The sequence below is a fragment of the Enterococcus larvae genome (assembly GCF_017830045.1).
GTDB lineage: Bacteria > Bacillota > Bacilli > Lactobacillales > Enterococcaceae > Enterococcus_L > Enterococcus_L larvae.
This window is the reverse complement of sequence record NZ_JAEDXU010000012.1, coordinates 57,672-114,967: the sequence shown is the minus strand read 5'-3', so window position 1 is coordinate 114,967 and position 57,296 is coordinate 57,672. Positions and strand designations below refer to the sequence as shown.

Sequence of the window (57,296 nt, the reverse complement as noted above, 5' to 3'; positions counted from 1 at the left end):
ATAACGAGTCGTTGCTTTGCGCCAAACAAAGCTAAACTTATTGGCATCCGCTTCTATTTTGGTCCCATCAATGAAAATGGCTTCATTATCAATCACTTGATTCGTAATCAGCTGTCGACGAAACAACACAAAGGCTTCGGCTAAAAGATGAGCAGTTGCCCCCTGACTTCTGAAGCGATTGATGGTTCGATAACTTACCTGCTCATGATTAGCTAACCAACGCATACGGTAGCTGTCATCCAACAGAAATTCCATTTTCCGACCAGAAAAGACACGTTGTGTATACGCATATAGAATAATTTTCAACATCATCTTAGGGTGATAGGCCGGGCGGCCTAGTTGTTGTTCCAATTGATTAAAGAGCGTCTGCGGAATGGACTCAACCAGGGCGTTGACGGCAAAAGCGACATCCGTCTCCGAAATAAATTGTTCCATATCTAATGGTAAAGTCGTTTGATTGATGGTATAATTTTTAAACATAAAGCACTCGCTTCCTTTCTGATTTGGTTTAGTCACTTTAATCTTATAGGTCTGAGTGCTTTTTGTGTACCCTTAAATCAAAAAAAGTGGAACAATGATCAGATTTTCATCTGACTAATGTCCCACTCTCTTTTTGTATCCTATGAAATGAAATTACCTTTGCAGTAAAATTTCTTACCCCACTAGCATAATATTCGTGAGAATCAGTGTTAAAATGGTGCCGATAGTCGCTGTAGTTGTCAAGTACTTATGAAGTGTCAGTTTATTGGCAAAATATTTCTTTAGTAGAAGATAAAGAAGAATGCCGGTGATCCCTCCGAGTGTGTTTGTTATCAAATCTGTGATATCTGTAACACCAATGGAGAAGATAAACTGCAGCACTTCAACAAATAAACTGCTTGCGGCAATCAAGAGAATCTGTTTCCAATAGGGAAGCTTTGATGACAAGAGATTGAGGTAGATGCCGAATGGGATGAATATAATAAAATTCCCGAGAACTTCAAGGGTGTTGAAATCTCCCGTTTGAAAGGAAGATTCAGCGAATGGTATTAGGTTGATATATTGAAGGTTCGGAAGATAAGCTGGCGAAAATTGAAATTTGAAGATGATCGCCCAGAATAAGAAGAAAAGATAGACTGTCGTAAGAGTGACAGCAAGTTTTTGAATCGTTGATGATCTCATAGAGAACGACCTCCTTAATAAAGTCTTACCCGCTGGAGAATTCTTTCTATAAATCTGAATGTCTCTCTTAAAGCGAGTTGATGAGTTCTTTTCAGGAAACTTCCCTGAAAGTGTTAAGTAGGAGTATAGCAAATAATAGAATAGAAAAAAGGCGATAGTACTCAGCTTAGAAAAATATTAAGCAACTTTTTGAAGATTTAATAAATGCTGGTATATGGTGTTGATGCGTATCACAATGTTGAAATTATTCATAGAATAGAGAATTAAGAAAAATATTTAGTTGAATATGACCTATCTTTTTTGATCCAGCTTAGATTTAGCAAGCTATTTTGTTGTACTTGTATGAAAACTACTGTAAAATAAATGGGAACGTTAGTTCTGTATAAGCGGAAGGGAATGTGAAAAAAATGTCAAGGATAGATTATTATTCAGTTGCACCAGATGGACTAAATCAGATTATGAAGGTAGAAAATTATGTGAACAAAACGGAGCTTGATAAAACATTGAAAGAATATATCAAGCTGAGAGTATCCTTGATCAATGGTTGTGCGTACTGTGTGAACATGCATACAAAAGATTTGATCAAGATTGGCGAACCTTTTGAAAAAATAGCTTGCGTGTCTGTTTGGGATGAAGCAGATTATTTCACGGAGAAGGAAGGCACAGCTTTAGAGCTGGCTGAGTATGTAACCAGAATTTCTGATCAAGGCGTGCCGGATGCTCTGTATCAAAAGGTAAGGGAGCACTTTAGTGAGAAGGAGTATGTAGATCTGATCTTGGCTATTGCTCAAATCAATACGTGGAATAGAATTTCTATTTCCATGGGGAATAGAGCAACAGCTGAGTAAAGAATCAACTTATACTAAAAAGAGAAAGCTTTTATGGAATCACACAGATTATTTCATAGGGTGTTCTCTTTGTTTTTCTCATTGAAACGGGGGAGTGGAAAATGAATCAATTATTTGATGAAACATATAATGACTATCGTACGATTTGGTATGGCTATTATGAACAATTTGATCAACCTGATTTAATAAAAGAGATGCTGCAAATCATTGAAAACGATAAAAGGATGTCTGAAGCGCAACAAGCTGTTTCCACAAGCTGGGTATTCTATTGTAAGAATCTACAGGGCGATGCGCTTGAAGAAAAAGTTCGTGGGTCCATCATGGTTCGTCTTTTTGATACTCATTACAGCGTGCACTGCAATATATCAGATTTTGAATTTGTGACACAATTTGACGCTATTGAATCTTGGAAAAAGAAACTAGAAGCTGTATTAAACAATAAATGAACATTGATGGATAGGATTAACCGTTGAGCAAATCTGGAGAAGTCGATGATGTACATGCAATATATGCTTTATCTTATCTTAGTACAGGAAAAGCTGAAGCGGGAAAATAACTGCTGATTTTGAAGAAGAGCGAACGGCAGCAGAGGCTATACAAATAGAAGCATGTCTACATTATGAATTGTAGCTGTGCTTCTATTTGTATTTTGTCATGAATATTTGTAGGCTTTTGAACCTTGTTAAAGCAGCTGAAATATTCTTGATAAATCAAAGTATATTTTGTTATTCATTCATATTTATTCAAAAAATATATGTTGAAAAGGTAAGCTGTAGCCTATAAAATGGCTTTAAAGTTATTAATCATACTGTGAGGGCAAGTCACCCTAATGCCTGTCCTTATAAATTGAAGTAAGAGTTTTATCCTATTGTGGGCTATGCTCAATTTATGGGATAAGTTTATTGCATAGATATTTTTATGTCCTGAAAACCACTCTGAGAGTGGTTTTTTTGTTGTGAATAAAGTTATCGTTCCCGCGGATTCGAAAAAAATGAGATAAATAAATAATTAGTAATAAGTTTTATTATTTAATTCAATTACGTTTTGTAAATATTACAAATAATCCTGTTTACCATCCTCAAAGGTGGTTCTATATGCTACTATAAAACTATCTTAAGGAAACGGAGTAGATAAAAAATGATGAAAAAAAGTTTTGGGGTCATGTGTGCAAGCATATTATTGGCGAATAGCTTGTTTATTCAGCCTATGCATGTGAATGGGGAAGAAAGTACTGAGATACAGGCACCTGCCAGTTTACTCGTGCAGCAAGCTACTTTGGTTACACCAGATTCATTTCGCTTAGGAATTGATGATTATGTGACAGGATTTTTAGACACTTCGGTGAAAAAGGTTGTACTGTATGTCAATGATCAAAATATCCGAAATGGGTATGTATATTCAGATGGCACTTTTGAAGTAGAAGCTGGTGATGTGATCACTAATATCGAGGATAAAGTAGAGATTGCCGGCTTAGATAGAAAAAACAATGAGCTTGATCGTCAATTAGTTTCTATTGAACAGAGTGAAGTGAATCTAACTGCGGATGACTATACATTATTCGATGAGGAAATACGTGGTATTGCAGGGAATCAAATGAGTGTCGTCAGCTTAATGATCAATGATGAGCTGATTCGGTCAGTCAATGTCAACAGGGATGATACGTTTGTATTACCTGTTGAATCCGGAGAGATTATTGAAACAGAGGATTTTGTGGAAATCGTTGGATCAAATAGTGGAAAGGAAATTGCCAGAATCACTGTTCCAGTCAATACACTGGAATTACAAGTAAAATTTGATCCGTTTCATTTTGAAGAAGACAACATCATTTCAGGATCACTTTCCGGTAAGGCTCATTCAAAAGCGAAGACAGTTCAGCTATATGTAAATCGCAAACGCTATGGCAAGAGCACTGTGAATGCTGATGGGACTTTTACTTTAAATTCAGAAAGAAATATCACTAGTGTGAAGGATAATGTTGTTGTTGCTGTGCTCAATGAAAGCAATGAAGAGTTAAGCCGTTTCCAAATGAATCTGTATGGAGGACAATATGGCACAGTTGATTGGACTTGGGATGAAACAACGCAGACGATTACATTCGGCGGTGGAGAGTTCCCTAATACCGAAAGTTGGGGAGGAGGAATCTCTAGGATTCAAAATGATTCTCGTGTAACTGATTATATTGAGAAACTCGTCTTTACACAGCCAGTAGTTGCTGCAGTTGATTCTTCACATCTATTTGCTGGATTGTTTTCTTTAGAAGCCATTGTCGGTTTGGAGCAACTGGATACAAGCCATGTTCAAAATATGGCAGGGATGTTTGCGAGTCTGGAGAACTTGAAAGAATTGAACTTAGATTCTTTTAATACAAGCAATGTAACTGACATGAACAGCATGTTTTATGGAAGCAGAAAGCTTAAAAGTCTAGATTTGCGCAGCTTTGATACAAGTAATGTAACAAACATGAACTATATGTTTCATACTGTTCATACTAGTGGTGGCGATGCATTATTGGAATCAATAGATATAAGCAGCTTTGATACTAAAAATGTGACTGAAAAGCATGGTATGCTTTTTGTCGAGGGACTAAAGAGTATTACTCTTGGTAATAAGATCACATTGGGTAAGGAAGTTGGCATCATGCCATTAGTTGATTACCCGGAAGCATTTACCGGCAGATGGATCGGCCCTAATGGAAAAGAAAACCCATCAATTATTTTTGATTCTAGTGAAAGCTTCATGTTAGGATATGATGGCAGTCAGCCAGGCACGTACGTTAGAGAAGTAGCAGAGCAATAAAGATGCTATGTTCTGTTAAAATACAGAACATAGATAAACAATGTATGGTAGAAAATAACCATATAAATAGGAGTGAAGAGAATGAAAGTTAAAAAAATTTTAGGTATGTTAGCGGTCATTGGTTTTTTGTATAATCTGACTCTCAGTAGCGACTTAACCGCATTTGCTGAGGAACAGGAAGAGGAGAAGATTTATCTATCTGATTATGGCTTTAGAGGAGCTGTTATCAATCAAATAGAACAATATGGCGGAATAGTGAAAAACGAACTACCAACCGCAGGTCAGATGGAAAGCCTGGAGAGACTTGAACTTACTGGTCCCGAAGATCCAAAAAGTGCGAATATCAGCGGTTTACAGTATGCAGTGAATGTAAAACAACTGCACATTTTCTATGCATCTAACGTAAAGGATTTTCGTTCTCTATCAGATTTAACAGAGTTGGAACAATTCTATTATGCAATAGAGGGGAAGGACCCTGGAGAAAGTGAATTTACAGATATTCGTTTTATGTCGAATATGAAAAAGCTGAAGCAACTGTCTTTCAGCAAAGCTGTGCTTGACCTGTCTCCGTTGAATGACTTGGAACAGCTTAAGATGATTCGCTTTGAAAATGTTGATGAAGTCGCTACAGTGAAGCATTTGGTTTCTCGAAAGACAAAAGAATTGACCTTTGCTAACCCGATTACTTACTCGAAACAATTTGATGATCTGGAACTGCAAATATATTCTTTAAGCGAAGCTGAACACATTCTGATCAGTGAAGATGAGAAGGTGATCACAGTCAGTGAAATTGCGGAAGAAGCAGAAAGTATCATGATTCATTTAGGAAAGACAGATAATGAAGAAATCACCCATGAGATAAGATATGAGATTCCGTTGGTGTGGTATTAAAGAAATGATTGTTTCTCAACAGATTGAAATGAGTACTGTAAGATAATTTCTAAAATATCTAACTCCTTTAAACTTTAAAAACAAAAAACTCCCAGAATAAGACAGATATCTTATTCTGGGAGTTCTTTGTAATTCTAGTATCGAAGTTAGGAATAAGGAGGAGAAAAGTAATAGGCATATAACAGAGGTGAGAAGCTTGTTGATTACAACAAAGCTATAATACTTTAGAAAAGCCATCCAATAATTCCAAAATGGCTTCAATCTTCGATGCATCCTTAGGTTGAAGTACTTTTTTTGTAGGTTCAAGAGCTGCCAGTAGGTCTAAGCAGATTAGAATCCAATATGCCAGACCATGGTATTATTCGCCTGTTTGTATTACTCTCTGCGGCTCTGTTTTCACGTATTTCTTGAAGAACATGTTCAATTCTTTCAATATCCTCAGATCGCAAAATATCTAGAAGGTAAATTGTATAATCAGCATGAATATTTTCCATTGGGACAAGGCTTGTTGTTAGAATCAGATCAGCATGATGTTCCGAATCTTTTGCAGTAGAGCGCTTAACAACTAGATTGAAGTCGTTATGGAAATAATCATAGACGCTATCTACTAATCGTCCTTCAAGGAGCTCTGGATAACCTGTATCAAAATATATAGTGATCGGTTCTTCAAAAGAACTGATGTCAGTAAGCAATGAGAAAAACAAAGCATATCTTGGCAATAGGAAATTTCTATTTTGTAAAAGTGGAAAATCAGTTTCCAGCTTCATTCTATTTATTAACCTATCCAATTTTTCTGTCAGTATAGGAAATCGCTCTTCGATAACCCAACTGCTTGCAAAACCGCTCATTCCTACAGGAAAATGATTGAACATGGCACAGAAAAAATGATCAGCAAATATATAAACATAGAAATCTTCCTTATTTTTCTCAGAAAGAGGAAAAATCATTTCTGAGAAATAATTGAAAAACATCTCTGTTGCTTCATAGATGTCAGAACGTGTCTCCTTGTGAAACGTCAAGACAGGCTCTTTAAAGATTGATATGGAAAGGAACTTCTCTTGCGTTTGAGCCAGTAAGAAGAAGAACATAACCTCTTCTTCTGGAAGCTGGTAGACGTGTAACCAAGGCTTAGGTTCATCTAGATAGTCCTGTGTGAAATACATGTGAAGCTGTTCCTCAGTAAATTCAATCTTAAGACCCTTACGATAGCGTGTAAGATTGACCGCTAAAACATAGCGTATTTGATGTTCATTGGTCTCATTCCAAGCGTAGGAAAATTCTTCAAGAAGGTAATTAGAGACTGCGGTGACTTTCTTCTCATCAATTGTTGGAAATGGCCATTTTCGCCCTCTATACAGCTTCCAAAAAAAATTGTAAGCAAACATCCTGATTCGATGCTCCCGACCAACAAGAGTAAATATACCAGCTTGTCTGGAAAGCTCCAAGTCATATTTTAAGAGAAATGATTTCAATGGCTTCAGTCGTCGTTTGAATGTAGACTCGCTAATGAAATATTTATTCAAGCAATCATTAAGTGAGACACTCTCTCCTAAAAGCAAACGCTCAAGTATTTGAACGGGTAAGCTATTTTCAAGAATATATAGATAGAGGGAACGAAAATCTTTATAATCCGTATAGGTGATCCGAATCATGTTTTCTTTTTTTACAAAGGTTAGCTCAGGATGATCATAGGAACAGGAATCTTCTAATAGTGAATCAACATATCCCAGTACAGTTCTACGCTCCCAATGATTTTTATCTGCAAGCGTCTGAACTGAGATATAATCACGGGCATCCTTAATTTGTTCTAAAAGAATAAGCTTTCTAATTATAACGGTATCTAGTATTTCCCATAAATCGTCCATAGCGATTCCCTCCTGACGACTCAAGTATAAGGAGAATTCTAAAAAACACAAAGCAGGAAGCTCAAATAGGTTGTGTTTGTCTGAATGGTATCTTCCACATAGAAATCTGATTTGTTAAATACTTTAGAAATAAGAACATGGGTGTGGCTATTGTCATTAATAATACATGTAAAAACATGACGATCAATTAGTGACTTATTAGATTCTTGGATCAAATAGAGCACTGGAAGGAGGAGGAGGACAAATCTCGAATTAACTATTTTCTTATAAGTTTTTTGAATAGCTGCCTGTCATTTTTTACAGGTAGTATCTTTATAAAAAAATTATTTGTTTCTGCTAAGTACAGTTTCGTCAAGTTGTGGCTAAAAGCTAGTGATGGTACTATACTGGAATCCGTAGTTCAATAATTTACAGTATGTTCGAGGAATGTAATAGTACATATTCTTAAAATTATAAATATGAAAACGGTTTAGGTCAAAAATTACTTTTTGAGAAGAGTTTATTGGTATGGATAAAAGAAACTGAGTTGTTACAATAAGCAGAGCTGATAACAATATAAATAAAAAAAATTTCTGAATTGTACGACAATCCAGAAATTTCTATCAAATTCAGCTGTTTATGTGTTGTTCATTAAAAATATTAAAGCAAAATTTTATTTTAGTCAACACTTTTTTTGAAATAAAAAATAAAACAGTGATAAAAACGAGGTTTTTATTGTATTTAGCGATATTTATTTATTCGCCGTCAAAAAAACCGTCAAATTTTAAGAGGGAAGTGATCGATTTGGCTAAAAAAGGTGAAAATATTTATAAGCGAAAAGATGGACGTTGGGAGGGACGCTATATAAAAAATCGTGATGTATCTCATCGAATCATCTATGGATACGTTTATGGGAAAAAATATGGAGAGGTGAAAGAAAAGTTAACAGTAATGAAGGCAAAAATAATTGCTGCTCCTTTTGCAATCAACAGGTACCATGGCACGCTTAGTGATTGGCTTTCTTTCTGGATGACGGATATCATGAAAAAGAATATCAAAAGTACAACCTACTACAGCTACTACCGCCTGATCGATAATCATATTCTCGGTACATTAGGTGAAGGGTGTCTACATGAATTTAGCAGAAGGACGATACAGGACTTTATTGATTCATTAGAGTACAGTGGTTTGTCATCGGGAACAATTCGAAACATCTACAATATTTTGAAAAAATCTTTGAATGCTGCAGTTCAAAGAGAGTATCTTGAAGCGAATCCCTGTAAAGATGTTATTTTACCAAAATATAGAAGGAAGAAAGTTCATGCTTTGACCTTGGTTCAACAGGAAATGCTCGAGACACATGCCTTTAGAGATAAAGACTGTTCACCAATTATATTGGCTTTGTATTCTGGGATGAGGATTGGGGAAATAAGCGGCTTAAAGTGGTCCGATATTGATTTTGAGGAGAATACTATATCGGTAAAGCGAACAGTTTCGAGAATATTAAATGAAGCTACTGCTGCTTCAAAAACAAAAATAGATATGAATACACCAAAAACATGGGAATCAGAGAGAAGTATCCCGCTAGCAGAAAACTTGAAAAATTATTTGCTGGAGAAAAGAAAATATGCCTGCTCAGATCATGTGATTTCTTGTCGCGGCAAATTTGCAGAGCCGCGGGTGATCAACTATCGCTTTCAAAAAATCGTAGCATCTGCTGGGCTAGAGAAGACACATTTCCATGTGTTAAGACATACCTTTGCAACGAGGTGCTTGGAAAACGGTGTAGATATTGCCAGCTTAAGTAAGCTGCTGGGTCATCAATCGACGCGTATGACACTTGATACATATACGGATTCTATGTTGGAGAAACGACAAGAAGCTATTCAGATTCTTGATGAACGATTAGCTGGAATCAGTTGAAAAAAATACCCCTATAAAATTTTGAACCTTCAAAATTTTATAGGGGTATTTTTTTACGAATTTATTCGCCGTCAGCAGCATCGTCAAAAAATCGATCCATCCCTTTTGGCACAAGTGATCTCAGCAGCTATTCTGCATTGTCGTACAATTCAGAAATAAAAGAAACAATAATGATAATAAATAAGAGTAACTTTGTATATATTTTATGTTTTTGTTGAAAAAAATCAAAAAAAAGGCTCAGAAAATAAAAAATCGATTAGGAGGATGGGCTATGAGTACAGTGAGTGTTATTAACGTATCGGGAGAAATAGAACAATCATACATAGAGGAGCTGGAAAAAAATGAACATAACGTTCGGTCTGTAGCTTCGGACGATATAGATTCAGCTATTGAGAAGACGGATATCATTATTATATACAATGAAATTCAACAAAACATGAGTGAAGTTTGTCGTCTTATTTTGAAGATAAGAGAAGAAGCGGATTCTTCTCTGTGGGTATTCTCAAAAAAAAATTCAGAAACAGATCGAATACTTTATCTGCAATTAGGAGCTAACAATAATATTGATGGTGAATGCCCTCCGGAAGAGCTGCAGTTGATCGTAAAAAATGAAGCTGCTTTAAAGAGTGTGACATCTGGATTTGTGAAAGACAGGATACAGACTGAAAATTCAATAGGTTCAAAAGTTCAGTTGAATGCAAAAAATCAAAGTGTTTTGAGTAGTGATGGACGAGAAATAGAGCTGACTAAGTTGGAATATAAGATGATGGAGATTCTAAATAGTACGGATGAAACGGTCGGCTATAAAGAGCTTTATACACAACTATGGAGCAGCTATCAAAAGCATTCCAAAGCACGTATCGCCAATTTGGTTTTTCACCTTCGGACGAAATTTCAGGAGAATGGTGTATTGGATATTGATATAAAGACTGTTCGTTCTCAAGGATATCGCTTGATCACATGGTAAGAAGTGATAACAGTCATGGCGTCTTTTGAAAAAAAGTGACGGTGACTTAATTCTGTATTTCATTTTTTACAAAATAGAGGGTACAGATGAAAAAATACAATATGAAATCTATACTAAACTCATGTTTTGAAGAAAATTGAAATAAATTATGTGTTCTTCAATAGAATGAGCACATAGAAATAATTGAGGAAGGAGGTAAAACATGAAATTAGGAAAAAAATCCTTGTTAGCGGCTTTAAGCTTAATATTTTTGAGTGTCGGTTTTGCAGGAAATGCAGAGGCAGCTGTGACGGATACTTCTATTTCAGGAGAGTTGGCTGGAACGTCAGCAACTAGTTTGGTCGTTGTTCCTTCACCAGATGGCAGCACAAATAAGGAATATGCGTCAACAGCAGCTGGATTGAAGCAAGCACTATTTGATTTGTATCAAAAGAATGATAACGGAGAATACGCGATCTATATCGGTACAAATATCACCAACCTAAGTGGTGCGGTAGATAAAAATCCACCAGCTTCACCAAATGCAGCAGATATGACTTTTTCAGCATTGGAAGGTCGCATCAAAACCTTGGTTTTAACAACAACAACCTCTGATATCATCTCAAATAACACAGGAGCAGCCACTGGCGCTAAAACAGTGACGTTTGGTACAAACGCTTATATGGGAACGAATGTGATTTTGAGAAATATCACATATACAGGTACAAATTTGTATATGAATGGACATGATTTATCTTTAAATGGTAATTCTCAGGGAAATGGATTGAGTGTGTTTGGAGGATCAGATACGTCTAATGTAACAGGTTCGCCAACAATTACTGTGAATGCAACCGGAACTGGAACCTGGAACTTCTATGGTGGTAACAACACCGGAGGGACATTAAATGGTTCAACTTCACTAGTATTCAATAATACTACTGGTAATGTAACTACGATCGCCGGTGGTGCTCGTGTGGGTACTGTAACTGGAAATGTTGATGTGAAAATCAATGATTTTGGCGGCAGTATCGCAAATTACTATGGTGGAGGTATGGGAACCGGTACATCAGCGACCGCCAATGTAGGAGGGAATGTAACGACAACTATTGACGTGCAGAATGCGTCTACTAAATTATCACTTTCTGCTGATGTTCTTTATGGCGGTGTCCAGTACGGGAATATCACTGGCACAATCAGTAATACCATCAAAGGGTATGGCTCATTCAATGGCAACAATACAGCTGCTGGAGCTGCCTCACCCGGGTTCATTGGTGGTTCAAGAGAGGGAAATATCGGTTCTGATCGAACAGTAGCAGCAATCACGAATGATGTTGATACCAGCAACTATTCTGCCGGAAGTACTGCGTACTCTGGAGGAAATAATGTTCGAGGAACAATTACTGGAGCTATCAAGAATACTGTAAAAGCCGGAGGTTACCAAAAAGGAAGCTTCAATGGTGTTTATGGTGGTGGTAGTCGAAATATTGATAGACTTACTGCGGCATTATTAGGTACTTCGGGATCGGTTAATGCAGCAGCAAATACCAATTTTGATAATTTGGGTAAAGATGCCAGAAGAGCAAAGGCTGAATCAGCAGCAACTTTCCGGGTATATGGGGATATTACCTTAGACATCCTTGCGGGTGTTGTTAGTGTCGATACCGATCCTAGTTATACCCGAGCAGCTGGGTATGGCGGTTATATCGAGGGAGATACGACAGTTACGTTAGGAACGTTGAATGAAGATGGTTCGACTGGCGGAGCTGGAATGGTGTATTCACAATATACACATACGAACAACTTGAATAACACTGACTATGATAAGACGAAAAATAGACGTTCTTATAATACTGGTTATGATGTTGTTGGAGGAGGAGGCTCTCCTGGGGATTCTTGGTCAATCTACATTTACGGTCGAACAAAAACTGTGATGAACAATGTAGTTGCTCGTTGGACCTATGGCGGGAACTTCTCTGGTGTTGTCGAGCATCCTGACGGCATTGATGCAGATACGTATGCATCTGAGTACGTCATGAATGCAGGGATTGTGGATACAACCGAAGGAACTGGTTATATCGGCCAGCGAACGTATGGACCTAGTCACACACAAATCAATAACGGTCAGGTCGACTGGTTCACTTCCGGCGGCGGCTGGTGGGACTGGAAACAATTCGGGGATGCCTCTGTTGAATTTGTAAAGGGAATCCATAATGGAACTGTAGGTGGTACTTACGGGTATTCCGGTGTGGATAACCATGTAATCGATGGAGATGTATCTGTGACCATCTTAGGTGGTGACTTCTCTGGAACACCGAGTCATACGGGAAATAAAAACTTTTCTGCTGGTCCTTCTCAGCAAGGGACAGTAACGGGAGATGCTACGCTAACAATAGACCTTACAACTGAAAATGGAAAAACATTTGTCCCACCATCACAAGTCCAAATAGCAGCAGGGCGTTATTATAATGCAGGTACCAGTGTTGCTCTTGGTAGTGGTGACAATACGGTTACCTTGAATGTTTTTGCTAATGAAGAATCTGGGGATGTACTGAATGGTGCAACGATCTATGGGGATGGCGGTACCAGAAATAACGAGAGTAAGATAGGCAATATCGTTATGAATATCGATGCACCCGGCTCTACGATCGGAACGCTGTATGCAACACAATACAGCAATATTGCTTCTAATACATTATTACGTAATGTAGATGTCAATCTTCAACGTATGAAATCAATTGGCGGTATTTCCGGAGGAAATGCCGGAGATAACATCAACAATACTGTTGCTGCCAATAGTGCGGCGATCAATCGATTCTCTACGTTTAAAGTAGGCGTTTCAGCAGATCCAACAGAAACTGAGCCACAATATCAAACGGATCCTATTATGGTCAGTGGTATTGGCTTGATCAACTTCACAAGCTTGCTTGTTGATAATGGAACAACATTGACTGCTTCTTCAGGAAATATCAAAAACGGCGGAAGTGCGACTAAAGATAATCATGCTTCAACTTATAGTACTTTCGGAGACATCCGTTTGAGAAATAATGCTGGTCTGGGTGTTACTGGAACGAATGCATTTATTTCTGGAGGAAAGCTCACTGTAGAAGACGAGAACCAGATTGAATCTGGTCAGGGAACTGGAATCATCAATATCAGTGATATCGATTTTACAGATCCTGATAACTCTCGTTTGACATGGGTAAAAAATAATACTGCAACAACTCCGACAGTCAGTGCAAATGGTACGTGGTTTGGTGTGCAGACCGCTTATCAAGTACTGACAATCAATCCAACAGTTGGAAATGCATCTAAAATTACGCCGTTTAACTTTAAGGGTTATGAAAAGGCAACGGGTAAAACATTCATTGGTGACAATGATGTGACCGGTTCTGCTAATGGTTACGGTATTATGATGCCTGGTTCTGTGATTGACTATGTTGTCAAAGATCCTGTAGTAGATGGCAAAGGTGATATTGAACACAATGTAACTGATGTGAAACTAGGTAATCAGCCTACACCGCTGAAAGTCTGGGGAACAGAAGTTGCCGGAACAAAGGTCCAAAAAGGACGTTTGATTATTCCGTCATCATCGAATATTTCACCTAAAATGACATTTACACCGGAAACAGCAACAACAGGTTCCTGGTTGTATAATGCAACGATTTCTTCATCAAAGATTGGATCAACACCTGAAGTGATTGATGAACAACCAAACTCAAATCCAGCTGACTGGACATCACCTGATGGCACATACAGCTATGATATTGAGGTTCGCTATTCTAATAAAGTAGAGCTTGATGCACGAAGTATCATCCTAACTGAAACGGAAGCTGCTTCAACATCAAAAGCATCTATTGAAGCTTTCACTGAAGTCGATGGACGTCCGTTTTTGACTTCGAATATTGATAGCGTATTGGCAGAAATTCAGGCACCTTTAGGGGAAGATGAGTATTCACGCCAAACAGTTGTCAATTATACAGCAGGGACTGCTGCATTGAATCCGGCAAACTCAGAAACAAAATCAGTGAATGTGATTGTTGTAAAAGACGGCTCCATCATATCTGCGGATCGCCATGGAGCGATTTTTGCAGAAGATGCGATTTTGCGACTGCAGGAAGTTCATGATTTGAATGGTGATCAAATCGAATTTGAAAAGCAGTACACGAATGTACGCAGCTTCAAATCTGATGGAACAACAACTGCGGATGGCACGACATCACCTGATGTTACAGCTACCCCAAGTACCTATTATGATCGACTTGATGCTTTGACTGATGCAGATGTACAGGATGACTCTCAAGTTACCTATAAACTGCAATATGGAGCAGAAGTAAGTGAATCAGTTGCAATTACTGTGAATGTTACAGTAATGCCGAATACAACTACTTTTATTGTTAAATTTGTGGATGAAGATGGTAGTGAACTTTACACACCAATTACTTCGACAGAAACAATTGGTTCGACTGTTGATTTGACGACAAATGATGACGTGCTTGCTGCAATTGCAGCAGTTGAGGCACAGCATTATGTGTTGGAAGAGCGTCCGGGACCGGATGAACGTGCGATTCCTGTTGTAAGTGGAGGAACAATCGTTGAATACAAATTCAAAGGTATTCTGACACTTTCAGCACCAACAACGATTGATTTCGGTGTTCAAGCAGTGAAATCATCCGTCAAACGTATCAATCAACCAACCTCAGTAACAGGTGACCTGACTGTTCAGGATACTCGGAAAACTCGCAGTCAGTGGAAGCTGATGGCGAAATTGACTAGTGATCTAAGTAACGGAACAAACACTGTCACAGATGCATTGATCTATGTGTACAACGGTAACGATGTAGTTTTAGGCTCTGGTTCACAAGAAGTCGCTAAAAATACTAATATCGATAACGGAATATACAAAATCAATGACAGCTGGTCAGAGAGCGGCGACGGCTTGAAGCTGGAAACCAAAATTGGAGCAGTCAAATCGATTGGTGACTATGTGGGAACCATTACATGGGAACTGGTGGAAGCACCACTTTAACAGAGAGGACGTATAACGAATGAAAAAGAAACACTTCTTACACTATCTTGTACTGCTCTCTGTTGGGGTATTTCTGACTGGTGTTCCAATGTCCTCTTGGGCAATGGAAGGCGGTCAGGTGGGGCAGCAAGGAGTGATCGAGTTCTATGTAGATAGTACAGAACCTTCTGAGAGCTCAACAACCGAACCTCCGGTCGCTTCTTCGACAGAAGAACCGCCTGTAAGCACAAGCACATCATCATCGACTGTGGTTCAAAAGCCGGCAGGAAAGTATCCCAGTACCGGTGAAGTAGTCCAACGCTCGTTGATGTTGAGCGGAGCGGCAGTGATTGCTCTTGTCTTGTTGTTCTTCGTGATGAAAAAACGAAAAGAAAAGAGGGAGTCATGATGAAAAAAGCCTTTAGGCTGTTATGTACAGCCGGACTTCTGACTGCTTTTCTAGCTGGGACACAGGCATTTGCAGAGAGTGAAAAACTGGAAACAGAAGGCAATATCACCTTTGAACGAAGTCTGGAACCGCCAATCATTGTTGATCCGGAAGAACCTGGAACACCAGTTGATCCGGGAGAAACGCCATCAACCGATGGCTATCTCCGCTTGGACTTTGTACCAAGGCTGGATTTCGGCAGAAACAGGGTATCTGATAAGGATCAGGCGTATGAAGTCAATGCGCAGCTGTTTCACAGCGACACCAATGCACGTGGGAATTATGTGCAGGTAACGGACAGTCGCGCCACAGGCGCAGGTTGGACCTTACAGGTTCGTCAGGAAACGAATTTTACTTCTGTAGAGAATTCTGAAGACATCTTGAAGGGTGCATTCTTATCTTTTGATAAAGCATGGGCAAATTCAACCATGGATCAAAAGTACGCACCCAGCTTTCAACAGGATGTGATCGAATTAGATAAGATCGGGATGACGTATGATATTGCAGCTGCAAAGCAGGGTGCAGGCTACAGGCTACGGTACTTGGATGATCGAGTTCGGTGCTTCAGAAGAAAATACTGCTGGTTTAGCGTCAACTCTGACACCGTTGGTGGATGAGAGCGGCAATGCCGTGATGGATGCGACCTTCAACAAGCAGGTATACAAGAACAGCGCCATCACCTTTTTCGTACCCGGTTCGGTGGAAAAGAAACCTGTACACTATCAAACGGTGCTAACTTGGATTATTGCCGAGTTACCATAAATAAAACACACACACAATACTAGGAGGAAACACACATGAAATTGAAAACATTATGTTCAGCAGCATTAGTAGCAACAGTACTATTCGGATCGGCATCAGCAGCATTCGCTGAAGACGGAGATGCAACAAAATTAACAAGCGAAGGAACAATCAAGTATGTAGAGGATGATACAGTAAATCCTCCAGTCGATCCAGAAAATCCAGAAGAGCCAGTAGACCCAACTACACCAGTTATTCCTAACGAAAACGGCGGACCATTGGCAGTTGATGCGGTAACAAAACTAGATTTCATGACTCAAAAAGCGGTAACAACTGACCAAACATACTTTGCAAAACAAATCGAAGTATTCAAAGAAGGCGTTTCTGATGGTACTCGTGGTAACTACGTACAAGTAACTGACAAGCGTTTGGCTTCAGAGACAACACCACGTACTGCTTGGACATTGTCAGCTAAAATGACACAACAGTTCACATCAGACAGCGTTGTATTAGGTGGAGCAACTTTGACTTATACAAATCCTTACATTGATGGAGCTGGTGCTGACGCTCAAAAACCAGTATTAGGCGCATCTGCAAGTAACTTTACTTTGGACGAAAGCGGAAACTCAGTAAACGTTATGGGTACTGCTGACGGAACAACAGGTTTCGGTACTTGGACAATTGAATTTGGTTCAAGCGCAGGCGTAAACGGAGCAGAAGATACTACAGGTACTCCAAATGGAGCAGACGCTAACCTTATCGAAAACGGATCTATTTCACTATTCGTACCAGGTAACACAGTGAAAACAGCTACTGAATTCACTGGTAAAGTATTATGGACTGTAGCAGCTACACCAATTAGCTAATTTGACTGATGACATAAATCAGTAAGAATAAACTGGGCACTAGTTTTGTCAAAAGAATTAGTGCCCTGTTTTTTTGAGAGGAAGAATAGTTTATGAAAAATAGAATTAACCAATGGATTTTTCTAGTCGTATTACTGGGAATCAGTCTCGTTTTCAGTGTACCTACATATGCGGAAGAAGGAGAGACGGCAACTTCTCAAGCAGCAGAAGGAGCAAGTGGATTTACATATGAAGTGATTTTTCCCGAAAACCAAAGAAGCCAAAATGGTTACTATGATCTTCGGATGACTCCGGGACAGCAGCAGACAGTGGAGATTCTATTGAAGAACCATGGCAAGGAAGAGATAGTAATAAATGTGACCTTGAGTGGTGCACGGACTAATCCCAACGGGGTTGTAGAATATGGGCCGACGAAACTGGAAGCTGATGCCTCGATGAAATATGAATTTACCGATATCGTGAAGGGACCGGAATCGGTAACACTGGCTCCGGGAGCAGAAGAAGCGGTACGATTGGATATTACCATGCCGGAAGCTTCCTTTGACGGTATCATTTTAGGGGGTATCCAGATTCAGCGTCAAGCCGGAGAGACTGAACCAGAAGAAAAACAGGGTATGATGATCGTCAATGAGTATGCTTATATCGTTGGAATGATTTTAAGTGAGACAGATGCAGAAATTGTACCGGAAATGTCCTTTATCAAGGCGTATGCCAGTCAGCCGAATTATCGGAATACGATTGTGATTGATCTGGGAAATATTGTTGCAGCGCCTCTCAAGGGTGTAACGGTGGAAGCTCAAATCATGGGTGAAACCAGCGATACGGTGTTGTATGACGCGAAAAAACTGAACATGAACATGGCGCCGAATACAGTATTGAATTTCCCTGTCAGTATGGGGAGCGATGCTATGGAGGCTGGAAAATACCGTGCACATGTAACTGCTACTTTGGGCGATCAAAAGTGGGAATGGACTGAGCCGTTTGAAATCACCAAGGAACAAGCAGACAAGTTCAATAGAGAAGCCGTCGGCTTGGTGCAGGAACAAGGCCTCGACTGGCAGTTGATTGCCATGATCGTCGGTGGTGTGGTTGCCGTGGTGGTGGTGATCTTCCTGATCATTCACTTTGTGGGCAAAAATAAGAAAAAGAACAGTAAGAAAAATAGAAAAAAGAAAAAGTAACCGAAGCAGACTGGTTTGGTGAGAAAGGAGGAGCAAAATGACAACGTTGGATTTGATTGCAGTAATTGCGTTAGCATCAGCGATCCTCTTTCTCCTATTCACAGTTCTTTTGATCGTGCTACGTGTGCGGCTGGGCAGACAGCTGACAAAGCTGAAGCGTGTTCGGACAAAGAATAAGAAGAAAAGAAAGAGACTTGTTCGTCAGCGACGTGCAGTGGAAAAAAAACGTCGAAAGTATATGATATCTGCACTGGCTTTGTTTATTCTGGGTAGTGCAGGAGTGGGAATCTCCGCTTATACTATCTATTATCAGTCAACGAATCTGAATCAAAAGGAGCAGGAGCAGATTGTCAAGGGATATTACTATCTTAACGATATTGAAGATCAATTGATGCTTGCGGAAAGTGGAACAGGTGGAGAAGAGCTGAGCAGTGATCTGACAACTTTGGCATCCAGAATAGGAGCGTTTGCAGTTGTACGGGCGGATTATCGTTTAGGTAGTGACTACCAACAACTGTTGAATCGATACTATTCTTCCTTGAAGGATTTGGGTATCAACCTGGCTTCTAGAAATCTAACTTTTTATGATAATGTAGAAGAGTTGGCAGATTTCAAGGAAGATGTAGCAAAGGTACGGAGTAACCAGAAAGAAGTATTCAAAGCCTTTTCTGTCAATGAAGATTCATTAAAGGAGCAAAAATAGAGTACCTTATATAGCTGAAACAGGGAGGAGCGAGGACTGCATGACCCAAGCGCAAGCTGAAAAGAAGCGACGAAAGAAGCCGAATATGTCAGGGAAGCAGAAGAATCGAACTCCAAGGAAAAGAAGTAAGGATAGGTTGAACAAACCAGGTAAGGAAAGCAAACGAAATCCAACTGGATCACTGGGGAGACAAAGAAAAAAAACTCTCTCAGGACAGAAAAAGAGACAACCAAATCAAAAGAAGCGTGAAAAAAGACGATCGAAGAAACAAATGATTCAACGATTATTGATTGAGATAGCTGTAGCTGTCGTCACAACAGGCACTCTTATTTGGTTAGCATCTCTCTTTCTCTTTTCCATTGTAAAAGTAGATGGTTATGGTATGTTGCCGACACTTGGCAATAGTGACACAGTCTTTGTGTATCGACAAAGTACCATTCGACGATTTGATTTAGTGGCGATTCGAACACCGAATGGCAAAGGGACTTCTGTTCGACGAGTGGTTGGTTTGCCAGGAGAGGATATCACCTACAAGCAGGATCGACTTTATGTGAATAATGAGGAAAAAGAAGAAGTGTTTATTTCTGAAGCAATCGCGCAAGCAGATGCTTCAAATAGTTACTATACAGAGGATTTCAGTTTGTATAAATTGACAAAGAAGCATCAGATCGATTCAGGAAAATATCTCGTTTTAGGAGATAACCGTCCGTATTCCAGTGACAGCCGTTACTATGGATTGATTGATAAAGAAGATATTATTGGTGTTATTAAAATACGGATTCTTCCCTTTCATCAGATGACAAAATTTTAGAATAGTGAGAATGGCAATGTGATTTTCAGCAAAGCTGCCGAAATAGAAATTGATAGTAGCTGTGTAGAAGAGGCAACTGATTTAAAAGGAAAAAAGTAAGCAAAATCACCTTGAGCTAAGCAATGGATGGAACCACCCAAGTGCTTAGCTCAAGGTGATTTTTTATGATCACAATAAATTCCGATTAACAGCATTCTCATTCTATCATCAGGCAATACTCTTCAACGGCTTCATCACGAATTCTCGTATGAAGGAATTCGGATTTCTGACAATAAACTTTTCGATCACAAGTTGATTTCGTGAATTATAGTGACCAAATACAGACAATTCAAAGGTATTATTTTCTAGAAACATGACCAGATTCGCCAATTCACGCTTGGCAATCAAACAGTTGATGTCCTCTCTTGGTGTGTGGAGAGTTAAGCGTACCAGCATATTGGGAAATGCTGAAACAAGCCTGATTTTATCGGCCATACCTACATAGCTGCATGTTTTCATGATCATTCCTCCTTAGACTTCGCTCCACTTATGGAAGCTTTTCAGTGCAACGTGATGTATTTCTTCATAAAGGACAAGCTTTCCATCAACTAAGATTCCCAGCTCATCGAAGCCCATGATTTTTCCGGTGATATCTTCAAAATAATTATTATCTAAATCTTTCATTTCCAACTGTATGACAATTAGGCTTTGTGTTTCATATGCGGAGGCCAGCACCTGTTGAATGTCCTGCTCAGACATTTTTCTTTTAGCCGGTATCACCTTTTCTTCCTCCTGTTGCTCCTTTTCCATTTCAGCAGTATGTTCAGACAGGTACATGCCCTGCCATTTCATAATTCCTCGATCCACATAATCATGGAAATAGGAATCGCTCCAATCAATTTCTTTTGGCATCGTACTCACTCCTTAATCCATCCATTCCACCTGCATGTCCGCCAATCAAGGAAGCGCGGCTGATGGCTGTTCCGCCTTCCAATAATGAATTTGCATGGACAATAGAGGTAAATCCGTATTTTTTCCTGATAGCATCGATCAAGAGGTCCAATCTGTGTTCGTTGATCGGTGTCTCAGCATCGTTGAACAAATCCAGCTGGATTGCTTCAGTATAAGTCAGTTTTGAGAAAGAAATGCCGACCCGACGCACTTCAACACCTGTCCAGTTTTTTCTGAATATCTCTAAGATATATTCCTTCAACAGCTTCGAGCGGTTGGTGGGCGGAATCTTCATCTGCTGGTTAAAACCCTTATTTCCTTGTTTTCTATACCAACTGGAATAGCCTATGTAAAGAGAGACACATTCTGTCTGTGCGTCATGCTGCCTTAATCTTGCTGCTACCTGATCAGAGAGCTCTTGAAGAACGATTTCTATTTCTTGTTGGAAACGATAATCTCGCGGCAGTATCTGATTATTATTGAAGGACTTTTCCATGGGTTTATATGTATCAGAAAGCTTGCTGCGATCTATTCCCCAAGCATGGGCATGAAGCTGAACGCCAATCACACCTAATTCATCCTTTAATTTTCCTAAATCGCCGTGAGCCAAATCAAAGACGGAATGAATATTCAACTTATCAAGACGCTTAGCTGTTCGTCCATTGATTCCCCACATCTCGGTGATTGGGTTGACCTTCCAAAGCGTTTCAGCTATGTTTTCATACCGCCACTCAGCAATCGAGTTCGCTGTGTGTTTTGCTTGGACATCCAAGGCTACCTTGGCAAGCAAGGGATTATCACCAATGCCAATTGTTACATATAACCCAGTTTCCTCCTTGATCCGCTGCTTGATTTCTTCCGCAAGTCCAAGTGCATCCTTGCCAAATAACGTTTTGCTGTCAGTAATATCAATAAACGTTTCATCAATTGAATAGACGAGGATGTCGCTGCTGGCTGTGTATTGCTTGTAGATCGCATTGATCTTCATATTTTCATCAATATACAATTGCATTCTTGGAGGGACAATCAGTAAATCAGGGTGATCCGGAAGGTCCCACTTACGCATGACATTAGAAAGTCCCAGTCGTTCTTTTGCAGCAGGGGAAGCGGACAGAATCAGCCCGCCGGCATTTTCTGCGTGACTCATGACGACCAGCATCGTATCGATAGGCGATAGCTCACGCTGCACACATTCAACAGAAGCGTAAAAGGATTTAACATCGATACATAAAATATCTCTGCGGGGTTCTTTCGCATAATCGAATTCCATAAGCTGCCTCCTTTTAAAAAATCATTTTCAAATCAATTATACGAACGTTTGTTCGTTTTGTCTAGCGTAAGATAGTTTACCGGGTGCTAAAACTTTTATTTTATTGGATAGAGTGGTGCTGTTTCTTTAACTGAGAAGGAATTTATTCGCTGAATGATAGAAGAAAAAATAAGTATGCTTATAAATACATAAGTAAATCCCTTACGAACGACAGAAGAATATAGTATAATTGAAAGTGATAATCATTATCAATTAAAAAGATTAAATTAACGAAAGGATGAATGCTGTGATCGTTCAATCAGTTACTTTTATTGTAAGAAAAGAAGGCAAAGAGCATTTTGAGAATAAGACCAAGAAGGATGTTGCTTCAATGCTGGAGCGAGAGGCGTGTCTTTCAAGTGAGTGCTGGTATGCAGAAGCAAAGGATAGCTGTGAATTTACGCTGGTTTCCAAGTGGCAGACCAAAAAGGATTTTCAGGAGTGGTTGAAACGTCCTGAGCATTTACAGCAGCATAGAGAGGCTCATAAGAACAAGGATGCGAGTAAGCCAAGTCTCGTTTTAGAAAAGAGTCAGAAGAGTTATATTGTTTTACCGTAAGATAAGAGAAGAATAAAAAGTACACATTTACTGATTCGCTTTTTGAGCAATTTGGCAAATGTGTCTTTTTGTGTTCAATATCCCAAGGTGCTGGCATATTGGACTTTCAGGAAAATTAGATGCTGATTTTATCCCGAAGCATGCCATGCATACCTAAAAAAATAAAAGAGGGGGTAGAATATGCATGTGCAACAAAAAAATATGGAAGTTTAAAAAGTAAGAAAATTCAATATTTTCTTGTGCTTCTTGATAAAACAGCTGGATATCAGCAGTTTTTATAATATACATGACCTTTTGTTTTGTTGTTTTATCTATCATTCAGACTATTTTTAAAGGTTATATATATTTTTACATGTTATTTATTTTGATTTCTTTAGATTGTGGACGGATATTGCTGACTAATTGTACATGCTTAGGAGGGGAGAAACATTAGAAAATTCTTATTTTTCTTTTTTGTGGATTTATATTAATTTTCAAAAGACCAGACTGAAAATTTTTCCAAAAGAATGCATATATGCATTCTTTTTGTATAATGAGAAAATTTCGACATTTGCAAAGGTAAAAACACGATGCGGAAGCGCTTTCAGTTTGTTAGCATTGAGTTGTAAGAAAGAATAGAGGGAGGAAATAACTTATGGAAAAAGCTATCAACGTTTTTTCAGAAATTGGGAGATTGAAGCAAGTCATGCTTCATAGACCAGGAAAAGAATTAGAAAATTTAATGCCGGATCATTTGGAGCGCTTACTTTTTGACGACATTCCATTTTTAGAGCAAGCTAGAAAGGAGCATGACATTTTTGCGGATACACTTCGATCAAATGGTGTTGAAGTTCTATATCTGGAGGACTTAGCAGCAGAATCGTTGACATCACAGGAGATCAAAGAACAGTTTCTGACTGAGTATTTGGATGAAGCGAATATCAGCGGTACAGGAATCAAGGAGGAAATCAGAGCGTATTTCTTATCACTTGATTCAAATCGTGAACTGATCGATCAGTCGATGGCGGGACTTAAGAAGAATGCGTTGTCGTTGAATGGCAGTGCAAAATCACTGACTGATTTAGTAGATGACAATTACCCATTCTTTATTGATCCAATGCCGAACCTTTACTTCACCAGAGATCCATTTGCGACAATCGGAAATAGCGTTTCGTTGAATAAGATGTATTCAGAAACACGTCGTCGGGAAACACTCTATGGCAAATATATTTTCAAGTATCATCCAATGTTCAGAGATAATCCAATCAATCTTCTTTACAATCGTGACGACAGTACAAGAATCGAAGGTGGAGATGAACTGGTATTATCCGATAAAGTACTGGCAGTAGGAATTTCTCAACGGACAGATGTTGCTTCCATTGAAAAGCTGGCACGGAATATTTTTGAAAGCGAGCTGAGCTTCGAGCATGTTTTAGCGTTTGATATCGGCGAGGAAAGAAAGTTCATGCATTTGGACACTGTATTTACAATGGTGGATTACGATAAATTTACGATTCATCCGGAAATTGAAGCAGATTTGACTGTTTATTCTATTTCAAAAGAAAATGGCGAAATCAAAATCTTAGAAGAAAAAGACAGCTTGGAACACATTCTATGCCGCTATCTGAATATTCCATCGGTTATGCTGATTCGTTGTGGTGGAGATGATATTACCGCTGCTGCAAGAGAGCAATGGAATGACGGATCGAATACATTGACGATTGCACCGGGCGAAGTGATTGTATATGACCGAAATGTGATCACGAATAAGAAGATGGAAGAAGCCGGCGTCAAGCTGAACTATATTCCAGGAAGTGAACTGGTACGTGGTCGTGGCGGCCCTCGTTGTATGAGCATGCCGTTTGTCAGAGAAAATATCTAAAAAAATTAGGAGGAAAAAATAATGACATCAATTTTTCAAGGACGTAGCTTACTAGCAGAAAAGGATTTTACAAAAGAAGAGCTGGAATATTTGATTGATTTTTCTATTCATTTAAAAGATTTGAAAAAGCGGAACATCCCTCATAGATATCTTGAAGGAAAAAACATTGCACTATTGTTTGAAAAAACTTCAACACGTACACGTGCTGCATTTACAACAGCATCTGTCGACTTAGGCGCACATCCGGAGTTTCTTGGAGCAAACGATATTCAATTGGGAAAAAAAGAATCTGTTGAGGATACAGCGAAAGTATTAGGCAGTATGTTTGATGGAATCGAATTCCGCGGATTCAGTCAGGAAGTCGTAGAAGACTTGGCTAAATACTCAGGTGTTCCTGTCTGGAATGGTTTGACGGATGAATGGCACCCAACACAAATGATCGCTGACTTCATGACAATCAAAGAAAACTTTAATACTTTGAAAGATATCACACTTGTTTATGTCGGTGATGGCCGTAACAATATGGCGAACAGCTTACTAGTTACCGGAGCAATTCTAGGTGTAAACGTACGAATCTGTGCACCGAAAGAGCTTCATCCGGAACAATCAGTTGTTGATTATGCAAATAAATTTGCTTCAGAATCTGGAAGTAAGCTGATGATCACAGATGATGTTGCCAAAGGTGTGAAGGACGCGAACGTGTTGTATACAGATGTTTGGGTATCAATGGGTGAAGAAGACAAGTTTGAGGAACGTGTAAACTTGCTGAAGGACTATCAAATCAACATGGATATGGTAAAAGCTACAGGAAATGATGCAGGCGATTTGATTGTACTTCATTGCTTACCAGCTTTCCATGATACAAAAACGGACTATGGAAAAATGATCAAAGAAAAATTCGGTATCGATGAAATGGAAATCACGGATGAAGTATTCCGCAGTAAATACGGCAGACAATTTGAAGAAGCTGAAAATCGGATGCATTCGATCAAGGCAATCATGGCAGCTACTTTAGGAAATCTATTCATTCCAAAAGCATAGAAGCAGAGAGGAGCAACTAGATTGACTCAAAAGAAAAAAATAGTCGTTGCTTTAGGAGGCAATGCGATCCTGTCCAATGATGCAAGCGCACAAGCACAGCAGGAAGCACTGGAAATGACCTCCAAGCATTTGGTCAAGTTGATCAGCCCGGAAGTCCAGCTGATCATTTCACACGGGAATGGACCGCAAGTCGGTAATCTGTTGTTGCAGCAACAGGCGTCTGACTCGGAAAAAAATCCCGCAATGCCTTTGGATACCTGTGTCGCAATGACACAAGGGAGCATTGGGTTTTGGCTGCAGAATGCATTGGAAAGAGAACTGAAAAACGCCAACTTAGAAAAAGAAGTAGCAACGATCGTAACGCAGGTGATTGTTGATAAAGAAGACGAAGCGTTCAAAAATCCCAGCAAGCCAATTGGTCCATTCCTTACGCATGAACAAGCTCAAGTCTTGGAAAAAGAAACCGGAGCTGTTTATAAAGAGGATGCCGGCCGAGGCTGGAGAAAAGTCGTTCCAAGTCCGAAGCCAATAGCTATCCAAGAGCAGTATAGCATAAATACGTTGATAAATAATGACATCATCACAATTTGTGCCGGTGGCGGTGGAATTCCAATCGAAAGGCAGTCATCTAGAGGAGTAGAAGCTGTGATCGATAAGGATTTTGCTTCTGAAAAGCTGGCAGAAATGATTGACGCTGATCTATTCATTATCTTGACCGGTGTGGATCAAATTGCGCTGAATTTTGGAAAAGAAAACGAAAAATGGTTGGATAAAATGACTGTTTCTGAAGCAGAACAGTATATGGAAGAGGGGCATTTTGCACCAGGCAGTATGTTGCCGAAGGTCGAGGCGGCTGTTCAATACGTGAAGGCCAGACCGGAGTGTAAGGCGGTTATTACGTCATTAGAGATGTTGGGGAATATTAATAAGGAGAGTGTTGGAACAGAAATCGTCTATTGATTGAATCAATAGGCGAAGGGGGAAAAATAGTATTTGGAGTGATTCATATGGAAAAAAATGCTAAAACTTCTAAGTTATCAATAATAAACGAACATCCTTATTTTTCCAATTTGGATGTGGAAAATCGTGAGCTTTTAGAGGAGAACATGTATTGCCGTTCCTACAAAAAGGGACAGGTTCTCTTTGATACTGGGGATAAGCGGGACAGAATATTTTTCTTGAATAAAGGTCTGATTCGTATCGAACGATTGGATGATACTGCATCGTACAATTTCTTAGAGTTTATTAGTGAAAAGCAGTCGTTTCCGCTATTAGATATGTTTGAATCTGAAAAATACTATTTTTCTGCGGTTGCCATCACAGACATTGAAGTCTGTTATATTTCCTCCGGTATTTTTGAACGAATCGTTCAACTGGATCTGGAGCAACTAAAAATATTCAATACAGATTTGAACCGTCTTGTAAAAAAACAGATGCGAAGAATTCAGTATTGTATTACTTCTAAAGCCAAACAGCGAGTCAAAAATACCTTATCTATTTTGATGGAGGATTTGGGTGAACGGGAGGATGATAAAATTGTCATCCCCCATCCCATCCTCATCAATGATATTTCAAAGTATAGTGGGACGACACGGGAAACAGTTGGCCAGACAATCAAAGAACTGATCAAGAATAAAAAAATAACTTATAAATACAAAGAACTGGTTTTTATTGATATTGATTACTTTAAATTAGGTAAATGAGCTATATGAATACAATTGGATAATCAATCTGTAGAAGGGTTGCTATTGTTTACACAGAGAGAAATAGCTATTTTTCATGCAATGGATTCATATAACTGATTACTAAGGAAAGGAGAAATATGAAGGAGCTCTACTTGAATAGTGAAGAGCGAAAAGTGCCTTTCTATGGGGCTCGTTTATATCGTAGCAGACTATGGTGACTAAAAAAAGTAAAAAAGAAAGAAAATCGATCTCATCATTCAGTATTCTGTTTATCATCCTCATTGTACTGACAATTGTTTCTTGGATATTTTCCGGGCAATCGTTTACGCCTACAATTCCGGCAGGAGGGACAGAGGAAGTCAGTCAGGTAGTTGGAGCTAAAATTTCAGATTTAGTCATGGCTCCCTTTAATGGTTTTCGAGATGCTATTGATATTTGTGTGTTTATTCTGATTCTAGGCGGCTTTTTGAATATCGTGAATCGGACAGGCGCATTGGAGGCAGGTATCCAGCATATTGTAAGGAAGCTGAAGGGGAATGAATTAGTTCTGATTCCTATATTGATGATCTTGTTTTCCATTGGCGGATCAACGTACGGGATGGCAGAGGAAACGATACCGTTTTATTCTCTGCTCGCTGTGACGATGGTCGCCTCGGGCTTTGATACGATCGTCTCAGTAGGAACGGTCATGCTGGGAGCCGGAGCGGGAGTTATCGGCTCAACAGTCAACCCCTTTGCGACAGGAGTAGCGATGGATGCTCTTAGAAGCGTAGGTGTTACACCGAATACTGGTGTGATTTTGGCCATTGGCTTTGTACTATGGCTAGTAACAACAGCCTATTGTATATTCTGTGTGATGGGGTATGCAAAAAAAGTAAAAGCAGATAAAGGATCAACGATTCTTTCTTTGCAGGAACAAAAAGATATGGAGGAGTCCTTTGAAAAAATTGGGGCTCAGGAAATGGAATTCACAGGGAAACATAAAGCGATTCTAAGCGTCTTCGCTTTCTCATTTGCAATCATGGTTATTTCTCTTATTCCATGGGGATCATTTGGAATCAACATATTTGACGGTTGGACGTCATTTCTGACCGGAGAAAGCTTTGGCGATTGGTACTTTGGTGATCTGGCTATGTGGTTCTTCCTGGTCAGCTTGATTATTTCACTGATTCAAGGCTTCTCAGAAAAAGAAATTATCGATACCTTCATTGATGGTGTAAAGGATATTCTATCCGTTGTACTGATCATTGTTGTAGCACGTGGTGCTTCTGTACTTATGCAAGTTACAAGTCTGGATCTGTTCATCTTGGATAAATCAGCAGGACTGCTTCAAGGACTATCACCGGTTCTATTCGTAATTGGAGCATATGCATTGTACCTGTTCCTATCCTTCCTGATTCCTTCTACCTCAGGCTTGGCGTATGTGTCAATCCCTGTTATGGGGGCATTGGCAAATAACATCGGCTTGAATCCGAACGTGATGGTCATGATATTTACAGCCGGCTGTGGACTGGTCAACCTCATCACGCCAACCTCAGGTGTTATCATGGGTGGTTTGGAAATGTCCAAAATCAATTATTCCACTTGGACGAAATTTATGGCGAAGCCGCTAGTCGTCATAGGGCTCAGTAACTTGGCGATCCTTATAGCAGCAATGCTGCTTCTCTAAAAAATCGTTTTGAAGGATTGCTTATTCATATGAATCGTGCGTAAAATCGAGACTTATATTATGTCTCAGGGAAGTAAGTAAAAATAAAAACTGTCTTTTATCTCAAAAGTCATAACGGAGCGGAGCTCGTGGAAACAAACGACCTTTCATCTTATTTTTCTGCGAGTCTTCCGCTTTTAAGATAAAGCAGCTTCGGATGATCGATATACAATGGATTGATTTTTTAGTGAAAAACAAATTGATCGATCGTCTCAGGGAGTGCTGTATCCGTTTCAATTATTAAGGTGAAGCAGGTGAAGTTTGATATGAAAAAAAGTGATCGGCATGACATCATCAAGAGGATCATTGTCGAAAATGAAATCGAAACACAGGATGAATTATTAGACTGTCTCAAACGTGAAGGATTCAGCTTCACACAGGCAACGATTTCAAGAGATATGCGAGAGCTGAATATTGTGAAATCCTACACGAAAGAAGGCAGAAAGAAATTTACATTATTGGCAGTAGACAAAAATGATTCCGGCTTAGAGCAGAGAATCAGAAAAAGTATGAACGATTACACTCAGTCGATCGAAAGGGTCAACTTTATTGTAATCATTCATACTCTTCCAAATGGTGCGGATGTGATCGCAAACTATATGGATGAAAGAAAATTTTCTGAAGTTGTTGCTACTGTTGCAGGCTATGATACCTTGATCATCGTGACGCGTTCAGAAAAAAATGCAGATGAGTTCATTGCTAAATTGAACATGTACCTTGATGAGTGAACAGAATAGACAGCTGAGCTGAAAAGAATGATTTGAGCAAAGACTGTTACTGGTACACCGTGTATAAGGTTTTTTATATAAGAAGAGGCTGAGACAGAAGTGTTTAGCTACAAGCAATAAGCCGGAATTCACGAAAATTGTTTCACAAATTTTTGTTGAATTCCGGCTTATTGTCGTAGGAGCTACTTCTGACTCGCCGTTTATTCGGATTTAGAGTATGGAAAAGAGTGGCAACAGATTATTGTCCCACTCCCTTCTTTTTCTGAAAAATCGGATTGCTGAATCAATTCCTTCTTCCGAAAAAGAATGAAACAACAATAACAACAATAGCTGCGCCTAAAATGGATGGAACAATAGCCATTCCAGCAAGTTTTGGTCCCCAGTAGCCAAATAGCGCTTGTCCAACGGATGAACCGATCAGCCCTGCAATGATATTAAATAGACAGCCCTGTGGTTTGTCTCTATCAGTAACTGAACCGGCAATTGAACCAATCACTGCGCCAACAATCAATGTCCATAACCAACTCATATAAAATTCCTCCTTAACGTTCGTTTCTTCCTTTATAATAACACAAACCATTTTGAGGAAAATCGGGCGGAAGACCTATCTAAAAGCGAGACTTATCGTTATAATTAGGGAAAAAAGGAGGCTGGAAACATGCTTACAAAGGAAGAACAACGAATCAGCAAGACGATTTCCTACGCATTGAGACATAAGCCAGAGGAATTTGAGCTGCTGTTGGATGATGAAGGCTATACAGATTTAGCAGAATTTATTGAAAAGATGAACCGTAAAGCTGAGTTAGGTCTTACGATAGAGCTGGTGCATTCTTTACTTGAACGAAGTGATAAAACTCGCTGGGAAATCACCCAACAAAGAATCCGAGCAGTTTATGGCCATAGTATCGAAAAGAAAGTAGTCAAACAGGCTGTGACACCACCGAAATACCTTTATCATGGAACGGCGCATAGGTTTGTTGAGAGAATTTTGACTGATGGACTGATACCTAAAGAGCGGCAATATGTCCACCTATCACAAGATAAGGAGACGGCCATCATGGTTGGAGAACGAAGAGATACTTCTCCGATAATCTTCAAAGTGAGGGCTCTGGAAGCATCACAATCCGGCGTTGAATTCTATCAGGAGCTGGAGGGAATCTGGCTGAGTCAGGCGATTGCACCTCATTATTTGATAATTGAAGAGTAGGGGCCAGATGTTGTTTAGGTAATAGAACGTAAATCACATGAAAACCGCCGAAATCTTGATGTTTAATAGGATTCCGGTGGTTTATTTTGTTTAGAGATCAGTTAGCTTTTCGGCGGAAGGCGCCTTTTTTAGCGTCAATGAGGTATTCGTCAGAAGAATAGCCAAAATGCCCATAGTGACTATTAAGGCAGCCATTCCGTATTTTCCGATAGCGGGAGAAATCATCAGAGAAAGGGAAGCGAGTATTTTCCCAAGCTGAAAAATGATGCCGTTAAAGGCGACATACGAGCCGCGGCTGGATTCATCAATGATTTCTGCAAGAATCGTCTGTCTAGTAGGTACGTAAAGCAGCTCCCCAAAGGAGAAGATGACGGTTGCTGTAAAAAGGACAAGCAACTGATTCGAAAAGGCAGTAACTGCATACCCCGTACTGAATAAAAGAAATCCGATATACATGATTCGTCGCTGTGCTTGTCCGGTAACCCACTTGGCAATTGGTCCGGTAAATAAAATGATCATGCTGGTATTGACCGCAGTAAGCAGACTCAAGATTCTGACTCCATCAAGACTGAGTTCACCAAGAGCCCCAAGATTGACTGTCAGGTGCTTCAGCTCTTCCGCCAACCGTACAGAAACAAAATTATTTCGCTGGTATTCGACGGTCATAAGAGCAATCCCTCCCAAAGTAAATAACAGGAAACGATGATCATGCATGACTTTTTGATAGCTTTTGAAAACTGCTGTGATTCCTACATTTCCAACAGTTCTTTTTTGCTTGGCCAGAGTTTCAGAGAGCAGACGAACAGTAAGAGCAGTGGTTAATAGAGAAAGCAGAAACAGAGCAATAAGCAGCAGGAAGAGATGGGATTGAAAGAACCAGCCGCCGACCATTACGCCGATCAGGACCGATAAGTTATTTACCCAGTAGCTGATAGAATACATAAAAGCTCGATTTTCCACCGTGCTGACATCGATCAGCATAGCATCTGCTGCAGGGTTGATCATTCCTTGAGCAACGCTGACGACCAGCATCATCAAAAATGTCAGCCAGACCGAATGAAGCATAGGAGAATTTGCCAAAAGCATGCCTAGATAGGCAACTGATTTTAGAGCTTCTCCTGCAATCATCAGTTGGCGTCGCCCGAATAAATCCGTCAAATGCCCGCCGTAAATTCCGGCAATAAACTGGATAATGACATTTACTGTGACTAGAATACCGGCAATTCCACTATTCAGCTCATTTGTAAAATAGACTGCCATAAAAGGAAAAATCATGGAACCAACGACTTTACTGAGAAATTGAATAAGGATTCTTGCTCGAATATTTGGGTGCAGTGTCTTGAACATGGAGTCACTTCCTATCTTTGTTTATAAAAGAGGCTTTGATCAGCTCGGATAATGTGAGTATGAGTAAGCCTTTTTCGTTTGAAATTGTCATAGAAAAAATATTGCACTTCATTGTAGGTTTGTTATGATTATAAAAGAGGCTTTGAAAATTAAAAAGGGATTAAAAAAATTTTTTATGTCCCCTTTTATAAGGAGTTGAAGAAATGGATTTTGTCTATTATCAATTACGGGCGCACTTTTTGAAAAAGGAAGAGAATCGACAGGTCTCGTTTAGACTAACGGAGTTGGAGGAGCTTTGGCTATGTACTATAAAACAATGCAAGCGACGTTTGAAGCAATATCAGGAATGTGGTCGACTCATTTACATTCCGGGAAGAGGTAGAGGAAATTATTCAACATTGATTTTTCAAGAGGATTTCCAAACGGAGGTTCAGTTGATTGTTGAAAAGGCACTTCAGGATAACTCTCTGACAGATGTTATGGAGCTGCTCCAGTTGGAAATTCCTAAGGAATGGTTTGAGGAGGTGTTCAAGGAGATTCAGGGATTATTTGGCGTGCAGCAAAGCTCTGATGATCAGGACATTCTGCGTTATGTTTTGCGTAGACCGATTACATCTCTCGATCCTTTGAAAACAGCGGTTTCTCGAGAAGCCTTTTTGATCCGTCAGTTTGGGGATAGTTTGCTGATTTATGATGAGAGAAGTCATCAACTGAAGTCGGGACTCGCTCATCACTGGAGTGCTTCGAAGGATTATTGCAGCTGGACGTTCTTTTTGAGGAAGGGCGTTCGATTTCATCATGGTCGGACATTGACCAGTGAAGATGTTCGTCACACCTTACTGCGAGGAAAAGATGCTAAATCGGTAGTGGCGTGGCAGCTGCAAAATATCCTTGAGATCAATTGCCCGGATAAATTTACTGTTACGATCAGATTAAGTAAGGGAGAGCCTTTTTTTGGTCACTATGTATCAACTGGAAACTTGGCAATTCTACCGCATGATATCGTTTTTGAAGAACGGAAATGGGTGTCGACCGGACCGTTTCGAATCAAGGAGTTTTCAGATCGAAAGATTGTCCTTGAAGTATTTGAAGAATATTATGGTGAACGCCCGCTGATGGATCGTATCGAATTTTGGGTGATTGAAAGTCGGGAATTACCTGTTACGGTTTCAACACAGGCTAACGTATCTGAAGCGGATGAGTATGTGGAGCGACGTCAAAAAGATGTGGGTGTAGATTTTCTGATATTTAATTTTCAGCGTTTGTCAGTGGTGCAGAAGCCTGAATTCCGTGAAGCACTTTATCATTTATTGGATAGCATACAAATGGCCGCCGAGCTGGAAATTGGAACGCCGGCATCAAGGTTTTATCCGGAAAAATCTTATTTTGAAACGAAGGCAGTAAGTAAAGTAGATGCGCTACTCAAAAAAGCTGGCTACAAGGGAGAAACGCTCATACTTGGAACGTTCAATTCTCTTGAGGCGAGATTGAAAGTACAGTGGTTAAAAGACAGAGCAGCAGAATTTGGTATCATGCTGGAAATAAAAGAGCTGTCCATAGAGGATTCCTTTTATACAAAAGAGTTTGAGGCGCAAACGGACATGATGATGATGGGTGATATCCCTGCAGCAACAGATAGGGAGTTGGCGTTCTTAGATTTTTGCTGTAATCCGAATTTGCTTTGTCAACGTTTCTTTTCCAATGAGATCCTTACAATACTGAATCATAAGGTTGAAAAAATGAAATTCAATGAAGATTATGATCGAAGACAGCAGAAGTATGAGGAAATCGATCAATGGCTGACAGAGAATCATTATTTAGTTTATGTTTCTCATCCTATAAAACGAGAGCTGGTACATTCCACGATCGAGCATCAGGGCGGAGACTCATTCAGCTATTTGAACTTGCGGACAGCATGGGCTGAATAGCTGATTTCCTGCAAGCCGCTTATTTTATAGAGGTGGGGAACATGTCAAAAAATACTGATGATTTCAGAGTTCAATGGAATCTGCCAAACAAAAAACGAGAAAATTGAGTATTCAATTTTCTCGTTTTATCTTGTTTTAAACAATCAAGAAGTAGAAGATCAGCATTCCTATCAATGGTATTACCATGATGATACTGATAACTAAAGGAATCAATGGAATAGCATACCAACCATTTCCAAATTTCTTTTTCCTCTTAACTGTAGCGAGTGCACCAATAGAGAATAGACTTAGAATAAACGTAATGATGCCAGTTAAACCAACAATTAGGATGCCTCCTAAAATAACCAGAAAAGCAATGATGAAAAGCAAGATAAATATTCCCATTAAAACCAACCCCTTTTTTTAGTAACTCTGTCTTTTTATTTTCTTGTCAGTTTGACAACGACCTCGCAGCGAGCGGTTTGCGGAAACATATCGACAGATTGCAGATAGTTGATATTGAAGGTTTTTGCCAGCTGTACGAGATCTCTTGCCAAGGTAGATACATTACAGGAAATGTAAACCATTTTTTTAGGTGGATGCTTTAAGATTGCTTGAAGTAATTTTCCATCTAAACCTGTTCGTGGAGGATCGACAATGATCCCGTCTGGACGGAAACCCTCATCCAGCCATTTCGGCAGCAATTCTTCTGCTGTTCCGACTTCATAGCGGGTATTCGTCACCCCTAAAGCAGCCGCATTCCGACGTGCATCCTCGATTGCTGCGGGTATCGTATCCATTCCACGAACTTCTTTTGCTTGTCTTGCCAGACTAAGACCAATCGTTCCCACACCACAATAGGCATCAACAACAGATTCATTCTGTTTCAAATTCAATGCTTTTCGAGCTTCCTCATATAGACGCTCTGTCTGTTCAGGGTTTAGTTGGAAGAAAGCTCTTGGTGATAAATCAAAGGTGATTTCACTGATCTTTTCTTCGATGCTTTCTTTTCCGGAAAGATGAAGAGTTTGATCTCCCATGACTAGAGAGGTTTTCTTATTTTGAACGTTCTGCATAACAGAAACAACCTCAGGAAGCAGCTGTTCAATGTCCTTAAGGATTGCCTGTTTTTGCGGGAATTTTTGAGATTGGGTAATAAACACAACTTGTACTTCATTTGTTTGGACACCGATACGAACCATTAATGTTCGGAAGATCCCGCTGTTTTTCCGTTCGTCATAAATCGGCAGCTGATATTTATTCAATAGCTCAACCAGTATGTTCGTGACCTTTGTAACTGTCTTATCTTGTACTAAACAATCGTCGATAGGAACCAGCGTATGGGAATCCGGTTGATAAAGACCCGCTTCGACCTTGTCTTGATTCTGCCGCAATTGAAACTGTGCTTTGTTGCGATAATGCCAAGGGTCAGCCATACCGATCGTTTTTCTAAGCTCATAATTTTGATGGTTTGCCGGCTTGAATTTTGTCAATGCTTGCTTCAACAGGTCCTTTTTGTAAACTAGCTGAGCAGGATAGCTCAAATGCTGCAGCTGACAGCCGCCGCAGGTTTCATAGACAGGACAAGGTGGTGTGATCCTGTCAGGAGAAGGTTTCGTGATTTTCAAGAGCTGAGCTTCCATAAATTTAGGATTTACCTTAGTGATTTTTACAGAGACTTGTTCATTGGGAAGAGCATTTTGAACAAACACGATTGTTCGCTTGTAATAGCCCAAACCTTCACCATTGATACCTAAACGTTTTATTTTTAAAGGAATGATTTGTCCGGGTTTTACTTGTTGAGTATTCATGAGACCGTCCTTTTAAAAGATTTTTTTATTTAAAACACTTGATTTTACGTATCTTTACATTGAATCAGTTCTTGTAGTTTCTTTGCTAAAAAGGCTGTAAGAACAAAAATCAGTTTTGTCAGCCAGAGTGGCGCAAATAAACTGTTTTAGAACATTTACAAATTCACTGTTCTTTCTAAAAAATAAGTCAATGTCACGACTTCCTTCATTTTATCATAGATTTTTGGGTTTGGCTCCTTCATAATATGTGATATAGTAGAATGTATGTTCTGATTTAAGAAAGGCGGAAAGAGATGGAAACGATCGTAAAAATAACAAGAGAAAAAATGCAGTTCTATCTTATCTGGCTGTCTTCCGGAGAGAAGCTGCGTGTTTCAGAAGATATTTTAGTAAAATACCGATTATTGAAGGGTCAGGAAGTTTCAGAACAGCTGATTGCAGAAATCAAAAAGGCCGGTTCTTATGACGTTGGATTGCAGATGGCGTTGAATTATCTTAGCTATCAGCTTCGAACAAAAAAAGAAATTCGGGTTTATCTTAAAGAAAAGGAAATCGAAAAGCAGGATCAAGAGAAAATTATCAAGCAGCTTCAGGAGCTGCAGCTGCTTGACGATTATTTATATAGTGAAAGCTACGTCCGCACAATGATGAAAACATCAGATAAAGGACCTGTTCAAATCGGACAGCAGCTGAAGCAAAAAGGGATCGAGGAAGAAGCTGTTCAACAAGGGCTGGCACTATATACATCGGAAGAGCAATTGGCGATTGCATCAAAGGCAGCTGAAAAGGGAATGCGGCGTTACCGAGATAAGAGCTTCAAGGATGCGACACAAAAGACAAAAATGTATCTTATCCAGAGAGGTTTCTCAAAAGACATTGCCGATCAGGCGATGGCTGAGTTGGCCTTTGAAAAGGATGAAGACCAGGAATTGGAGCAGCTAAAAAAGCAAGGTGATAGACTGTGGGCAAGGCATCAAAATCTGGATGCAGGGAAGCGTAAATTAAAAATTAGGCAGTCTTTGTATCAAAAAGGATTTGATTACGATCTTATCTCTCAATTTATCAGTGAAAAGGAATTAGAAGATGACGAAGAATAAATGGGAATCATGGACGCCTGAGAGAACTCAGACGTTTCAGGCAACATTCATTGCTTGGTATGAAAAGGAGAAGCGGAATCTTCCTTGGCGGGTAAATCAAGACCCCTATAGAATCTGGATATCTGAAATCATGCTGCAGCAAACTCGAGTGGACACAGTAATTGATTATTATTATCGATTCATGGATTGGTTTCCGACAATCCAGGATTTAGCAGAAGCACCAGATGAAAAGCTGCTGAAGGCTTGGGAAGGGCTTGGTTACTATTCCAGAGCGAGAAATCTAAAGGTGGCTGCTCAGCAGATCGTGGCTGATTTCGGTGGACAGATGCCTGAGACAATTGAAGAAATCAGAGAACTGAAGGGGATTGGGCCATATACTGCGGGAGCTATTGGGAGTATTGCTTTCGAGCTTCCGGAACCAGCAATCGATGGAAATGTGATGCGAGTGGTCAGCCGCTTATTCGAAATCGCCGATGATATAGCTAAAGCCTCCAGCCGAAAAGTCTTTGATGAAGCAATGCGAGCAATCATTGATAAAGAACGCCCCGGGGATTTCAATCAAGCAATGATGGATTTGGGCTCTGCTGTCTGTACACCAACTTCTCCAAAGTGTGAGGTCTGTCCAATCAGTGCGTATTGCAGTAGTTATGAGCAGGGAACGATGATCAGCTATCCTGTAAAAACGAAAAAGCAGAAGCCGAAGGATGTTTACTATATTGGAACAATCATTGAAGACAATCAGAAGGAATTCTTGCTTGATCAACGTGGAGAGAGCGGTTTATTGGCAAACATGTGGCTGTTTCCCATTCAAGAGGTCAATAAAAAGGAATTCGAACAATTGAAAGCAGAGTGGTCGGGAGAGGAACAGCAATTATCATTGTCCTTAGACCAAGAGCAGGAGTTGCTGGTTGCTGAGGATGGTGCAGGACCTTTAGAAAGCTATGAGCATGTTGTTTGGCAGAAACGGAACCTTGGTGAAGTGACGCATATATTCAGTCATTTGAAATGGCATATTTTAGTCTTTTATGGTCGGAGTACTAGCTTGATGACTCTGAAAGAAAATCAGAGATGGGTGTCAGCCGACCGCTTTGCTGACTTGGTATTTCCAAAGCCTCAGCAAAAGATGGTGGCGCTGTTTGAGAAGGGACAGCAATAAGTGGTTTGAACCGAACTGTAATTTTGTTATTTTAATTATACAACTGACAAAAGTGAATAGCTTGAACCATAAAAAAGAAGAGGAAAATTTCCATGAAAACTGGATTTTTTTCTCTTCTTTCTGTTTCTATATTACTACAAAATCAATTGAAATAATAGTCTGTTCATTTCTGCCAATCTGTGGTATTAAGTATTAACCATGAAGGAGGATGAAGTATGAGCGACGATATTGTTTCGTTATTTAATGAACATTCACCCAAAGATACAAAAGAGCTGAACCAGTTGATCACACATCAGGAGCTGCACTTGTCAGAAGTTCAGCTTCAGGAGCTGTCTTTAAAAAAAGTAGAGGCGTTGAAAGCAAGTCATCTGGTGGATCTGTCCTCCAAAACACAGGAGTATCTTGTCACTCAACTGGATCAGTCTACCCTTACAACGAAGGAAAACTACTTTCAAAACCTGATCGATCTGCAGGAAGGGTTCTATTTTCTGCGAAGTAATCTGCCTTTTTCTTATTCTGATGACGCGTTACTGGAAAGACTGTGGGCTGTCTTTGAAAGCTGTGAAGGCTCAATCTTCCATATACATGGAGTTCTTGAAGAGTTGATAATCAAAGAAAACATGGAGGGAGGTTTTTTGAATGAGGGAACTGACGACACACTTTGAGCAGCAAGATATTCTGTTGCTGTTGAAAAAGCTGATGCTGGAAAAAATGAGTGGAACAACGACGATGCCTGTTGATGAGGTTGAAGGCTTATTACAATCATTGCTGTATGTACTGGACTTTTCCAAAAGAGGGAGCGAGAAAGAGTTTTCATCTATTTTTGAAAGCTTTGAAGAAGGAAAAAGGAAGATACGAAAAAAAATCAGGGCCTCCGAAGAACTGTATAAGCAAATTCTTCAGACAAACATTCAACTACCTATCGATTCCTATCAGAATTTGCTAATAGATATTGCTGCATTTTTTGAAAGCTATGATATCGATTATGCTGCTCATCAGACTGGTGCTTTGTGGATCGATTATCAGTTGGCTTTTCCCGTAGATGATCAGAAATTCAAAGGCATCGATTTTGTCTGGTCGTACCTGAGCAGTCTTTTATGGGAGAACCTTTTTTGTAATGCTTTTCATAAAAACGTGCTATTAGAATTGTTTGAGGCTTACGGACAGCAGCTGCAGATGGATTATTCCGCAGATATCAACAATGTTTATGATCGCGTATTCTTTCAAGCTGTCGGGTGTTCATTCGCCGGAAAACGACGGCGTTCATCATTACTTATGACAGAAGAAAATTTCGAGCATTTATTGACGATGACTGCACATCAGGATGAATCACAGCTGAATGAACGGTTTCATCAGATTCTCGAATATTTGGGACTTCAAGGGAATGCGTATTACCAGAAGACCTTTGAATTGTTTATGGAAAAAATGAGGGAAGATGATCATGTGGAGAGAAAGCATACTCTGTTTATCTTTGAACAGCCATCTCGCTCGCTTTTCTTATTGAATGAAGGGATGACTACAGCAGAATTTTCTACGATAGCTCTTCGAGCTGAACAGATAGAGGGAGAAGAACGAATCGAGTTATTGCTGAAGAATTTTTTATCCATCTATGATTATCTGGATTTTTTTGAGTTGGGACTATTGAACACAGAGGAGTACATGCTGTTATTCAACATGCTGGGAGTTGAAATGCTAACAGTTTTCATCAAGCTGGCGATGCGGGACGAACGAGAGGCAACGAGCCAGATAACTTCGTTTATTGATGAAACGCTTGAAGAAGCTTGGAAGCAACAGCTACAAAGGTATTTATGCAAGCTTGATGATGACATGAAGGCGGAGCTGAACCATTGTTTGGGAATGATCGATCTGCCTGCGTTGGATTTTCATTGAGAATAAGGAACTCACCTGTATGCAAAAGGAAAAATTGTGCTATAATTAAGAGGATATCGATGTAATGAGCACCTGGGACTGTGATATAAGTCATTTGGCAACCCAAAAATTTGAATAAATGGTGTTCCCAAAATAACTCTTGTCACAACCTCACGGGAAAGTAGGGGTACTATGAAGATTCCTAAAGAAGGAGAGTTTGTAACCATTCAGAGTTATAAGCATGACGGTCATTTACATCGAACTTGGCGAGATACCATGGTATTAAAGACAAGCGAGTATTCACTTATTGGCGTGAACGATCATACACTGGTGACAGAGTCTGATGGACGCCGCTGGGTCACTCGAGAGCCGGCTATTGTTTATTTTCACAAAAAATACTGGTTCAACGTAATAGCAATGATCAGAGAAAAGGGGGTTTCTTATTATTGCAATCTGGCTTCACCGTTTCTTTTAGATGACGAAGCTTTGAAGTATATTGATTATGATTTGGATATCAAGGTTTTTCCTGATGGCGAAAAACGGCTGCTTGATGTGGATGAATATGAATTTCACAGCAAGATCATGAATTATCCAAATGATATTGATTTTATTTTGAAGGAGAACGTGAAAATTCTCGTAGATTGGATTAATAATGAACGCGGTCCGTTTTCTGAGGCTTATATTGATATCTGGTATCAACGTTACCAGCAGTTGGCTAAGAAGTAGTCGATGTAAAAGATCTGATTGACTATAAAACCCCCTGTGCATTTTGCACAAGGGGTTTTATTATGTTGTCATACGTTTATGCAGTTGATATAGACAACCATTGTCTAATCAGCTTCTTTGATAAACATCAGCCAGCTTTTCAACTGCCGCTTGAACATAGGGCTCGGTCGTAGCTTCAAGGCTGGCAAACATCAATGGTTTATCGTGTTTCAAGAAACTGAGGATCTGGTCATATTTCATCCAGCCTGTACCAACAGGGACGATTTTCACTTGATTATTTTCAATCACAAAATCCTTGAGATGGAAGCAGCTGATGTCATCACGCAAATCATTGAGGGCATGAAAGACGACCTCCTCTTGCTTTTGGTGGTTATCAACGGATATCAAATTGGCACAATCCATGATAATTTTTAGATTGGGTGATTGGACTTCATCCACTAGACGACGTGCTAATGCAGAGGTATGCAATGGATGATTGATTCCAGCTTCAATACCAACCGTTACGCCAAATTTTTCAGCAAATGAAACCAGCTCAATGACTGATTCACGTGCGAGGACATAGGCCTCCTCTGTATAGTTCTTTGTGGTATATCCATTGCCGACGCTGCCTGTCTCGCTTCCCACCAGTGCGGCGTGGTAATCTTTTGCTAACGTGATATGATGCTTAAAAATGTTGAGTTCCTTTTCTCTGATCGAAGGATCAGGGCTGGCGAGATTGACATAGCAGCCGAGAATAGAAATTTTTATTCCAAGGTTTTGAAGATAGTCACCGATATAGCTTGCCGTTCCACTGGAGATGCTAGTCAGGTCAGGAGCCAGTGCAGGAAATGATTTTTTCACAGCAAACTGAATGTGGGAAAAGCCGTAGTTTATGATTTTTTCTCCAAGCTCTTCACGTGTTTTGGCGGTAAGATCATGGGCTCGAATACCCAGATTCAAAGGGATCATTAGTCAGCCTCTTTTCTTTAGTAATGGATCAAAAGCAGTACATTCAACTTAAAAGCCGAAGTAGTTTTCCGCATTTTTAAAGCTGACAGCTTCAACCAATTCGCCTAAAATGATTTCATCTGCCGGTGCTTCACCGCGTTCAACGATCTCACCGATAAATTCACAGAGTACACGACGGAAATATTCATGACGCGTATAGGAAAGGAAGCTGCGTGAATCAGTCAGCATACCAACAAAATTATGCAGAACACTGCCGTCTGCTAATTGGGTTAGTTGCTGGCGCATACCGGCACGTGTATCGTTGAACCACCAGCCGGAGCCTAACTGAAGCTTTCCGGCAATCTCTTTTTGGAAGCAGCCAAGCAATGCAACCAGTGCCGGATAATCATTTGGATTTAGAGAATATAGGATTGTTTTCGGCAGCTGGTTCGTTTCCTCGGCACGATCAAGTAATTTTTGCAATGGGATTGTCAATGAAAGATCATTGATACCATCATAGCCTGTGTCAGGACCTAGCTGTTTCAGCATCGCTTGATTACAGTTACGATAAGCATGAATATGCAGCTGCATCGTCCAGTTGTAGCTATGGTAAAAACGAATCAAACGAATCAGTGTTTCTGTACGATAGGCGGAAATCTCTTGCTCAGTCAGTGTTTCTCCCAGCAAACCCTTTTGGAAAATTGCTTCTAATTTGTCATCGTCTGCTTCTGCATAGCGAAGAATGTCCAGTGCATGGTCAGAGAGTCGTCCGCCTAGCTTATGGAAGTAGTCAACACGACTACCAAGTGCAGCAATCAGTTCTTCATAGGTAGTAACTGGCTGTTCACAGGCCTCTGCCAACCGAGTGATCCAAGCTGAAAATCCAACTTGATCGATATTCAATGCTTTGTCAGGACGGAAGGAGGGTAATACTTTGAAACGAGTCTCTTCTTGCGACAACAGCTTATGATAGCTCAAATCGTCAGCAGGGTCGTCTGTTGTACAGACAACTTTCACATTAGAATCACTGATGATTTCTCTACGTTTGAAGCGATCCTCCGCCAATTTTTCATTTGCCAGCTGCCAAATTTTTTCTGTATTTTCTTTGTTGACCAATAGATCGATGCCAAAGAAACGTTTCAATTCTAAATGTGTCCATGTATAAAGGGGATTACCAATAAGTTTTGGTACGGTTTCACACCAGACTGCAAATTTGTCATAATCGGAAGCGTCGCCGGTAATATGGGATTCAGGAACACCGCAAGCCCTCATCAGACGCCATTTATAATGATCCCCGTAAAGCCAGGCAGCGGTGATATTTTCAAATCTTTGGTTCTCGTAAATCTCTTTTGGTTCTAAGTGGCAGTGGTAGTCAATGATCGGCATATCTACCGCATGATCATGATAAAGCTTCTTTGCCCATTCAGTGGACAATAAAAAATCGTCAGATAAAAACATATAAATTCGTCCTTCTTTCTTTAATATAGACTTTATGAAAGTAATGCCAATGGCTTCTAATTCCTTTGTTGTATCTATTGAGCACAGGTCACTTATCGTGCAATGGATTTTTCATAGGATTTATAGGGGGATGGTGGTGCGATCCACAGAGCAGTAGTCAAAAATAATTACGCGATATTGTCATTTGCTTAGTGTTTTCTTTAAGTGAGATGAATCACAAAAGCGTACAATGGCATGCTCCTGATTGGTTCCTGTAAGAATCAGTGTTCAGACATAAAAGGACTTTTCATGTCTGAACACAAAATAATTTTTAAAGGGTAACACCGTTTTTGAAGATCGCCACTTCACGTACATCATTTTCTTCATTTCTTGTCTGTTCACCGCTGGCAACAGCAATGAGCTTCGTAATAAAATCTTGCAAAACATCTTCCATTGGTTGTTCAAGCAAAGAGCCGGCATTGAAATCCATCCAGTGTCCTTTTCGCTCGAAAATCGTATTGTTGGTTGCAACCTTGACTGTTGGCACATAGGCGCCAAAGGGAGTACCGCGACCAGTTGTAAATAAGACCATATGGCAGTCGGAGGAAGCAAGTGCAGAGGCCGCCACCAGATCATTTCCGGGAGCCTGTAAAAGACTTAATCCCTTTTTAGAAAGCTTTTCTCCATACTTCAAGACATCAATAACAGGCGCTGTTCCGGCTTTTTGTGTACAGCCTAGCGATTTGTCCTCAAGTGTCGTGATTCCGCCGGCTTTATTTCCGGGAGATGGATTTTCATAAACTGGTTCGCCATAGGATAGAAAATATTGTTTGAAATCGTTGATTAGATGAACAATATCGTCAAACACTTCTTTATTTTCTGCACGAGCCATCAGCATTTGTTCTGCGCCAAACATTTCCGGTACTTCTGTTAGGATCGTGCTGCCGCCTTGGGCAATTAAGAAATCAGAGAAGGCGCCCAGCAGAGGATTAGCTGTGATTCCTGAAAAGCCATCAGAGCCGCCGCATTTCAGTCCTACATTCAATTCTGAAAGGGGAACGTCCTCTCGAAAGTCATTTTTTGCTGCCAGATAGAGCTCTTCCATAAGCTCCACACCCTTTTCAACTTCATCATAGACTTCTTGAGCAACTAGGAATTTCACTCGATTCTCATCATAATCGCCCAGCTTCTCTTTGAATTCCGGAATGGTGTTATTCTCACAGCCTAATCCGAATACCAGCACGCCCCCTGCATTAGGATGGTTGACGGCATCAATCAGTACATCACGTGTATTTTGATGATCCGTTCCCAGCTGAGAACAGCCATAGGGATGCTTTAAAATCGTGATATTGTCAAAGGGTCCGAGATCTGGATGATTGGTTTTGAACTCCTTCAGCATTAGCTCAGCCATACCATTTACACAGCCAACTGTAGGGATAATGAACAGATCATTACGTATGCCGACTTTTCCGCTTGCTCGTTTGTAGCCTTTGAAGGTCAAATCGGTTTTAGGATAATGCACCTGCTGTAGATTTGGCTGATAAGAATAATCCAATTCCCCAGACAGATTGGTTTTGACATTGTGGGTATGCAGCCAGTCTCCAACAAAAACATCACTTATCGTGTGCCCGATGGGATAGCCGTATTTGATAACATCATGGCCTTCAGGCATATCGTTCAAGGCAATTTTATGTCCTTGTGGAATATCATGATTAGCAGTAACTTTCTGCTCGCCTAGCGTCAGCCGTTCGCCTTGTTCAATTGGTCGAAGAGCGACAGCAACTGTGTCATTTGGGTTGAGCTTCATTAATGGTGATTTCGTCAATAATTCAGGCATAAACTTTCTCTCCTTTGTTTAATTTCTGGATCAGTTTTCTGGAGCCAATCGTTTCCAGTTGTTCAATATAGTGTTGTACTTGATTGGGCAGCTCTTTTATAGTAGTGAGATCCTGTCCCCACAGGGATTCTTTTGAAAGAATGACTTCGACTGCGGTTTCCGGTGTCTGCCAAGCATCAGCAAAAATCGCAAGAACAGCCTCATCATCTTGCGGTTTGATTTTTTCTCCACGATAAGAAAGAATCAAGGCTGCCAGTGCAGCTGTCATATAAGGCGGCAGTTCAGATCTCCTCTGTTGATAATCCAAGAGTACAGGGAGTAGACGAGCCTTATATTTTGAGACACTGTTCAAAGCAATAGAAGTCAGCATATGATGAACAAAGGGATTCAAAAATCGTTCCTTGATCTGTTCCGCATAATCTGCCAGTTCGTTTTCCGGAAGACTAAGCATTGGAATCAGCTCATCCGCAAACAGATGATCAACAAAGTATCTGAAATCCTGATCCTTCATAACGTCCTCAACTGTTTCAACGTCAGCCAGTAAAGCTAAAGGCACCATCGTTGTGTGAGGACCATTTAGTAAATGGACTTTTCTCTGACGATAAGGTGTCATGTCGTCTGTGACAATAACATTCAGACCGGCTTTTTCTAATGGTAGTGTCTCTTTCAAAGCTTGCGGACCTTCAATGACCCATAGCATGAAAGGCTCTGCTTTGACCATCAGCTGATCCTCGTAACCATGTTTTTCATTTAACTCAGCAGCTGAATCTCTTGGATATCCTGGAACGATTCGATCAACCAGACTACAACAAAAAGTATTTTCATTTTCGATCCATTGTTTAAAATCATTACCTAGTTTCCAATCTTGGGCATAGGTCAGAACAATTTCCTTCAATTTCTCTCCATTACGATCGATCAGCTCACAAGGGATGATGGTAAAGCCCTTTTTTCCTAACTCAAAACGTTTGTACAATAGAGCAGTCAGTTTCCCAGGGTAGCTTTGCTGAGGCATATCTGATAGTTGGTCCTGTGGGTTGTATTGAATCCCAGCTTCTGTCGTATTGGAAACAATGAATTCGATTGTATCGTTTTCGGCCAAAGCTAGATAGTTGTTCCAATCTCTATATGGATTGATGACGGTGTCGATCACAGAAATCACTTCTGAGGTGTTGATGATTTCCTTATTCAGTAATCCTTCCAGAATAACGGTATAGAGATAGTCTTGCTCCTTCAGCATATCACCGAGCCCTTGATCGATGGGCTGGACAACAGCCACATTCCCCTTGAACAGCTGCTGCTTGTTCATTTCTTGAACCTGCCAGTCCACAAAGCCTCTCATGAAATTTCCTTCTCCAAATTGAATGATTTTGATTGGCTGTTCCTTTGTTGTTTCGATTAATTTTTTTGATAGTCTTTTCATTGGTTGATCAAACTCCTTTTTTTATTTTTATGCACACGTGAACATTTTTATTCAAAACAAAGACTTACGTCTTTGAAATAGCTGAAACAGATTCTCTGATTTGCAGACTGGTTTTAACTCGGTATTGCTGCGGCTCGATTTTTTCTCCATCAATCATTTTTAGTAACAGCTCAGTTCCTGTCTGACTGATTTTTTTGATTGGTTTATGGACTGTTGTCAGCGGTGGATTCAGATAGGCAACTAGCTTGCTGTCATCAAATCCAATCAAGGAAATATCTGTTGGAATTTGAAATCCTTTTTCCGCAGCGGCACGCATCGCACCGATAGCCATATCGTCATTTGCACAAAACACAAGTGTAGGAAGAGTAGATAGGGCTAAGATATGCTTCATTTCGGCAAACCCGCTCTCAATGCTGTAGTCACCACGAAAGAAAAAGTCAGGATTTATCGGCACCTGATTTTTTTCCATACTGTTGATTAGACCTTGCTTACGTTCATTGGAAGAGCGAAAATCGTCTTTTCCTCCAATATAAGCAATTTTTTTGTGTCCTAATTGTATCGCATAATCAATCGCTTCCGTCACACCTTCAGCATCATCAGCAAGAACATTGATAATCTCTTTATCCTCCAATGGACGATTCAAAACAACAAAAGGAATCTTCTGCTGCTTGACATAGTCGATAAAGGCACCATCATTGTCACTTTGGCTCATAATCACAATGCCGTCATAACGCTGAAAATTGACCCGTTCCAGTGCTCGAATTTCATCGATACCCTCGACAGATAGACTATAGCTCTCATCTAAAATAGAATGAATACCGGTGATTACATCGACTAGAAAGCTTGAACTAGTCCCTTGATCGATACTGGAAAAAAACAGTCCAATCATGTAATTTTTTTGATTGACCAAGCTTTTAGCATTGAAATTCGGAACATAATTCAATTCTTCTGCAATCTGTTGGATTTTTTTTCGTGTATCGAGCTTGATCAATGGGTTATCATTCAATGCACGAGAAACAGTCGTATGAGAGACGCCTGCAACTTTTGCAATGTCTTTTATGGTTACCATAGCTCACCTCGTTTTCAATAATTGTGAACGTTAACATCATAGTATGAATTTCTTCTGTTGTCAATATAAAAAATCCTTGTTTAACAGCAATGCACACGTGAAAATGTGATTGGATTTTCTTACAAAGTATGATAGTCTATTGTGGAAGAGACGATTCTGCGGTAAAAGAGTTGTCTGGAAATGAAAAGGCATTCAATCAAAAGAAGCGGTAAATTGTAACTAAAGACTTTGGTTAGAAGTAGGAGGAGTTTAAAATCTATGAAATTGGAACCTGTGAAAGAGAGCATTTATACCGTTACAGATTTTGGTGCATCACCCGATAAGAAAATGAATACTATTGCAATTCAGCAAGCAATTGATACGGCAGCTGAGAATGGTGGGGGAAGGGTAGTTATTCCAACAGGGATTTTTATGACAGGAGCACTTTTCTTGAAAAGTAATATTTCTCTTTATTTAATGCCTGGAGCTATTTTAAAATTTTCTGACGATCAGGCAGATTATCCTGTCGTTTCTTCTCGTTGGGAAGGGGTGCAGCAGCAAGTCTATGCCTCTTGTTTATATGCAGAAAATGCAGAAAATATCTCGGTGACCGGCTTTGGTGTGATTGATGGTAATGGGAAAAAATGGTGGCAGCTATTTCGCAATGAGCGGGAGAAACTTAAGTTTCCAAGACCGAATCTGATTAGCTTTCAAGAATGTACTAGGATAACTATCAGAGATGTTCGCCTAACGAACTCACCTAGCTGGACAGTTCATCCAATTATTTGTGAAAACATCACAATAGACAATGTATCGATCTTGAATCCAGCTGATTCTCCTAATACAGATGGAATCGATCCGGAATCCTGTAAGAATGTTCGTATCAGCAATTGCCATATTGATGTTGGAGATGACTGTATTGCAATCAAAGCAGGAACAGAAGAGACGGAGGAGTGGATTTCCTGTGAGAATGTGACGATCACAAATTGCACGATGGTTCATGGACATGGCGGTGTTGTTCTGGGAAGTGAAATGAGCGGTGATATTCGTCATGTGACGATTTCTAATTGTGTGTTTCAAGGAACGGATCGTGGGATTCGCTTGAAATCACGTCGTGGAAGAGGCGGCATTGTAGAGGATATTCGCATCAGCAATATTGTCATGGAAAATGTAGTGTGTCCATTTATTATCAATTTATACTATTTTTGGGGGCCGAAGGGCGAGGAGAAATATGTTTGGGATAAGAATCCTCAGCCAGTCACAGATGAGACCCCTTGCTTTAGAAGAATTCATTTCACGAATATCACAGCTGAAAATGTACAAGCCTCGGCTGGTTTCATCTATGGCTTAGCGGAGCAATATGCCTCTGATATCACTTTTGATAATGTTCGAGTTTCTTTAGCTGAAAAAGCAGAAGCAGGTGAGCCGGCAATGATGATGGGCATCGAAAAAATGAAAAATCAAGGCTTTATCGTTCATTTTGCAGAGAATATCATTTTTGAACGAGTAACAATAGAAAACCATCTAGGGGAAGCGTTTCAGATTGAAGATTCAAGAGAAATAGAGATCCTGAATTGTCGTGCAAAGAGCTTGGGAAAGAATCAATTTGACAGGATATGAATAGAGCGGGAATAAGAGAACTATTTTTATAGAGAGGATCGATCAAAGGATGAAGGAAAAACAAGAAAAGTCCCGTTCATTAAATACAGTTCTCAACACGTTTTATATTTTATTTGTGGCCGTCATCATTATATTTTCATTGATATTTTCCAGCGTGACGACAACAAGAGAGGTAACTGATACTGCCTATACAAATGTAGAGAACACTGTGAAGGATCGATACAGTGTGCTGGAGCGAACCTTTGATCAGATGTTCGAACAGGTCGTAAATCTGAATAATAATCCGAACTTGCTTGAGGTGATCAATAATGAAAGTGATGCACTGAGGCAAGCCGTCAATATGAACAGCAGCATCAAAGACCTGTACTATCGATTTCAGGATATTCTTGATTCGATTTACATCAATGTAAATGACGGGGAGTTCTTCTTTAATGGTGGTGAGATCGCTCAGGGCCTGAATGAAATCAATTACCATACGTTTTTTGATCTGGCAAATGGTGAAGCTAAATATTTCTGGCTGGATTTTACCGAAAGTCCTTTTTCCCAGAATGAACGAAAAACAATTTCTATCTGCAAAATCATTGGGGACAGCTCCTCTGAGGCAAGTGGTGTGATCGTCTTTAATCTGCGGTATGAATATATTGAAAATCTTCTGAATGAAAGCTTTATAACGGATAATGGTCGTCTGTTTCTAGTTAGTCCGACAATGAATATTTCAAAATCTGATCGATTATTCCCCAAAGAGCTGTTTCAAGATCTGGATGATAATTGGCAGGTCAAATCTGCAGATGGTATGAGCTATCATATTGAAAGTCAAACCTTTAGCTTGAACCAATGGCAGCTAGTGGCAGTGTTTCCGGATAAGGATTTACAGAAAAGTCAGTCGGCCTATCTGACCTTGGCGGCAGCTTTGTTCTTGTTTTTATTTCTTGCCGGGACACTAATGGTGATCGTTGTGGGACGTTATATTTCAAAACCGATCCAAAATCTAGCGAGAGAAATCGAAGCAACCAGTATCACGGATCATAAAGGACCTCTGGCAATCAATCAAAAGCATTTTAACGAGCTGGCTGTTTTATACAGCAGCTTCAATTCCATGATTGAAAAAAATGAGCGACTGCTTAATGAAAACGAAAAAAATTATGATGAACGAAGTCGTTTGGAAATCGAGCTGCTGCAGTCACAAATCAATCCGCATTTCCTTTACAATACGTTGTACTCTATCCAGAGTTTAAGTGATATGGGAATGAATAAGGATGCGTCACTTATGACCCGTTCTTTAGCAGAATTCTATCGAACAGGGATCAGTAAAGGGAATTTACTGATCACTCTTGAAGAAGAGCTGGATCACGTTCAAAACTATTTGATGATCATGAGTTACCGCTATAGAGATCGCTTTGATTATACGATAGCAGTAGAGAATCCGAAGCTGCTGCAGGCATTGATCCCTAAAATTTCACTGCAGCCGGTTGTTGAAAATTCGATTTATCACGGGCTGAAGGAGTTGACTGGTAAAGGACTTTTAGAGATTCAGGTAAAGGAAAGCAACGGAGATGTCCTGTTGATCATAAAAGATAATGGTCGAGGGATATCAGATGAACAACTGGAAATCATCAATGAAGAAATCAATCTGTCTTCTTTAAGCAGTCGTAAAGTGACTGGAATCGGTCTGAGAAGTGTCAATCTGCGAATCAAAAACTGCTTTGGTTCTTCTTATGGACTATGGATCGAAAACTGTAAAAACGGAACACTGATCAAAATCGTGATACCAAAGGGAGAGGAAAAATAGAAGGGCATTTCAAAAGACATGATTGGGATTGCATCAATCAATAGTATCGGAGAATCAGATGGGTGAGGAGAAAAGACAATGAGAAAGCTATTAATTGTAGAAGATGAGTGGATCATTCGCAAAGCATTGATGTCCCTTCCTTGGGAAACCATTGGTGTGACCGAGATATTTGAAGCAGATAATGGACAAAAAGGACTTGAATGCTATAGAGAGAACATACCGCAAGTTGTTTTATCAGATATCAATATGCCCTTTGTTGATGGGCTTGCGATGGGCAAAGAGATCGCAAGCTTGAATAAGGCCTGTCAGATTATATTTTTGACAGGATACAGCGAGTTCAGTTATGCACAGTCAGCAGTCAGCTTGAAGGCCTTTGACTATATTTTAAAGCCAGTCGATGCGTCTGTCTTACTGCCTCAGGTTGATGAAGCATTCAAGCTGGTGGAAGAGGAAGCGATGAACGAACAGGCTTCTTGGGAATATCAGAGAAGAGAACTGGTAAAGGGAATTATCCTGTCAAAGAAGCAGGAAGGAAATGAGCAAATCAATACATTGTTTCCAATCGACAGCAGTTATTTATGTATGTGCTATTTTCTGAATAAGGGAACACTTGAGATCCCATCAGGCTTTCAAAAAGAAGTTCTTCGATTGGAGGATAATACGTATTTTGCATTGATTCATTTGAGGGATCAGCAGGAGGCGTTTTATAGATGGCAGAACAGCCCGGAGCTTAGGGAGTTTTTAAATAGGCAAGAAGGCTGGATCGGTCTTAGTATTATCAGTGATCAACCGGAGGTTCTTGGAGAGAAGATTGTTGAAGCGCGCATCAGCTTTGAAAAAAGTAAATTTGATCAGCCGGGCGTCTATGTCTATGATCCGCAAAGATCTCGTTTGGATTTTTCGCCGGTACTGATCGAGCTGGAGCAGAGATTAGGACAGCAAATCGAGAATCGAGCACCAAAACGGGTCTATGAAATCCTAGACTCCTTGGAGTTGAATGGTAGCCTAATGACATTGCCGCTGTCGCAAATTCGGCCGTTTTTGATGAAGCAGGTATTTATGCTTTTTCAGGCGGCACAGCATGCAATCGTATATGATGAGTTTACTGTGTATCAAAAAATCACATCCAGTACTGTGGTGGAAGAAATGCTGTCGGCAGTGAAGGAAATTGCAGCGATTTGGCAAAAGAATCAAGAGGTTGGCAGTAAGTCAGATACGATCATTCAGCAAGCGAAGCGATTTATTGATGCTCATTATGCAGATGAGGATATCTCCTTGCAGCTGGTTGCCGAGAACATCCATGTTTCCCCACCGTATTTAAGCAATCTATTCAAGAGTGAAACTGGGAAAAATTATACAGAGTACTTATTTGGGCGGCGAATGGGGGCAGCCTATCAATTGCTTCGTCATACAAATAAAACAATTACGGATATTTCATTGGAAACAGGCTTTACGAATCCTAATTACTTTTCCAGCTGCTTTAAAAAGGATAGCGGATTATCGCCGAAGCAGTATCGAAATGTTTATAAGGAAGAAGAAAAGAAAGAAACGATCAAATAATCCTTTGTAGAGAAAAAGACTGATGTCTACAGGGAAGAAGAAGAAAAATAGGATGCAGGTTAAATCATTTAACTATCTATTTTTCTTCTTTTTGTATTTTTTCGTTTATGGCTGCTTCTACATAAACGTGCTTAATTAGGCGTTTCAAAATTATTTTATTTGTGAAGAAACACACGCTATTTCCTCCTATCTTAAAAAATTATACATTTGTCTTAAAATAATGAATGTTGGTTGTAACCGTTTTCTAGTATTTTATTAGTATAGATGAACGTCACTGAATGATAACAGCGAAAATAGTTTCTATTAGTCAATAGTCGCATTTTGTGCAAGATATTTTTAGTGGGATTCATATGGAAAACGTTAGGAGGAGAAAAATGGAAACAGAAGTTACACTGCCGAAAGTACAGAAGAAGAAGAAAAAGCTGCAAAAAGCACCCTACTTGCTCTTATTACCGACATTAGTCATGATCACTGCTCTTTTGTTCTTTCCGATGGCTAGAATCTTCTATTATAGCTTTCAAAACTACGATATCTCGGCACCGTTCTACGATTCATTTGCCGGCTTCGATAATTTTGTGAAAATATTTACAGAAGATGCTTATTTTATTCCCAGCTTGATCAACAGCTTGAAATGGGTTGTTTCTCAAGTAGTGCTGCAGCTCGGGTTCGGGATGGGGATTGCGTTGATCCTGAATAAAAAATTCAAATTCAGGGGGCTGACTAGAGGATTTGTCTTTGTCCCTTGGGCAATTTCAGGAGTACTTACTTCAGTAATGTGGAGTTTGATGTATAACGAGCACATGGGGGTGTTCAATGATATTCTAATGAACCTTGGACTGATCAATGAACCACAAGCCTTTCTGGCAAGTACAAACAGTGCGTTTATCGCTGTGGTTGTTGCAGAATTATGGCGCGGGATTCCGTTCTTCGCTGTGACGATCCTGGCTTCCTTACAAAGTATTCCAGAGGAGCTGTATGAGGCAGCTGCTATGGACGGATCAAATCGTTGGACGTCATTCATTAACATCACATTGCCGCAATTAAAGCGGACGATCGTATTGACAACATTATTAAGAACCGTGTGGGAATTCAACAATGTGGATCTGATGTACAATCTGACCAACGGTGGACCCGCCAACTCAACGATGACCTATGCAATGTATATAGCTAAAACAGCTGTACACGGTAGTGACTTTGGTTATGGATCAGCATTGACGGTTGTGGCATTCTTGATTCTGACAATTATTGCATTAGTATATCTGAAAATTTCTAAATTCGAGGAGGCATAGTCTTGTGTATAATAGACAGGGAAAACTAGATAAAACATTGACCTTTTACTTTCCTTTGGCCATGATGCTGGTCTGGACATTGTTTCCGATTTATTGGACATTGAACACGGCATTGAAGCCTGAAGGAGATATCATACAAACACCGCTTCAGTATTTACCATCCAGTCCAACCTTCCAGAATTTCATCAATGCCTGGAATGACGTTGGGTTTGAAAAATATTTTACCAACAGTGTCGTTGTTGGTGTAGGCACCGTTCTATTGACACTGGTCTTATCTGTATTGGCCGGCTATGCTTTAGCCCGGTATGATTTCAAGGGAAAACGGGTATTCATGCTGATTCTGTTGATGACACAGTTCATCCCGCGTTCGATGCTGATCATTCCATTGTTCGTTATGTTCAGCAATATCGGAATGATCAGTAATCCGATTTCATTGATGTTGGTATATTCAGCTGTACAAATTCCTTTCTCAGCGATACTGATGAGCGGATTCATCTCCGGGATTCCGGCTGAGCTGGAGGAAGCGGCAGCGATCGATGGTGCGACAAGAATGCAGGCGATCCGCCAAGTTATCGTGCCATTATTATTACCGGGAGTTGTAGCAACTGGAATCAATATCTTCGTCTATGCATGGAACGAGTTCCTGCTGGCACTGATGTTGACGAATGTACAAAGTAAATTTACCTTACCAGTCGGCTTGAGCTTTATGATGGGTGAGTTTAACGTGAATTATGGCGCATTAGCGGCAGGTAGTATCATTGCTTTGATTCCATCGATCATTCTTTTCATGTTTGCACAAAAACATTTAGTGAATGGTATGGGCGGAGCTGTCAAAGGATAAATTAGGAGGAATAAAAATGTCAAAGAAAGCTTTAAAGTTAGCGGGTACATTGGCGTTATCAGGGTTATTATTGGCTGGCTGTGGTTCGGGAAGCAACAGCTCGAATGCAGCAAAAACTGGCTCCGGTGAGGGAGAAGAAGTGAAACTGACTTTCTGGGATGAAAATTCCGGTCCTGACAGAACACCGATTTGGGAAAAACTGATTGAAGATTTTGAAAAAGAAAATCCGAATATCACAGTTGAATATGTTGGTTTACCGAAAGACGAGGCAAAATCGAAACTGGATGCAGCGATTGCGGCAAATGACACACCAGATGTTGCTTCTTTACAATCCAGCTGGCTGCCTGAGTTTTCAATCCGTGGTGCGTTACTGCCTTTGGATGATTACCTGAAGGATTCCGAGCTTAAAGAGCTAATCAATGAAGGCGCAATCGAATTCAACAAAGAAATCGTTCAAGATGGCAAGCTTTATGGGATTCCGTACACACAAAATTTGGATATCCTGTGGATTCGTGAAGATGTATTCGCTGAAAATAATTTAGATGCACCTGAGACTTGGGATGATTTCTTCACAGATGTAGATAAATTGACGACAGACGATATGTACGGCTACACGATTCGTGGTGGTGCCGGCGGATCGCTTCAGCTGCAGCGTTTGATGTATGCTTATTCAGGTATCACAGAATATGTTGATAAAGATGGAAAAGCAACTGTCAACGATCCGAAGCACGTAGAGTTTCTTGAAAAATATTTTGCGCTATACCAAAAAAACACACCGAAAAGTGATATCACAAATGGCTACAAAGAGATGGTTGCTGTTTTCGATACAGGAAAAGCAGCGATTCTGCATCACAACATTGGTTCGTTCGGGGAGCACAGTAAATCGCTGGAAGCGGATCAGTTTGAAGCAGTACCATTGCCAAAATCAACAGAAGGCAACTATGTAGCTGAAGGCGGGAACACAATTGGAATCTCGGCATTTGCCAATACAGATCATCCGGAAGAAGCGTGGAAACTGGTTGAATTCTTGAATTCAGCTTCAAGCCAAAGCTACTGGAATGAAAAAATTGGACAAATCCCTACAAACTCAGATGTATTGAGTGAAGATTGGATCAAGGATGCACAGCATATCAAGGTAGCCTTTGATGTCTATGACGATCCTGATACAGAGCTTTACCAGCCGCCATTCTACTTGCCTGACTACCGTTCTATCTTGGACAACAAAGTAGATCCTGGTATCCAAGCAGTGATGAGTGGAGACAAAACAGTAGAAGCCTTCCTTGATGAATGGGCGAAAGCAATCGAGGATTCAAAAGTTAAATATGACGATGCAATGAACTAAATGCTCAAAAACAAAGGTATCCTTCGTGTAAGAATAATAGAAAATAAACAAAATTGTTTTAAAACGATTGGGAGATAGGATTAGAACGATTAGATAGATAAAACAGGAAGAAGACCGTGCTGTTGTGGTGCACGGTCTTTCTTTGTGCCCTATTTTTGTAATGAAACCAATAAATAGCAGCTTTGGCTGATGACTTTTAATAAGTTGGTGTAGGCTGAATAGTTGTAGAAAGTAAATGAAGCTACTATGATTATTCTATACTAACAAGGAAGAAGGACTTTTCATGACAAAAAGAATTTCTTTAGAAAAAACAGCACTTGAGTTTAGTGAAGCAAACGCAAATCCGCCATTTATCTATCAATTACCTGTTGAAGAAGCACGTGCTTTGTTGGAAAAGGTGCAAAGCTCCCCTGTAGAAAAGCTTGATGCGGCAATTGAGGATCAGAAATGGGATCTTGGCGATTATGGGACAATCAATGTACGCACTGTAAAACCAAAGGATGCGTCAGGGAAATTACCGGTGATCCTTTATATTCATGGTGCTGGTTGGGTGCTTGGCAGTGCCGATACTCATGATAAATTAGTGAGAGAGTTAGCTGTGAGAACGAATTCCATCGTTTTTGTTCCTGAATATGACCGCTCTCCTGAGGCAAAATACCCGACAGCAATCGAGCAAAGCTATGCAACCCTATTGAAAATCGTTGAAGATGCAAGTGGAAATTATGATATAGATCGACTATCCATTGCTGGTGACAGTGTTGGCGGGAATATGGCAACAGTCGTAACAATGCTGGCGAAGGACAGAAAGGGTCCTAAAATCAATCAACAACTCTTGTTTTACCCTGTAACAAACCATGCCTTTGATACCGAATCCTATAACCAATTTGCAACAGATTATTTCTTAGCAAAGGATGGGATGAAATGGTTTTGGGAGAACTATCTACCAGAAGGGCAAGATTCTACAATCAAAACAATCTCACCGCTGCAAGCAACAAAGGATGATTTAACAGGACTTCCAGCTGCTATGATTTTAAATGGTGAGGCAGACGTATTAAGAGATGAAGGGGAAGAATATGCACGT

General features: G+C 40.0%; 50 protein-coding genes (1 of these 50 only partly in view). 35 read left to right on the top strand and 15 right to left on the bottom strand.

What is annotated here, in order from left to right; genetic code table 11:
* Together I6N96_RS17670 and I6N96_RS17665 are read right to left on the bottom strand one after the other, a co-directional pair.
* A partial coding sequence (locus I6N96_RS17670; RefSeq protein ID WP_209558897.1) for a transposase occupies positions 1–480 on the bottom strand: 480 nt, incomplete at its 3' end.
* Between the two features lie 174 nt (positions 481–654).
* Positions 655–1,161: a VanZ family protein gene (locus tag I6N96_RS17665; protein ID WP_209558896.1), complete on the bottom strand. Its 507-nt coding sequence runs from the start codon at positions 1,159–1,161 to the stop codon at positions 655–657.
* Between the two features lie 407 nt (positions 1,162–1,568).
* Here I6N96_RS17665 and I6N96_RS17660 point away from each other — a divergent pair, with 407 nt between their 5' ends.
* The 4 genes from I6N96_RS17660 (at position 1,569) to I6N96_RS17645 (ending at position 5,696) form a co-directional block, all read left to right on the top strand.
* Entirely contained in the window at positions 1,569–2,009 is a 441-nt protein-coding gene (locus I6N96_RS17660) for a carboxymuconolactone decarboxylase family protein (RefSeq protein ID WP_209558895.1), read from the top strand.
* A gap of 101 nt (positions 2,010–2,110) precedes the next feature.
* Complete coding sequence (locus I6N96_RS17655) at positions 2,111–2,455, top strand: hypothetical protein (protein WP_209558894.1); 345 nt, start codon at positions 2,111–2,113, stop codon at positions 2,453–2,455.
* 691 nt (positions 2,456–3,146) lie between these two features.
* Positions 3,147–4,805, top strand: coding sequence for an immunoglobulin-like domain-containing protein (locus I6N96_RS17650; protein WP_209558893.1), 1,659 nt, complete (start codon positions 3,147–3,149; stop codon positions 4,803–4,805).
* A gap of 81 nt (positions 4,806–4,886) precedes the next feature.
* Positions 4,887–5,696 (top strand): hypothetical protein, encoded by an 810-nt coding sequence (locus I6N96_RS17645; protein ID WP_209558892.1) that lies wholly within the window; start codon positions 4,887–4,889, stop codon positions 5,694–5,696.
* A 302-nt stretch (positions 5,697–5,998) separates the two neighbouring features.
* On the opposite strand, the gene I6N96_RS17640 is transcribed toward I6N96_RS17645, so the two are convergent.
* Positions 5,999–7,561: an AcpB/EbpR/MafR family transcriptional regulator gene (locus tag I6N96_RS17640; RefSeq protein WP_209558891.1), complete on the bottom strand. Its 1,563-nt coding sequence runs from the start codon at positions 7,559–7,561 to the stop codon at positions 5,999–6,001.
* Positions 7,562–8,344: 783 nt separating this feature from the next.
* Between I6N96_RS17640 and I6N96_RS17635 the strand changes: the two genes are divergently transcribed.
* The 10 genes from I6N96_RS17635 (at position 8,345) to lepB (ending at position 20,164) form a co-directional block, all read left to right on the top strand.
* Complete coding sequence (locus I6N96_RS17635) at positions 8,345–9,463, top strand: tyrosine-type recombinase/integrase (protein ID WP_209558890.1); 1,119 nt, start codon at positions 8,345–8,347, stop codon at positions 9,461–9,463.
* A gap of 271 nt (positions 9,464–9,734) precedes the next feature.
* On the top strand, positions 9,735–10,430 hold the full coding sequence (locus I6N96_RS17630) for a winged helix-turn-helix domain-containing protein (protein ID WP_209558889.1): 696 nt from the start codon (positions 9,735–9,737) through the stop codon (positions 10,428–10,430).
* Positions 10,431–10,632: 202 nt separating this feature from the next.
* A complete protein-coding gene (locus tag I6N96_RS17625; RefSeq protein ID WP_209558888.1) occupies positions 10,633–15,435 on the top strand; it encodes a WxL domain-containing protein in 4,803 nt (1,600 codons plus the stop codon).
* Between the two features lie 19 nt (positions 15,436–15,454).
* A complete protein-coding gene (locus I6N96_RS17620; protein WP_209558887.1) occupies positions 15,455–15,823 on the top strand; it encodes an LPXTG cell wall anchor domain-containing protein in 369 nt (122 codons plus the stop codon).
* On the top strand, positions 15,820–16,479 hold the full coding sequence (locus I6N96_RS17615) for a WxL domain-containing protein (protein WP_209558886.1): 660 nt from the start codon (positions 15,820–15,822) through the stop codon (positions 16,477–16,479). The genes I6N96_RS17620 and I6N96_RS17615 overlap by 4 nt, the downstream gene beginning before the upstream one ends.
* Positions 16,409–16,624 carry a WxL domain-containing protein gene (locus I6N96_RS20005; protein WP_209558885.1) on the top strand — a complete coding sequence of 72 codons (216 nt, stop codon included), beginning with the start codon at positions 16,409–16,411 and terminating at the stop codon, positions 16,622–16,624. The genes I6N96_RS17615 and I6N96_RS20005 overlap by 71 nt, the downstream gene beginning before the upstream one ends.
* 35 nt (positions 16,625–16,659) lie before the next feature.
* Positions 16,660–17,469 carry a WxL domain-containing protein gene (locus tag I6N96_RS17605; RefSeq protein ID WP_209558884.1) on the top strand — a complete coding sequence of 270 codons (810 nt, stop codon included), beginning with the start codon at positions 16,660–16,662 and terminating at the stop codon, positions 17,467–17,469.
* Positions 17,470–17,561: 92 nt separating this feature from the next.
* Positions 17,562–18,650: a WxLIP family cell surface protein gene (locus tag I6N96_RS17600; protein ID WP_209558883.1), complete on the top strand. Its 1,089-nt coding sequence runs from the start codon at positions 17,562–17,564 to the stop codon at positions 18,648–18,650.
* Positions 18,651–18,687: 37 nt separating this feature from the next.
* Entirely contained in the window at positions 18,688–19,353 is a 666-nt protein-coding gene (locus tag I6N96_RS17595; protein ID WP_209558882.1) for a hypothetical protein, read from the top strand.
* Positions 19,354–19,393: 40 nt separating this feature from the next.
* On the top strand, positions 19,394–20,164 hold the full coding sequence (gene lepB, locus I6N96_RS17590) for a signal peptidase I (RefSeq protein ID WP_209558881.1): 771 nt from the start codon (positions 19,394–19,396) through the stop codon (positions 20,162–20,164).
* Positions 20,165–20,371: 207 nt separating this feature from the next.
* On the opposite strand, the gene I6N96_RS17585 is transcribed toward lepB, so the two are convergent.
* From I6N96_RS17585 to I6N96_RS17575, 3 genes are read right to left on the bottom strand one after another with little or no spacing between them, the layout of a single operon-like run.
* The gene (locus tag I6N96_RS17585) at positions 20,372–20,662 is read right to left on the bottom strand and encodes a hypothetical protein (protein ID WP_209558880.1); all 291 of its coding nucleotides are present in this window, start codon (positions 20,660–20,662) and stop codon (positions 20,372–20,374) included.
* Positions 20,663–20,674: 12 nt separating this feature from the next.
* Positions 20,675–21,055: a hypothetical protein gene (locus I6N96_RS17580; RefSeq protein ID WP_209558879.1), complete on the bottom strand. Its 381-nt coding sequence runs from the start codon at positions 21,053–21,055 to the stop codon at positions 20,675–20,677.
* Positions 21,039–22,364, bottom strand: coding sequence for a Y-family DNA polymerase (locus tag I6N96_RS17575; RefSeq protein ID WP_209558878.1), 1,326 nt, complete (start codon positions 22,362–22,364; stop codon positions 21,039–21,041). Before I6N96_RS17575 ends, I6N96_RS17580 begins: the two co-directional genes overlap by 17 nt.
* Before the next feature lie 286 nt (positions 22,365–22,650).
* On the opposite strand from I6N96_RS17575, the gene I6N96_RS17570 reads away from it, so the two are divergent.
* The 7 genes from I6N96_RS17570 (at position 22,651) to I6N96_RS17540 (ending at position 29,985) form a co-directional block, all read left to right on the top strand.
* On the top strand, positions 22,651–22,962 hold the full coding sequence (locus I6N96_RS17570) for an antibiotic biosynthesis monooxygenase family protein (RefSeq protein ID WP_209558877.1): 312 nt from the start codon (positions 22,651–22,653) through the stop codon (positions 22,960–22,962).
* A 634-nt stretch (positions 22,963–23,596) separates the two neighbouring features.
* The gene (arcA, locus tag I6N96_RS17565; RefSeq protein WP_209558876.1) at positions 23,597–24,823 is read left to right on the top strand and encodes an arginine deiminase; all 1,227 of its coding nucleotides are present in this window, start codon (positions 23,597–23,599) and stop codon (positions 24,821–24,823) included.
* A 21-nt stretch (positions 24,824–24,844) separates the two neighbouring features.
* Positions 24,845–25,864, top strand: a complete 1,020-nt coding sequence (argF, locus tag I6N96_RS17560; RefSeq protein ID WP_209558875.1) for an ornithine carbamoyltransferase — start codon at positions 24,845–24,847, stop codon at positions 25,862–25,864.
* 21 nt (positions 25,865–25,885) lie between these two features.
* The gene (arcC, locus tag I6N96_RS17555) at positions 25,886–26,824 is read left to right on the top strand and encodes a carbamate kinase (RefSeq protein ID WP_209558874.1); all 939 of its coding nucleotides are present in this window, start codon (positions 25,886–25,888) and stop codon (positions 26,822–26,824) included.
* Positions 26,825–26,871: 47 nt separating this feature from the next.
* Positions 26,872–27,567, top strand: coding sequence for a Crp/Fnr family transcriptional regulator (locus tag I6N96_RS17550; RefSeq protein WP_209558873.1), 696 nt, complete (start codon positions 26,872–26,874; stop codon positions 27,565–27,567).
* Between the two features lie 196 nt (positions 27,568–27,763).
* Complete coding sequence (locus I6N96_RS17545) at positions 27,764–29,218, top strand: YfcC family protein (RefSeq protein ID WP_209558902.1); 1,455 nt, start codon at positions 27,764–27,766, stop codon at positions 29,216–29,218.
* 305 nt (positions 29,219–29,523) lie between these two features.
* Positions 29,524–29,985, top strand: a complete 462-nt coding sequence (locus I6N96_RS17540; RefSeq protein WP_209558872.1) for an arginine repressor — start codon at positions 29,524–29,526, stop codon at positions 29,983–29,985.
* 283 nt (positions 29,986–30,268) lie between these two features.
* Here the strand turns inward: I6N96_RS17540 and I6N96_RS17535 are convergent, their stop codons facing one another.
* Positions 30,269–30,514 (bottom strand): GlsB/YeaQ/YmgE family stress response membrane protein, encoded by a 246-nt coding sequence (locus I6N96_RS17535; RefSeq protein WP_209558871.1) that lies wholly within the window; start codon positions 30,512–30,514, stop codon positions 30,269–30,271.
* Positions 30,515–30,643: 129 nt separating this feature from the next.
* Between I6N96_RS17535 and I6N96_RS17530 the strand changes: the two genes are divergently transcribed.
* A complete protein-coding gene (locus I6N96_RS17530) occupies positions 30,644–31,192 on the top strand; it encodes an RNA 2'-phosphotransferase (RefSeq protein ID WP_209558870.1) in 549 nt (182 codons plus the stop codon).
* Between the two features lie 90 nt (positions 31,193–31,282).
* On the opposite strand, the gene I6N96_RS17525 is transcribed toward I6N96_RS17530, so the two are convergent.
* Positions 31,283–32,539 carry an MDR family MFS transporter gene (locus tag I6N96_RS17525; RefSeq protein ID WP_209558869.1) on the bottom strand — a complete coding sequence of 419 codons (1,257 nt, stop codon included), beginning with the start codon at positions 32,537–32,539 and terminating at the stop codon, positions 31,283–31,285.
* A gap of 203 nt (positions 32,540–32,742) precedes the next feature.
* Between I6N96_RS17525 and I6N96_RS17520 the strand changes: the two genes are divergently transcribed.
* Positions 32,743–34,467 (top strand): ABC transporter substrate-binding protein, encoded by a 1,725-nt coding sequence (locus I6N96_RS17520; RefSeq protein WP_209558868.1) that lies wholly within the window; start codon positions 32,743–32,745, stop codon positions 34,465–34,467.
* A gap of 135 nt (positions 34,468–34,602) precedes the next feature.
* Here the strand turns inward: I6N96_RS17520 and I6N96_RS17515 are convergent, their stop codons facing one another.
* Together I6N96_RS17515 and rlmD are read right to left on the bottom strand one after the other, a co-directional pair.
* Positions 34,603–34,851 (bottom strand): hypothetical protein, encoded by a 249-nt coding sequence (locus tag I6N96_RS17515; RefSeq protein ID WP_209558867.1) that lies wholly within the window; start codon positions 34,849–34,851, stop codon positions 34,603–34,605.
* 35 nt (positions 34,852–34,886) lie between these two features.
* The gene (gene rlmD / locus I6N96_RS17510; protein WP_209558866.1) at positions 34,887–36,257 is read right to left on the bottom strand and encodes a 23S rRNA (uracil(1939)-C(5))-methyltransferase RlmD; all 1,371 of its coding nucleotides are present in this window, start codon (positions 36,255–36,257) and stop codon (positions 34,887–34,889) included.
* Between the two features lie 293 nt (positions 36,258–36,550).
* Between rlmD and recX the strand changes: the two genes are divergently transcribed.
* From recX to ntdP, 5 genes are all read left to right on the top strand, one after another.
* Positions 36,551–37,354, top strand: a complete 804-nt coding sequence (recX, locus tag I6N96_RS17505; RefSeq protein WP_209558865.1) for a recombination regulator RecX — start codon at positions 36,551–36,553, stop codon at positions 37,352–37,354.
* A complete protein-coding gene (gene mutY / locus I6N96_RS17500; protein WP_209558864.1) occupies positions 37,341–38,510 on the top strand; it encodes an A/G-specific adenine glycosylase in 1,170 nt (389 codons plus the stop codon). The genes recX and mutY overlap by 14 nt, the downstream gene beginning before the upstream one ends.
* Positions 38,511–38,725: 215 nt before the next feature.
* The gene (locus I6N96_RS17495; RefSeq protein ID WP_209558863.1) at positions 38,726–39,175 is read left to right on the top strand and encodes a DUF6323 family protein; all 450 of its coding nucleotides are present in this window, start codon (positions 38,726–38,728) and stop codon (positions 39,173–39,175) included.
* Positions 39,150–40,400, top strand: a complete 1,251-nt coding sequence (locus I6N96_RS17490) for a DUF6179 domain-containing protein (RefSeq protein WP_209558862.1) — start codon at positions 39,150–39,152, stop codon at positions 40,398–40,400. The genes I6N96_RS17495 and I6N96_RS17490 overlap by 26 nt, the downstream gene beginning before the upstream one ends.
* Before the next feature lie 171 nt (positions 40,401–40,571).
* Complete coding sequence (gene ntdP, locus I6N96_RS17485) at positions 40,572–41,105, top strand: nucleoside tri-diphosphate phosphatase (RefSeq protein WP_086349002.1); 534 nt, start codon at positions 40,572–40,574, stop codon at positions 41,103–41,105.
* Between the two features lie 108 nt (positions 41,106–41,213).
* Here ntdP and I6N96_RS17480 read toward each other — a convergent pair whose 3' ends face one another.
* From I6N96_RS17480 to I6N96_RS17460, 5 genes are all read right to left on the bottom strand, one after another.
* The gene (locus tag I6N96_RS17480) at positions 41,214–42,053 is read right to left on the bottom strand and encodes a sugar phosphate isomerase/epimerase family protein (RefSeq protein ID WP_209558861.1); all 840 of its coding nucleotides are present in this window, start codon (positions 42,051–42,053) and stop codon (positions 41,214–41,216) included.
* A 48-nt stretch (positions 42,054–42,101) separates the two neighbouring features.
* Positions 42,102–43,490 (bottom strand): glucuronate isomerase, encoded by a 1,389-nt coding sequence (gene uxaC / locus I6N96_RS17475; protein ID WP_209558860.1) that lies wholly within the window; start codon positions 43,488–43,490, stop codon positions 42,102–42,104.
* A gap of 310 nt (positions 43,491–43,800) precedes the next feature.
* On the bottom strand, positions 43,801–45,306 hold the full coding sequence (locus I6N96_RS17470) for a UxaA family hydrolase (protein WP_209558859.1): 1,506 nt from the start codon (positions 45,304–45,306) through the stop codon (positions 43,801–43,803).
* The gene (locus tag I6N96_RS17465) at positions 45,299–46,726 is read right to left on the bottom strand and encodes a tagaturonate reductase (protein WP_209558858.1); all 1,428 of its coding nucleotides are present in this window, start codon (positions 46,724–46,726) and stop codon (positions 45,299–45,301) included. Before I6N96_RS17465 ends, I6N96_RS17470 begins: the two co-directional genes overlap by 8 nt.
* A 64-nt stretch (positions 46,727–46,790) precedes the next feature.
* Entirely contained in the window at positions 46,791–47,795 is a 1,005-nt protein-coding gene (locus I6N96_RS17460) for a LacI family DNA-binding transcriptional regulator (RefSeq protein WP_209558857.1), read from the bottom strand.
* Positions 47,796–48,080: 285 nt separating this feature from the next.
* Here I6N96_RS17460 and I6N96_RS17455 point away from each other — a divergent pair, with 285 nt between their 5' ends.
* From I6N96_RS17455 to I6N96_RS17425, 7 genes are all read left to right on the top strand, one after another.
* The gene (locus I6N96_RS17455; protein WP_209558901.1) at positions 48,081–49,394 is read left to right on the top strand and encodes a glycoside hydrolase family 28 protein; all 1,314 of its coding nucleotides are present in this window, start codon (positions 48,081–48,083) and stop codon (positions 49,392–49,394) included.
* Between the two features lie 49 nt (positions 49,395–49,443).
* A complete protein-coding gene (locus tag I6N96_RS17450; protein ID WP_209558856.1) occupies positions 49,444–51,183 on the top strand; it encodes a cache domain-containing sensor histidine kinase in 1,740 nt (579 codons plus the stop codon).
* Positions 51,184–51,261: 78 nt separating this feature from the next.
* Positions 51,262–52,743 (top strand): response regulator transcription factor, encoded by a 1,482-nt coding sequence (locus I6N96_RS17445; protein WP_209558855.1) that lies wholly within the window; start codon positions 51,262–51,264, stop codon positions 52,741–52,743.
* Between the two features lie 374 nt (positions 52,744–53,117).
* Entirely contained in the window at positions 53,118–54,032 is a 915-nt protein-coding gene (locus tag I6N96_RS17440; RefSeq protein WP_209558854.1) for a carbohydrate ABC transporter permease, read from the top strand.
* A 4-nt stretch (positions 54,033–54,036) separates the two neighbouring features.
* Positions 54,037–54,873 (top strand): carbohydrate ABC transporter permease, encoded by an 837-nt coding sequence (locus I6N96_RS19810; protein ID WP_209558853.1) that lies wholly within the window; start codon positions 54,037–54,039, stop codon positions 54,871–54,873.
* 16 nt (positions 54,874–54,889) lie between these two features.
* Entirely contained in the window at positions 54,890–56,215 is a 1,326-nt protein-coding gene (locus I6N96_RS17430; protein ID WP_209558852.1) for an ABC transporter substrate-binding protein, read from the top strand.
* A 283-nt stretch (positions 56,216–56,498) separates the two neighbouring features.
* Positions 56,499–57,296, top strand: partial view of an alpha/beta hydrolase gene (locus I6N96_RS17425; protein WP_209558851.1) — the 5' portion only. Its footprint extends 159 nt past the window's final position; the window shows 798 of its 957 coding nt (coding positions 1–798); its start codon is at positions 56,499–56,501; its stop codon lies off the right edge, out of view.

Bases quoted from the DNA above. Each gene is read 5' to 3' on its own strand.
- I6N96_RS17540 (WP_209558872.1), top strand. From the start codon at position 29,524: ATGAAAAAAAGTGATCGGCATGACATCATCAAGAGGATCATTGTCGAA.
- uxaC (WP_209558860.1), bottom strand. From the start codon at position 43,490: ATGTTTTTATCTGACGATTTTTTATTGTCCACTGAATGGGCAAAGAAG.
- I6N96_RS17650 (WP_209558893.1), top strand. From the start codon at position 3,147: ATGATGAAAAAAAGTTTTGGGGTCATGTGTGCAAGCATATTATTGGCG.
- I6N96_RS17550 (WP_209558873.1), top strand. From the start codon at position 26,872: ATGGAAAAAAATGCTAAAACTTCTAAGTTATCAATAATAAACGAACAT.
- I6N96_RS17490 (WP_209558862.1), top strand. From the start codon at position 39,150: ATGAGGGAACTGACGACACACTTTGAGCAGCAAGATATTCTGTTGCTG.
- I6N96_RS17630 (WP_209558889.1), top strand. From the start codon at position 9,735: ATGAGTACAGTGAGTGTTATTAACGTATCGGGAGAAATAGAACAATCA.
- I6N96_RS17665 (WP_209558896.1), bottom strand. From the start codon at position 1,161: ATGAGATCATCAACGATTCAAAAACTTGCTGTCACTCTTACGACAGTC.
- I6N96_RS17465 (WP_209558858.1), bottom strand. From the start codon at position 46,726: ATGAAAAGACTATCAAAAAAATTAATCGAAACAACAAAGGAACAGCCA.
- I6N96_RS17525 (WP_209558869.1), bottom strand. From the start codon at position 32,539: ATGTTCAAGACACTGCACCCAAATATTCGAGCAAGAATCCTTATTCAA.
- recX (WP_209558865.1), top strand. From the start codon at position 36,551: ATGGAAACGATCGTAAAAATAACAAGAGAAAAAATGCAGTTCTATCTT.
- I6N96_RS17495 (WP_209558863.1), top strand. From the start codon at position 38,726: ATGAGCGACGATATTGTTTCGTTATTTAATGAACATTCACCCAAAGAT.
- I6N96_RS17585 (WP_209558880.1), bottom strand. From the start codon at position 20,662: ATGAAAACATGCAGCTATGTAGGTATGGCCGATAAAATCAGGCTTGTT.
- I6N96_RS17470 (WP_209558859.1), bottom strand. From the start codon at position 45,306: ATGCCTGAATTATTGACGAAATCACCATTAATGAAGCTCAACCCAAAT.
- I6N96_RS17440 (WP_209558854.1), top strand. From the start codon at position 53,118: ATGGAAACAGAAGTTACACTGCCGAAAGTACAGAAGAAGAAGAAAAAG.
- argF (WP_209558875.1), top strand. From the start codon at position 24,845: ATGACATCAATTTTTCAAGGACGTAGCTTACTAGCAGAAAAGGATTTT.
- I6N96_RS17450 (WP_209558856.1), top strand. From the start codon at position 49,444: ATGAAGGAAAAACAAGAAAAGTCCCGTTCATTAAATACAGTTCTCAAC.
- rlmD (WP_209558866.1), bottom strand. From the start codon at position 36,257: ATGAATACTCAACAAGTAAAACCCGGACAAATCATTCCTTTAAAAATA.
- I6N96_RS17575 (WP_209558878.1), bottom strand. From the start codon at position 22,364: ATGGAATTCGATTATGCGAAAGAACCCCGCAGAGATATTTTATGTATC.
- I6N96_RS17655 (WP_209558894.1), top strand. From the start codon at position 2,111: ATGAATCAATTATTTGATGAAACATATAATGACTATCGTACGATTTGG.
- I6N96_RS17430 (WP_209558852.1), top strand. From the start codon at position 54,890: ATGTCAAAGAAAGCTTTAAAGTTAGCGGGTACATTGGCGTTATCAGGG.
- mutY (WP_209558864.1), top strand. From the start codon at position 37,341: ATGACGAAGAATAAATGGGAATCATGGACGCCTGAGAGAACTCAGACG.
- I6N96_RS17645 (WP_209558892.1), top strand. From the start codon at position 4,887: ATGAAAGTTAAAAAAATTTTAGGTATGTTAGCGGTCATTGGTTTTTTG.
- lepB (WP_209558881.1), top strand. From the start codon at position 19,394: ATGACCCAAGCGCAAGCTGAAAAGAAGCGACGAAAGAAGCCGAATATG.
- I6N96_RS17595 (WP_209558882.1), top strand. From the start codon at position 18,688: ATGACAACGTTGGATTTGATTGCAGTAATTGCGTTAGCATCAGCGATC.
- I6N96_RS17640 (WP_209558891.1), bottom strand. From the start codon at position 7,561: ATGGACGATTTATGGGAAATACTAGATACCGTTATAATTAGAAAGCTT.
- ntdP (WP_086349002.1), top strand. From the start codon at position 40,572: ATGAAGATTCCTAAAGAAGGAGAGTTTGTAACCATTCAGAGTTATAAG.
- arcA (WP_209558876.1), top strand. From the start codon at position 23,597: ATGGAAAAAGCTATCAACGTTTTTTCAGAAATTGGGAGATTGAAGCAA.
- I6N96_RS17615 (WP_209558886.1), top strand. From the start codon at position 15,820: ATGATGAAAAAAGCCTTTAGGCTGTTATGTACAGCCGGACTTCTGACT.
- I6N96_RS17445 (WP_209558855.1), top strand. From the start codon at position 51,262: ATGAGAAAGCTATTAATTGTAGAAGATGAGTGGATCATTCGCAAAGCA.
- I6N96_RS17580 (WP_209558879.1), bottom strand. From the start codon at position 21,055: ATGCCAAAAGAAATTGATTGGAGCGATTCCTATTTCCATGATTATGTG.
- I6N96_RS17480 (WP_209558861.1), bottom strand. From the start codon at position 42,053: ATGATCCCTTTGAATCTGGGTATTCGAGCCCATGATCTTACCGCCAAA.
- I6N96_RS17600 (WP_209558883.1), top strand. From the start codon at position 17,562: ATGAAAAATAGAATTAACCAATGGATTTTTCTAGTCGTATTACTGGGA.
- I6N96_RS20005 (WP_209558885.1), top strand. From the start codon at position 16,409: ATGATCGAGTTCGGTGCTTCAGAAGAAAATACTGCTGGTTTAGCGTCA.
- I6N96_RS17605 (WP_209558884.1), top strand. From the start codon at position 16,660: ATGAAATTGAAAACATTATGTTCAGCAGCATTAGTAGCAACAGTACTA.
- I6N96_RS17520 (WP_209558868.1), top strand. From the start codon at position 32,743: ATGGATTTTGTCTATTATCAATTACGGGCGCACTTTTTGAAAAAGGAA.
- I6N96_RS17460 (WP_209558857.1), bottom strand. From the start codon at position 47,795: ATGGTAACCATAAAAGACATTGCAAAAGTTGCAGGCGTCTCTCATACG.
- I6N96_RS17530 (WP_209558870.1), top strand. From the start codon at position 30,644: ATGCTTACAAAGGAAGAACAACGAATCAGCAAGACGATTTCCTACGCA.
- I6N96_RS17620 (WP_209558887.1), top strand. From the start codon at position 15,455: ATGAAAAAGAAACACTTCTTACACTATCTTGTACTGCTCTCTGTTGGG.
- I6N96_RS17660 (WP_209558895.1), top strand. From the start codon at position 1,569: ATGTCAAGGATAGATTATTATTCAGTTGCACCAGATGGACTAAATCAG.
- I6N96_RS17535 (WP_209558871.1), bottom strand. From the start codon at position 30,514: ATGAGTTGGTTATGGACATTGATTGTTGGCGCAGTGATTGGTTCAATT.
- I6N96_RS17625 (WP_209558888.1), top strand. From the start codon at position 10,633: ATGAAATTAGGAAAAAAATCCTTGTTAGCGGCTTTAAGCTTAATATTT.
- I6N96_RS17515 (WP_209558867.1), bottom strand. From the start codon at position 34,851: ATGGGAATATTTATCTTGCTTTTCATCATTGCTTTTCTGGTTATTTTA.